Source organism: Streptomyces sp. NPDC053069 (assembly GCF_044546895.1).
Classification (GTDB): Bacteria; Actinomycetota; Actinomycetes; order Streptomycetales; family Streptomycetaceae; genus Streptomyces.
Map to the genome: position 1 here is coordinate 57,672 of NZ_JBITZN010000022.1, position 57,671 is coordinate 115,342.

44 protein-coding genes and 3 pseudogenes (1 of these 47 only partly in view) are annotated in these 57,671 nt (G+C 69.5%); 18 read left to right on the forward strand and 29 right to left on the reverse strand.

Annotation, left to right across the window (positions count from 1 at the left end):
• The 3 genes from ACIGXP_RS36720 to ACIGXP_RS36730 all read left to right on the forward strand — a co-directional run.
• On the forward strand, positions 1-452 hold the 3' end of the coding sequence (locus ACIGXP_RS36720) for an MFS transporter (protein ID WP_399775876.1). It extends 940 nt beyond the left edge of the window; the window shows 452 of its 1,392 coding nt (coding positions 941-1,392); its start codon lies off the left edge, out of view; its stop codon occupies positions 450-452.
• A gap of 239 nt (positions 453-691) precedes the next feature.
• Positions 692-919, forward strand: coding sequence for a trypco2 family protein (locus ACIGXP_RS36725; protein WP_399775878.1), 228 nt, complete (start codon positions 692-694; stop codon positions 917-919).
• A gap of 7 nt (positions 920-926) precedes the next feature.
• Complete coding sequence (locus tag ACIGXP_RS36730) at positions 927-5,849, forward strand: trypsin-like peptidase domain-containing protein (protein WP_399775880.1); 4,923 nt, start codon at positions 927-929, stop codon at positions 5,847-5,849.
• A 101-nt stretch (positions 5,850-5,950) separates the two neighbouring features.
• Here the strand turns inward: ACIGXP_RS36730 and ACIGXP_RS36735 are convergent, their stop codons facing one another.
• Positions 5,951-6,514 carry a hypothetical protein gene (locus ACIGXP_RS36735; RefSeq protein WP_399775882.1) on the reverse strand — a complete coding sequence of 188 codons (564 nt, stop codon included), beginning with the start codon at positions 6,512-6,514 and terminating at the stop codon, positions 5,951-5,953.
• A 95-nt stretch (positions 6,515-6,609) separates the two neighbouring features.
• Here ACIGXP_RS36735 and ACIGXP_RS36740 point away from each other — a divergent pair, with 95 nt between their 5' ends.
• Both ACIGXP_RS36740 and ACIGXP_RS36745 read left to right on the forward strand, forming a co-directional pair.
• A complete protein-coding gene (locus tag ACIGXP_RS36740; RefSeq protein WP_399775884.1) occupies positions 6,610-6,849 on the forward strand; it encodes a hypothetical protein in 240 nt (79 codons plus the stop codon).
• 107 nt (positions 6,850-6,956) lie between these two features.
• The gene (locus ACIGXP_RS36745; protein ID WP_399775886.1) at positions 6,957-8,150 is read left to right on the forward strand and encodes a hypothetical protein; all 1,194 of its coding nucleotides are present in this window, start codon (positions 6,957-6,959) and stop codon (positions 8,148-8,150) included.
• A 269-nt stretch (positions 8,151-8,419) separates the two neighbouring features.
• Here the strand turns inward: ACIGXP_RS36745 and ACIGXP_RS36750 are convergent, their stop codons facing one another.
• The 3 genes from ACIGXP_RS36750 to ACIGXP_RS36760 form a co-directional block, all read right to left on the reverse strand.
• Positions 8,420-8,797 (reverse strand): hypothetical protein, encoded by a 378-nt coding sequence (locus ACIGXP_RS36750; protein ID WP_399775888.1) that lies wholly within the window; start codon positions 8,795-8,797, stop codon positions 8,420-8,422.
• Between the two features lie 100 nt (positions 8,798-8,897).
• Complete coding sequence (locus tag ACIGXP_RS36755; RefSeq protein ID WP_399775891.1) at positions 8,898-9,431, reverse strand: GNAT family N-acetyltransferase; 534 nt, start codon at positions 9,429-9,431, stop codon at positions 8,898-8,900.
• Positions 9,428-12,301: a BTAD domain-containing putative transcriptional regulator gene (locus ACIGXP_RS36760; RefSeq protein ID WP_399775893.1), complete on the reverse strand. Its 2,874-nt coding sequence runs from the start codon at positions 12,299-12,301 to the stop codon at positions 9,428-9,430. The genes ACIGXP_RS36755 and ACIGXP_RS36760 overlap by 4 nt, the downstream gene beginning before the upstream one ends.
• Positions 12,302-12,563: 262 nt before the next feature.
• Here ACIGXP_RS36760 and ACIGXP_RS36765 point away from each other — a divergent pair, with 262 nt between their 5' ends.
• Positions 12,564-13,133 (forward strand): RICIN domain-containing protein, encoded by a 570-nt coding sequence (locus ACIGXP_RS36765; RefSeq protein WP_399775895.1) that lies wholly within the window; start codon positions 12,564-12,566, stop codon positions 13,131-13,133.
• A 113-nt stretch (positions 13,134-13,246) separates the two neighbouring features.
• Here ACIGXP_RS36765 and ACIGXP_RS36770 read toward each other — a convergent pair whose 3' ends face one another.
• From ACIGXP_RS36770 to arr, 9 genes are all read right to left on the reverse strand, one after another.
• Positions 13,247-13,768 carry a MepB family protein gene (locus ACIGXP_RS36770; protein ID WP_399776027.1) on the reverse strand — a complete coding sequence of 174 codons (522 nt, stop codon included), beginning with the start codon at positions 13,766-13,768 and terminating at the stop codon, positions 13,247-13,249.
• Positions 13,769-13,900: 132 nt separating this feature from the next.
• Entirely contained in the window at positions 13,901-15,142 is a 1,242-nt protein-coding gene (locus ACIGXP_RS36775) for a cytochrome P450 (protein ID WP_399775897.1), read from the reverse strand.
• Between the two features lie 50 nt (positions 15,143-15,192).
• A complete protein-coding gene (locus tag ACIGXP_RS36780) occupies positions 15,193-16,410 on the reverse strand; it encodes a cytochrome P450 (protein WP_399775899.1) in 1,218 nt (405 codons plus the stop codon).
• Positions 16,407-17,033 carry an ATP/GTP-binding protein gene (locus ACIGXP_RS36785; RefSeq protein ID WP_363219730.1) on the reverse strand — a complete coding sequence of 209 codons (627 nt, stop codon included), beginning with the start codon at positions 17,031-17,033 and terminating at the stop codon, positions 16,407-16,409. The genes ACIGXP_RS36780 and ACIGXP_RS36785 overlap by 4 nt, the downstream gene beginning before the upstream one ends.
• Positions 17,011-17,364 (reverse strand): DUF742 domain-containing protein, encoded by a 354-nt coding sequence (locus ACIGXP_RS36790; protein ID WP_363219731.1) that lies wholly within the window; start codon positions 17,362-17,364, stop codon positions 17,011-17,013. Before ACIGXP_RS36790 ends, ACIGXP_RS36785 begins: the two co-directional genes overlap by 23 nt.
• A complete protein-coding gene (locus ACIGXP_RS36795) occupies positions 17,361-17,783 on the reverse strand; it encodes a roadblock/LC7 domain-containing protein (protein ID WP_363219732.1) in 423 nt (140 codons plus the stop codon). The genes ACIGXP_RS36790 and ACIGXP_RS36795 overlap by 4 nt, the downstream gene beginning before the upstream one ends.
• Before the next feature lie 2 nt (positions 17,784-17,785).
• Positions 17,786-19,204 carry an ATP-binding protein gene (locus ACIGXP_RS36800; protein WP_399775902.1) on the reverse strand — a complete coding sequence of 473 codons (1,419 nt, stop codon included), beginning with the start codon at positions 19,202-19,204 and terminating at the stop codon, positions 17,786-17,788.
• 585 nt (positions 19,205-19,789) lie between these two features.
• Positions 19,790-21,025 (reverse strand): epoxide hydrolase family protein, encoded by a 1,236-nt coding sequence (locus tag ACIGXP_RS36805; protein ID WP_399775904.1) that lies wholly within the window; start codon positions 21,023-21,025, stop codon positions 19,790-19,792.
• Positions 21,026-21,423: 398 nt separating this feature from the next.
• On the reverse strand, positions 21,424-21,852 hold the full coding sequence (gene arr / locus ACIGXP_RS36810) for an NAD(+)--rifampin ADP-ribosyltransferase (protein ID WP_399775906.1): 429 nt from the start codon (positions 21,850-21,852) through the stop codon (positions 21,424-21,426).
• 372 nt (positions 21,853-22,224) lie between these two features.
• Here arr and ACIGXP_RS36815 point away from each other — a divergent pair, with 372 nt between their 5' ends.
• Together ACIGXP_RS36815 and ACIGXP_RS36820 are read left to right on the forward strand one after the other, a co-directional pair.
• Positions 22,225-22,536, forward strand: a complete 312-nt coding sequence (locus tag ACIGXP_RS36815) for an ArsR/SmtB family transcription factor (RefSeq protein ID WP_399775908.1) — start codon at positions 22,225-22,227, stop codon at positions 22,534-22,536.
• Positions 22,537-22,794: 258 nt separating this feature from the next.
• Positions 22,795-23,211, forward strand: coding sequence for a hypothetical protein (locus ACIGXP_RS36820; RefSeq protein WP_399775910.1), 417 nt, complete (start codon positions 22,795-22,797; stop codon positions 23,209-23,211).
• Between the two features lie 158 nt (positions 23,212-23,369).
• On the opposite strand, the gene ACIGXP_RS36825 is transcribed toward ACIGXP_RS36820, so the two are convergent.
• From ACIGXP_RS36825 to ACIGXP_RS36835, 3 genes are all read right to left on the reverse strand, one after another.
• Positions 23,370-24,701, reverse strand: a complete 1,332-nt coding sequence (locus ACIGXP_RS36825; RefSeq protein WP_399775912.1) for an alpha/beta hydrolase family protein — start codon at positions 24,699-24,701, stop codon at positions 23,370-23,372.
• A gap of 342 nt (positions 24,702-25,043) precedes the next feature.
• Positions 25,044-26,195, reverse strand: coding sequence for an ARPP-2 domain-containing protein (locus tag ACIGXP_RS36830; RefSeq protein ID WP_399775914.1), 1,152 nt, complete (start codon positions 26,193-26,195; stop codon positions 25,044-25,046).
• Positions 26,192-27,631, reverse strand: a complete 1,440-nt coding sequence (locus tag ACIGXP_RS36835; RefSeq protein WP_399775916.1) for a hypothetical protein — start codon at positions 27,629-27,631, stop codon at positions 26,192-26,194. The genes ACIGXP_RS36830 and ACIGXP_RS36835 overlap by 4 nt, the downstream gene beginning before the upstream one ends.
• A gap of 283 nt (positions 27,632-27,914) precedes the next feature.
• On the opposite strand from ACIGXP_RS36835, the gene ACIGXP_RS36840 reads away from it, so the two are divergent.
• On the forward strand, positions 27,915-28,496 hold the full coding sequence (locus tag ACIGXP_RS36840) for a Type-2Aa cytolytic delta-endotoxin (protein WP_399775918.1): 582 nt from the start codon (positions 27,915-27,917) through the stop codon (positions 28,494-28,496).
• A 257-nt stretch (positions 28,497-28,753) separates the two neighbouring features.
• On the opposite strand, the gene ACIGXP_RS36845 is transcribed toward ACIGXP_RS36840, so the two are convergent.
• Positions 28,754-28,909: a hypothetical protein gene (locus ACIGXP_RS36845; protein ID WP_363220789.1), complete on the reverse strand. Its 156-nt coding sequence runs from the start codon at positions 28,907-28,909 to the stop codon at positions 28,754-28,756.
• Between the two features lie 667 nt (positions 28,910-29,576).
• Between ACIGXP_RS36845 and ACIGXP_RS36850 the strand changes: the two genes are divergently transcribed.
• Both ACIGXP_RS36850 and ACIGXP_RS36855 read left to right on the forward strand, forming a co-directional pair.
• Positions 29,577-29,975 carry a hypothetical protein gene (locus tag ACIGXP_RS36850; RefSeq protein ID WP_399775921.1) on the forward strand — a complete coding sequence of 133 codons (399 nt, stop codon included), beginning with the start codon at positions 29,577-29,579 and terminating at the stop codon, positions 29,973-29,975.
• Between the two features lie 253 nt (positions 29,976-30,228).
• Positions 30,229-30,735, forward strand: a pseudogene (locus ACIGXP_RS36855) (transposase); the annotation flags it as partial.
• Positions 30,736-30,756: 21 nt separating this feature from the next.
• On the opposite strand, the gene ACIGXP_RS36860 reads toward ACIGXP_RS36855, so the two are convergent.
• A complete protein-coding gene (locus tag ACIGXP_RS36860) occupies positions 30,757-31,608 on the reverse strand; it encodes a patatin-like phospholipase family protein (RefSeq protein WP_399775923.1) in 852 nt (283 codons plus the stop codon).
• 73 nt (positions 31,609-31,681) lie between these two features.
• Here ACIGXP_RS36860 and ACIGXP_RS36865 point away from each other — a divergent pair, with 73 nt between their 5' ends.
• Both ACIGXP_RS36865 and ACIGXP_RS36870 read left to right on the forward strand, forming a co-directional pair.
• A complete protein-coding gene (locus ACIGXP_RS36865; protein WP_399775925.1) occupies positions 31,682-32,251 on the forward strand; it encodes a TetR/AcrR family transcriptional regulator in 570 nt (189 codons plus the stop codon).
• A 332-nt stretch (positions 32,252-32,583) separates the two neighbouring features.
• Positions 32,584-34,830 (forward strand): pentapeptide repeat-containing protein, encoded by a 2,247-nt coding sequence (locus tag ACIGXP_RS36870; RefSeq protein WP_399775927.1) that lies wholly within the window; start codon positions 32,584-32,586, stop codon positions 34,828-34,830.
• A 710-nt stretch (positions 34,831-35,540) separates the two neighbouring features.
• Here ACIGXP_RS36870 and ACIGXP_RS36875 read toward each other — a convergent pair.
• The 3 genes from ACIGXP_RS36875 to ACIGXP_RS36885 all read right to left on the reverse strand — a co-directional run bounded on the left by ACIGXP_RS36875 (position 35,541) and on the right by ACIGXP_RS36885 (position 39,571).
• A complete protein-coding gene (locus ACIGXP_RS36875; protein WP_399775929.1) occupies positions 35,541-37,991 on the reverse strand; it encodes an FtsX-like permease family protein in 2,451 nt (816 codons plus the stop codon).
• The gene (locus tag ACIGXP_RS36880) at positions 37,985-38,734 is read right to left on the reverse strand and encodes an ABC transporter ATP-binding protein (protein WP_399776029.1); all 750 of its coding nucleotides are present in this window, start codon (positions 38,732-38,734) and stop codon (positions 37,985-37,987) included. The genes ACIGXP_RS36875 and ACIGXP_RS36880 overlap by 7 nt, the downstream gene beginning before the upstream one ends.
• A 432-nt stretch (positions 38,735-39,166) precedes the next feature.
• Complete coding sequence (locus ACIGXP_RS36885) at positions 39,167-39,571, reverse strand: type II toxin-antitoxin system PemK/MazF family toxin (protein WP_399775930.1); 405 nt, start codon at positions 39,569-39,571, stop codon at positions 39,167-39,169.
• A 166-nt stretch (positions 39,572-39,737) separates the two neighbouring features.
• Between ACIGXP_RS36885 and ACIGXP_RS36890 the strand changes: the two are divergent.
• A pseudogene (locus tag ACIGXP_RS36890) lies at positions 39,738-40,240 on the forward strand (IS701 family transposase); the annotation flags it as partial.
• A 17-nt stretch (positions 40,241-40,257) separates the two neighbouring features.
• On the opposite strand, the gene ACIGXP_RS36895 reads toward ACIGXP_RS36890, so the two are convergent.
• Positions 40,258-42,378 carry a PKD domain-containing protein gene (locus ACIGXP_RS36895; protein WP_399775931.1) on the reverse strand — a complete coding sequence of 707 codons (2,121 nt, stop codon included), beginning with the start codon at positions 42,376-42,378 and terminating at the stop codon, positions 40,258-40,260.
• Between the two features lie 424 nt (positions 42,379-42,802).
• On the opposite strand from ACIGXP_RS36895, the pseudogene ACIGXP_RS36900 reads away from it, so the two are divergent.
• Positions 42,803-43,793, forward strand: a pseudogene (locus ACIGXP_RS36900) (IS701 family transposase).
• A gap of 77 nt (positions 43,794-43,870) precedes the next feature.
• On the opposite strand, the gene ACIGXP_RS36905 reads toward ACIGXP_RS36900, so the two are convergent.
• The 4 genes from ACIGXP_RS36905 to ACIGXP_RS36920 all read right to left on the reverse strand — a co-directional run bounded on the left by ACIGXP_RS36905 (position 43,871) and on the right by ACIGXP_RS36920 (position 48,341).
• On the reverse strand, positions 43,871-44,356 hold the full coding sequence (locus ACIGXP_RS36905) for a VOC family protein (protein ID WP_399775933.1): 486 nt from the start codon (positions 44,354-44,356) through the stop codon (positions 43,871-43,873).
• Positions 44,357-44,567: 211 nt separating this feature from the next.
• Positions 44,568-45,452 carry a pentapeptide repeat-containing protein gene (locus tag ACIGXP_RS36910; protein WP_399775935.1) on the reverse strand — a complete coding sequence of 295 codons (885 nt, stop codon included), beginning with the start codon at positions 45,450-45,452 and terminating at the stop codon, positions 44,568-44,570.
• Between the two features lie 740 nt (positions 45,453-46,192).
• Complete coding sequence (locus tag ACIGXP_RS36915) at positions 46,193-46,888, reverse strand: glycerophosphodiester phosphodiesterase (RefSeq protein WP_399775937.1); 696 nt, start codon at positions 46,886-46,888, stop codon at positions 46,193-46,195.
• A 253-nt stretch (positions 46,889-47,141) separates the two neighbouring features.
• Positions 47,142-48,341, reverse strand: a complete 1,200-nt coding sequence (locus ACIGXP_RS36920; RefSeq protein ID WP_399775939.1) for an SMI1/KNR4 family protein — start codon at positions 48,339-48,341, stop codon at positions 47,142-47,144.
• A 239-nt stretch (positions 48,342-48,580) separates the two neighbouring features.
• Here ACIGXP_RS36920 and ACIGXP_RS36925 point away from each other — a divergent pair, with 239 nt between their 5' ends.
• Positions 48,581-49,276: a HEAT repeat domain-containing protein gene (locus ACIGXP_RS36925; protein WP_399775941.1), complete on the forward strand. Its 696-nt coding sequence runs from the start codon at positions 48,581-48,583 to the stop codon at positions 49,274-49,276.
• Between the two features lie 37 nt (positions 49,277-49,313).
• Positions 49,314-49,859, forward strand: coding sequence for a GNAT family N-acetyltransferase (locus ACIGXP_RS36930; RefSeq protein ID WP_399775943.1), 546 nt, complete (start codon positions 49,314-49,316; stop codon positions 49,857-49,859).
• A 176-nt stretch (positions 49,860-50,035) separates the two neighbouring features.
• On the opposite strand, the gene ACIGXP_RS36935 is transcribed toward ACIGXP_RS36930, so the two are convergent.
• Together ACIGXP_RS36935 and ACIGXP_RS36940 are read right to left on the reverse strand one after the other, a co-directional pair.
• Positions 50,036-50,398 carry a hypothetical protein gene (locus ACIGXP_RS36935; RefSeq protein WP_399775945.1) on the reverse strand — a complete coding sequence of 121 codons (363 nt, stop codon included), beginning with the start codon at positions 50,396-50,398 and terminating at the stop codon, positions 50,036-50,038.
• Between the two features lie 968 nt (positions 50,399-51,366).
• On the reverse strand, positions 51,367-51,693 hold the full coding sequence (locus tag ACIGXP_RS36940; RefSeq protein ID WP_363220338.1) for a hypothetical protein: 327 nt from the start codon (positions 51,691-51,693) through the stop codon (positions 51,367-51,369).
• A 348-nt stretch (positions 51,694-52,041) separates the two neighbouring features.
• On the opposite strand from ACIGXP_RS36940, the gene ACIGXP_RS36945 reads away from it, so the two are divergent.
• Positions 52,042-55,635 carry a hypothetical protein gene (locus tag ACIGXP_RS36945; protein ID WP_399775947.1) on the forward strand — a complete coding sequence of 1,198 codons (3,594 nt, stop codon included), beginning with the start codon at positions 52,042-52,044 and terminating at the stop codon, positions 55,633-55,635.
• Positions 55,636-56,551: 916 nt separating this feature from the next.
• Here ACIGXP_RS36945 and ACIGXP_RS36950 read toward each other — a convergent pair.
• Complete coding sequence (locus tag ACIGXP_RS36950) at positions 56,552-57,544, reverse strand: glycosyl hydrolase family 18 protein (RefSeq protein ID WP_399775949.1); 993 nt, start codon at positions 57,542-57,544, stop codon at positions 56,552-56,554.
• Positions 57,545-57,671: the final 127 nt, after the last annotated feature.

Below are 57,671 nucleotides of genomic sequence, written 5' to 3' on the forward strand. Positions count from 1 at the left end.
CCACCCTGCCCATGGCCATCGGAGCGGCCCTGTGTGCACCGTGGTCCGGTCATCTGGTCGGCCGTATCGGACCGCGGCTGCCCCTGTCCCTGGCCGGCGGCTTCATCACGGCCGGCGGACTGTGCCTGGTGGGACTGGGCAGGCACACGGGCCTGTCCCTGCTGCTGATGGCGTACCTGCTGATCGGCATCGGGTTCGGCTTCGCCAATGCGCCGATCACCAACACCGCGGTCAGCGGGCTGCCTCCCGCGCGGGCGGCCGTGGCAGGAGCGATTACGTCCACCGCACGACAGATCGGCTCCGCACTCGGCATCGCCCTCGCCGGAGGCCTGGTGGCGCACAGCACCCCTTCCGACCTGGCCCAGGCCTCCCGCCCGGGCTGGATCCTGGTCGCCACCTGCGGACTCCTGCTGCTCTTCATGGCCCACGTCGCGCGGCGCGACCGTCGATGACGGCGAGGACGCCAGGTGAGAGGCGAGGTACTCGCTCGTGCTCTCCTTCTCGGCGGCGATCGCCCTGGGAAGAGTGGCTGGAGGCATCCCGCGAACAACTGCGATTGTGCCGCCGTCGCACAACCGTCATTCTCGCCGGAGGCCTTCGAGGGCTGGGCCCACATCACCAGCCGTGATTGTCACTGAGTGTTAGCATATGGACACGGGTGGGACGAAGTGGCGCAGGGGGAGTGCCGGAGGTGGTCGAGCTGTCCGAGGGGAACCGTCAGTTGCGTGCCGAGCCGGTCACGGCGATGGCAGAGGGGGAGGGGGAGGACCTCCGGTTCGCGCCGGGACCAGTGGAGACGGAACTGCCCGTGAGCGTGCAGCGGGATGCCGCTGCGCACGGCAAAGTGATGTACCGCGTCCTGGAGGCCGGCGCGGAGGCCGAGGTGCTTTCCGGCCTGAGCGATGCCGAGGAGCGCTGACACGCCGATGGCGGACCTGCGGGGGGACCGGGTAGCCGAAGTCGTCGCCGCTTGTGCCGACGGCAGCCGGTCGCGGGGGTCTGGATATCTCGCGGCGACCGGCTTGGTGCTCACGGCCGCTCACGTGGTGAGGGACGCGGCCACGATCACTGTCCGCTTCAACCCGGACCGGTCCGACGAGTGGAGAGCTGAGGCACGGGTGGCCTGGTTCGGCCCTGACCGGACGGATGTCGCCCTACTGGAACTCGATCCTGGGGCGGACTCCTTCTCCCGGCAGGTGGAACCGGTGCGTTTCGGCGCACCAGGAGACGACAACGCCGTACTGACCTGCAGCGCGCTGGGCTTCCCTCTGTTCAAGATGCGCCGACGTCCTGACGGATCGCTCGCACGCGACGCCTGTCACGCGTGGGGCCACCTTCCCGTGCTGTCCAACCTTCGCAGCGACACCTTGGAGTTCAGGGTTCCGCCCCCCGAAGGCACCGCGCAGGGATCGCCTTGGGAGGGCATGTCGGGGGCGGCCGTGTGGGCCGAGGGGCGCGTCATCGGCATCGTCACGGAACACCACCGTACGGAGGGACCCGGCACCCTCACCGTCAGCCGCGCCGACCGCTGGACCGGAACGTCCGACGGCCCCGGCGCCGAACTGCTGCGGCGGGCAGGGCTCGACACCCCTCCGGAGATGGTTGGTCCCTCGGCCGGTGACGTCCGGGTGGCCGAGGGTTACCAGGCGCAGGCCCGCTCCATCGCACCGTCAGAACTCCTCGGCCGGGCAAGCGAGTTGGAGGCAGTGCTGCGATTCTGTGCCGGCCCGCCCGGCTACCAGTGGTGGCAGGCGCCGCCCTGGCACGGCAAGACCGCGTTCACCGCCTGGCTGGCCGCGCATCCCCCCGCCGGGGTGGCCGTGGCCGCCTTCTTCGTGACGCGGCGCGATGCGACTCAGTGCGACAGCGATGCCTTCGCCCAGGCAATGGCCGCCCAACTGGCCGCGCTGGCGGGTGAGTCCATGGTGCACGCAGCCGCACCCGGCGTGCACATACGAGAGTGGCTCCGATTGCTTGAAGCCGCGGCCGAGCGGCAACGGCGGCGGGGGCGCCTGCTGGTGATCGTAGACGGTCTGGACGAGGACCTGTCGCAGGCCGCATCCCCGCCTCGGCCCAGCATCGCGGCGCTGTTGCCTCGCCGCCTTCCGGACGGCGTGTCCGTCCTCGTCACCAGCCGCCCACTGCCGGGGCCGGCCGCGGATCTTCCGGGCGACCACCCATTGCGGGACTGCGAGCCGCTCGTGCTCACTGCCTCACCGAACGCCACTCGGCTGCGCTACGAGGCGGAGTACGAGCTCAAGGGGCTGCTTGCCGAGGACTCGGCGGAGCGGCAGGTGATCGGACTGCTCGCCGCGGCGAGAGAGGGGCTGAGCCGTGACGAACTGGGCGCGCTGACCGGCATGCCGGCCCGCCGTCTCGACGAACTGATCGGCGGTACTCTGGGCCGCAGTCTGACCGAGCGCACATTTCCCGTATTCCTCGACGACGGCGACCAGGTCCGTACCGCGCTGGTCTTCGCGCACGACACCTTGCTGACCACCGCACTGCGGCTGCTCGATGCCGAACTGCCCACGTTCCAGGAGCGCATCCATCGCTGGGCCGACACCTTCAAGGAGCGGGGCTGGCCGGCGGACACCCCGCACTTCCTGCTCGGTGGTTACGGACGCATGGTCGTGACGGCGGCGGACCCGGAACACATCGCGCGGGTGGTCGCCGACCCGGTACGGCAGGACCGGATGGCGCGCCGGCTGCTCGGTGTCGGCCCCGCACTGGCGGAACTGCGGATGGCCCGGGGCACGGTCGCACAGGACAACTCGGAGGACGGGCCACGGTCCGCCGTCCTGTTGGCCGCGGCACACGCCCGGGTGACGGCGCGTCATGCGGTCGACGTGGAGGACGGCGAGCTGGCCCTGCTGCGGGCCCGGCTCGGGCAGACCGACCGGGCGCAGGCACTCGCCGAGGCGATACCGGAAGACGGCGCCAGGTGCTTCGCCCTCATCCGCCTGGCCGACCTGCTCGCCGAGTCCGAACCACGCCGTGCACTCGTCCTGGCGGAGAAGGCAGCGGAGCTCGTGCGCGCCGCAACACCTTCCTCGTACCGATCGGTGCCCGCCCTCGCCGCGGTACGCGCAGGCGGCGTCCTGATGCGACTGGGCAGCCCGGAGGGCAAACCGGTCGTGCGCGCTGCGCTCGGCATGGTGGCCGCGGAACACGCCGCCGCGCGGGAGCCGACCGAAGGCACCGAGGGCTCCCCTAGATTTGAGCGCTTACGAAACTCCGAGCGCTCCGCGTGGACGGATCAGGTGGTCGTCTTGGCAGCCGAGTCCTTCGGCGCGGCCGGCGACGTCGACGGCGTACGCGCCCTCTGGTCCGCCGACGGCCCCCGTGGCGGTCGCCGGACGATCCTGCTGCGCGCCCTCACCGCCCTCGCGCGGCATGGCCACCGCCTGGCACTGGACCGGCCGCCGGACGCCGCATCGCACGATGCGGACGATGCGCCGCAGGTGCCCGACTGGCCGGCCGCCGCACGCGCCGCCTGGCCCGCCGCCCTTGCCGCCGCGGGCGCCGGCAAGGAGGCCTGGCACGCCGTGGACACGGTTCCGCCGGAAGACCGGGACATGGTCCTCGGTGGGCTGAGCGAGGCCTTCGGCGAGGCCGGGGACCTTGGACAGGCCCTGCGCGCCGCGCGCGCCGTCGCGGGACCCGAGGCCCGACGGCGTGCGCTGCTGGACCTGGCCGTGCGGGCGCCGGACGCCCGGGAGGGACTGCGCCTGATCGAGGAGGCGTGCCCGCACGGCCACGACACTGCCGCGCCCCCTGCCGACTGGCCGTGCGGCGGGGCGTGCGGGGCTCTGCGCCTGCGGGCGTTGGGCACCCTGGACCGGTGGGAAGAGGCGCTCGCCGTGGCCGCGCTCCCGTACCCCGCGCCGTTCCGCCGGGAGGCGCGCCGTCAGGCGCTCACCGTGCTGGCCCTGCGCGGCGACTGGCAGCAGGCCCTGGACCTGCTGGCACGCTACCGGGCCGAGGACGAGCCGGAAGGCTGGATCGGCGCCGCGGTCTCGATGGTGTACGCGGGCTCCCATGCCGGTCGTCCGGAGGCCGCGGACCTGGCGCAGGAGTTGCTGGCCGCGCCACCGGAGCCGTTGAGCAGCAATGAACTGGCGCGACTCGAATCACTGGCTCTCCCCGTGCTCGCCCGAGACGGTCGCTGGCAGGCGCTGGCGGCCTACTGCTCCTCCTGGGCGGAACCGCTGCGGCCCCTGGTCCTGAACGGCATCGGTGCCGGAATCGCCGAGGGCGTCGCCGAGCTGCTGGCCCGACAGCCGGCGCGGAGGACGGAGGCACTCGATGCGCTCGGCCCCGTCTTCGGAACCGACGCATGGTGCTCTGCCCTGGCGCCGGCCTGCGCCGGGCAGGGCCAGTGGCGTACGGCGGCGTCGATGGCCAGAAGCATCGAGGAACCCCTCGCCCGGCGCACGGCACTGACCCGGGTGGCCGAGACTCTCGTCGAACGTGAACCCCGGTACGCCGCCCACCTGGCGGACGAGGCCGAGCGCACGCCGCCGATCGCTCGCCCCGGCCGGTACGGGGCCGGCGCCGGTACGGAGCGAGCCCTGATCGACTTCGCCGAAGCACTGGTCCCCAGCCGCCCGGAAGACGCGGTACGCGCGGCACACGCCGCCCAGTCCCTCGCGAGCACGGAAGAGACGCTGGGGCGCTGCGCGGTGGTGCTGGCCCGCGCCGGTGACGGCGCCGCCGCCGAGGACTTGCTGAACCAGCTCGACGACCGTCGATGGCGGTGCCGGACTCTGGTGGCGCTGACCGGCGCCGCTGTGGCGGCAGGGCGGCAGGACGAGGCCCGTCGCCTCACGACGGCCGTACTCGCATCAGCGGACACGGCCGCGGTTCCCGAGTGCGTCGCCCTCGTCGCGGCGGCAGGCCTCCACGGTCCCGACGCGGCTGACGAGCTACGGCAGCAGGCCGTGGGATGGGCCGCCACGCGGCTCCGCGCGCAGGACTCGGTGGAGTCCCTCACCGCGGTACTGGGACACTGCCCGGCCACCGACCGGACAACGGTCTCGGCGGCGGTCCGCGCCCTGGCCGAGGCGCTGGACCCGGGCCACCTGACAGCTGCCGGTGTGCTCCCGCTCGCCACAAGTGCCGCGCTGTCCCTGGAACGCCTCGATCAGGAGGCGGCCGCCCGCTTCGCCACCATGGCGCTGGAGGCGGCGGCAGCCCTTGACCCGGTGCGGCCCGGTGAGGCCCCGGCATCCGCCGTTGCCGACGCCACCGCCTTGTTGTGCGGCGTCGGCGATCTGTCGAGCGCGCTGACAGAGCCCGAGTCCCGGATTGCGCACGGCTCCACAGATGTTTTGCCGGTGCTGCTCGCCGGAGCCGCCGCGGGAACGGTCGACGCCGTCCCTGACCGGGCGGCGGCTCACGCCCGTGCGGCAGCCGACCTGTTGCGTGATTACCGAGGCCCTCTTGGGGCTCATCCGGCTCTGTCGTTCCAGGACTTCATCCTCACGGAGCCCGTCCTCGACAGCCTGACCGTGACCGCGAGGGCACTCGCCGCACTGGACGACCGACCGGCCGCTCGCGCCCTGCTGGACCAGGTGCCCGGCCCCTGGCAGCGCGACGCCGCATGGGTGCGGCTCGCGCGCGGCCTGGCGGCCGACGCCGGCCGGCCCGACGCGCAGCCCTTGGTCCAGGAGGCCGCCGAGTGGGCGCTGCGACAGGCGCTGGCCGGCGAGCGGTGGACGGAGGCACTGCCCTTGGTGGCGGCCCGCCGTCCCCAGGCGGTCGCGGAGGCCTTCGCGCTGATGGCGGGACAGCGACGAAATGCCACGTCGACGAAGACGCCCGGAAGGCCGGGCGCAGTTGCCTGATCCTGTTCAGGGCGCGCCCGGGCACCCTGCCGCAGCGAGGGCGCTGAAAGCCGGCGTACCGTGCCGTCACCCTCGGATGCCGACCGTCACCCCTGGACGGTTCACGCTGTGGGGCCGTCTTCCTGGTCCAGAAGTGTTCCGTCGGGCGCGTAGACGAAGACGTGCAACATCCAGCCGGCTTGAGCATTGTGGACGGCGAAGGTGTTCCAGTGCGACTCGTTGTCGTGAGCGAGGAGACCTGTTGACAGCTGCCCGCTGAAGCCGGTGTTCGTGTCGCTCTGCCCGGCCTTTCCTGGATAGTAGGAGGACCACTTGATGACGCACTCCTGGCCTCGTAACCCCGAGAAGTCGACGTCGACCTCGAAGTCCGAGTAGGCAGCGTTCCCGGAGTCCCTCCCACGGAACAGGATCCGGGTGATGTGCGCGGACACGCTCGGGGACGAGGATACGTCGTCCTCTGGTGCCGTCGTCTCGGCGCTCATGGTCTCCGTCACCGTGGACGTCGGCGCCGGGTCCGGCGTGTCCGGACTGCAACCGTGCACCTGATAAAGCAGCCCGGAGACCACGGATACCGCGATCGAGCCGAGCACATACCGCCATGCCCCGTCCCCGTGGGAGCCCCCGCTGTTGGCGGACTGACCGTTCTGCTGCGCCCCGTCTGTCATCAAGTCCCCCCGTTTTGATGACACTTCAGCTCCGTGCGTGGTTCCAGGCTAACTCAGGGGAGGGGAAGGATTCTCGGGGTCGGAGAAGCACCCTGATGGTGGTCATGACCGTCGGCAGACCGGACGCCTCACTGAGGAAGCCGCGCATACTGGCGACTGCACCGGCGCTCGACGGAGCACACAACGCCGAGGCGACCGCCCACGCCTTCGAGCCGGTGATCCGTCGCCCCTGGCTGACCCCTGGGACGCACGTCACCTCGGTGGGGCGCAACCGTGTCGGCCATGCGGCGGTCACGAACGTCTTGTTTGTGGCCGACCGTCCACTATGTGGCTGATCGGAACTGCTGTACAAGTGAAGGCTGTGCAACATCCGGTCGGCCCGTGCCCGGGGGCACACAGCGGCCGAACCGTCCTCGCTTCGTCGATCGTTTCAGGGGGCATCATGCGCATACGTTTACGTGCCTGGATTCTGGCGGGCGCGGGCCTGCTCGCCGTGGGCGCCGGTCCGGCGCACGCGGCTGACACGTCGTCGGCCGAGTCGGCGGCGGGGTCCGTGCAGTACACCGTGCAGGACCTCGGCACCCTGGGCGGTACCCGCAGCAAGGCGACCGCCATCGACGGCAACACGGTCGTCGGGAGCTCACTGACGAGAGGCGACGCCGCCGAACACGCCTTCGCATACGACCTGCGCAGACACACCATGACCGATCTCGGCACACTGGGGGACTCCAGCCGGGCGACCGGTGTGCAGGGGAATTACGTCGTCGGGGAGTCAGACCTCTCCACCGACGGCCCGGCTCACGGATTCGCCTACAACCTACGGACCCGCCGGCTCGTCGACATCGGCACTCTCGGCGGCAGCAGCACCGACATCACCGGCCTCAACGGTGACACCGTGGTGGGGACGTCGTCGCTGTCCGGTGACGTGGTCACCCACGCGTTCGCGTACAGCCTCCGCACCCGGACCATGACCGATCTCGGCAGCCTCGCCGGCCCGTCGGGCGACAGCACCGCGGCGGCCGTCAGCGGTGCGATCGTCGTGGGCAACTCCTCCCTGCCGAACACGCCTGCCACCACAACGCACGGGTTCGCGTACAACCTGCGCACCCGGACGATGACCGATCTCGGCACCCTCGGTGGTAGCTCCAGTACAGCCAACGACATCAGCGGCTCAACCGTGGTCGGTCAGTCCCGAACGGCCGGCAACGGCTTGACCGGATACGCCTACGACCTCCGCACCGGCATCCACACGGACCTGGGGTCCCACTTCCTGACCGCGCAGCTGATCAGCGGGAGCACTGTGGTCGGCGGCGACGGCTTGCTCTCCAGCTCGTTCGACCTCATGACCCACACGAGTGCCATGATCGGCTCCGGGCGTGGCGTCACCGAGGTCAAGCAGATCACCGGGAACGTCGTGGTCGGTGACAACTTCGCCCCCAACTCCTTCGCCTTCGTCGCCCGCGTCGACAACGGCGACTTCACCTACCTGGCCTCTCTCGGCGGCCTCAACTCCTCCGCAGCGCAGGTCAACCGCCACGGCATCGTCGCAGGCAGCGCAGCACTTCCGCCTGCCGACCCGTCCACCGCCAACGGCCCTTTCCATGCCGCCGTCTGGGTGCCGCACACGGTGGCGTGAGGGAGCGAAGCGGCGCGGGTGAAGGCGTGCGGCTGCGGTAGACCTTCTGTGCGGACCTGGCGGCCGAGCCGCCGTCGGAGTTTCGGTGGGCGGCGAGGCAGTCGCCGATGCGCAGCAGCAACTCGCGGTGCTGCGGGGGCGCGACCCGGTCCGCCACCCGCACCGTGCGCTCACGCGGCGCGGTGGATGGCGCCCGGCCGGCTTTTGCAGTGGGCGTGCCGCGCACCGCCCGAGATGGCGTTGGTGCGCGTTCCTGATCATGATTATGGTCAGCCAGCCGACCTGCACGACGCAGCGGCCGCGAAGGAAGTCCTTTTCCGCGTGACCAGGCGCCTCGCACGGAAAGGGGCCACTCCCAGCCGGCCGGGGAAACCAGCGTCGGCCGACACCTGCCGGCGCCGCTCCTCGCCTCCAACGGTGACCTCGCCCGTGTGCTTCCGCACCGGCGTGCCAAAGCAGCCGAAGCCACTACGGATCGCCGGATCCTCGGCCGTTTCGTTGGTCGTCGCATCGTCCGCACAGGATTCACCCTCATCATGCCCCAATGGGGCGGCTGGACCAGCGACCTCGACGAGTCCGCCGAACTCTTCGGCCGCTACTGCCCCGAGCGCCTTGAGCAGATGCGTGTAGCCGCGGCCGTTGGTCACTCGCAGCCTTGAAACGTAGGACACGCACTTACCCCGTGGCCGCCGTGTGCGTCGGGCTGCCTCATGGGGCGACGACCACCGTGACGGCCGTCGGCTGTGGTCAGGCCTCGTACTCTGTGAGATCGATTCCGTACACCCGCAGCTCATGGCCCGTGTCCGGGTCTTGTGTCGTGCCCGTCGCGCGCATGCCGAGTTTGTGCAGCACGTTCGCGGACGCGGTGTCGCTGGTGCGGCAAACGGCGACGACCCCGTCCAGACCGCGGTCCTGGAGGGCGAACTCGAGCGTGGCCTGGGCCGCCTCCGACGCGTAGCCCTGCCCCCAGTACTGGCGCCCGAGCCGCCAGCCGATCGCCACCTGGTCCGCGACGACGGGCGGGGAGTCGGCGCGGTACAGGCCGACCGCTCCGGCCAGCTCCCCGGACCCGAGGAGTTCGACGGCAAAGATCCCGAAACCCTCCTCGTCCCACTCCTCCTCCCAGGCCTCGATGTCCTGGGCCGTCTCTTCGAAGGAGCGCGGCGTGCCGTCACCGACCCATCGCATCACGTCCGGGTCGGCGTGGATCTCGGACAGGGGGACGAGGTCGTCATCCAGCCAGCGGCGCAGCAGAAGACGGGGCGTGTGGATCTCGTTCATGGTCCCATCCTGCCTTGTACTTCCTTATGGTTCTCACTCACGCGTTGGCGCGTCAGTCGGCCAGGGCCAAGGTTCTGGAGAAGTTTGGCTCGCAGCGGGGCTGTGCCCGGGAGCCCGATTTCGTCGGTGAGAGCCAGGGCCTGGGTCCATGCTCGGTGAGCGGCGTCGGGGTGGGCTGCGGCGTGATGGGTGTCGCCGAGGTCGGCGAGGCTGGTGGCTTCGTGATAGCGGTCGTCGGTCTTGCGGACGAGATCGATGGCTTGCCGGTAGCAGTCGATGGCGTGCCCGTACTGGCCGAGGTGATGATGGATGTAGCCGAGGCTTCTCCAGCTCCTGACCTGGCCGTTGAGGTCCCCGAGTTCCTCGACGAGTGTGAGAGCCCGCAGGCTGTAGGAGAGTGCCGCCGACCGGTCGGCGCCGAGTCTGACGAGGTTTCGGCCGATGTGGTCGAGAGCGCCGGCTTGTCCGAGCCGGTTGTGTGCGGCCTTGTGGTGAGCCAGGGCCTGACGGGCGTGGCCGAGTGCCTTGCGGTGCTCGCCGCGGTCCGCGGACATCCTGCCGAGGTGTTTGTGGATGCGTGCCTGGCCGGCGTGGTCGCCGAGTTCCCTGAACAGGTCCAACGCGAGCGCGTAGTGGGTGCGGGCGTCGTCGGGGCCGTTCAGCTGTGTCCGGGCGAGTGCGAGGCCGCGATGGGCGTTGGCCTGCCCGGTCTTGTCGTTCCGCCGCAGTGCGGCGCTCAGGGCGGTGGTGTGGGCGGCGGCCAGCGCCGGCCAGCGTCCCTGCCGCTTGAGGAAGGTGGCGACGACCGCTGCGAGCTGCCAGGTGTGGGTCTCGAAGCCTGCCGGAGACTGCTGGATGACGGCGAGGACGACGGGGTGCTCGGCGCTGAACCAGGCCAGCACCTCCGGGCGGTCCAGGAGTTCCTCGACCACGGCTCCGGGCTGGGCGGGGGCCACGCTGATCGGGTCCCTTCTGCGGGTCAGCAGCGCGTCGGCGGCGTGGGCGGTGTGCAGGTAGTGGTCGAGCATGCGGTGCACGGCCGATCGCCGGGCGTCGTCGCTGTCGTGCGTGGTGACCAGTTCGGTGGCGTAGATGCGAAGCAAGTCATGGAAGGCGTATCGGCCCGGGGTGTGTTCGCTGAGGAGGTTGCCGCGGGTCAGTTCGGCCAGCAGGGCGCCGGCGCGGACACGTGACACGCCGGCCAGCGAGGCGGCCGCGGGCAGGGCGATGTCGGGTCCGGGGTGGAGTCCGAGGAGCCGGAAGAGCCGGGCCGCGTCGGCGGTCAGCGCCCGGTACGACGTCGAGAACACTGCCCGCACTTGGCTGGCCGGGTCCCCGCCGTCCAAAGCGTCCAGGCGGCTGCCGGCTTCGCGCAGTTCGTGGGCGAGGGCGGTGAGCGGCAGATGGGGCTGGGCGGCGGCGCGGGCGGCCGTGATCGCCAGGGCCAGCGGCAGCCCGGTGCACCGGGTGACGATCTCCTCGACAGCGGCGGGTTCGGCCGCGGTCCGGTGGGCGCCGAGACGGCTGGTCAGCAGGTCCCCAGCCTGTGTGGGGGTGAGCAGGTCCACGGTCAGCAGATGGGAGCCCTCGGTCGCGGCCAGGCCGGTGAGGAGGTTGCGGCTGGTGACCAGGGCCAGGCAGCCGGACGCGCCGGGCAGGAGCGGGCGGACGTGTTCGGCGTCGCGGGCGTTGTCCAGCACCACGAGTACCCGTCGGTCGGCCAGCAGGCTACGGTACAGGGCTGCCTGCGCTTCCAGGCCGTTCGGGACACGGGCCGGGGGCACCCCCAGGGCGTCCAGGAACCCCCGGACCGCCTCGGCCGGGCCCACCACGGAACCACCCGGGTCGAATCCGCGCAGGTTCACGTACAGCTGCCCGTCGGGGAAAGCGTCCCGTACGCGGTGGGCCCAGTGCACGGCCAGTGCGGTCTTGCCCACCCCGGCGGTGCCGGACACCGCCGAGATCACCACTGCGGCAGGGCGCGCCGACAGGGCCCCGGCCGTGCCGGGCAGGAGACGGTCGAGCTGGGCGAGTTCGCTCTTGCGGCCGGTGAAGGCCGCGACGGACAGGGGCAGCTGCGCAGGGACCGTGCTCACCTGTGCCGGGCCTTGCGGTTGCGCGACAGGAGCGGGGACGGCCTCCTGCTGGAGTACGGCGGCCTGGATGTCCTGCAGGTGCCGCCCGGGGTCGATTCCCAGCTCCCGGGCCAGTCGGCTGTGGGTGCGCCGGTAGTGGTCCAGGGCTTCAGCGGAACGGCCGCAGCGGTGCAGTGCGAGCATCAGCTGGCCTGCCAGGTGTTCATCCAGGGGGTGTGCTGCGGCGCGTGCTGACAGTTCGGGCAACAGGGCGACGTGCTGGCCCAGGCGTAATCGCACGTCGCCCAGATCGAGTTGGGCCGCCAGGCGTTCCTGGACCAGCGTATCGCGCAGCGCGTTCAGCCAGGGCGTGTCCAGGGCGGCAAAGGGTTCCGCGCGCCACAGCCGCAGGGCCTGTTCGAACAGGGCAGCGGCGCGGGTGTCGTCGCCGGCGGCACGGGCCTGAGCGGCAAGGCGACGGAAGGTGTGCATGTCCACGGTCACGGAGCGGGCGGTGGTCATGACGTAACCGCCTGGCTGCCGCGCGATGACTGCCTCGCCGGTGGCTGCCAGGGCCTGTCTCAGCCGGGAGAGATAACTGCGCAAGGTGGGGCCAGCCTGTCGCGGCGGACGGCTTCCCCAGACCCGGTCCGTCAGCTGATCGATCGTCACCGGACGTCCGACGTCGACCAGGAGAACCGCCAGCACGGCCCGCTGGCGTGCATGCCCGAGCACCACAGACCTGCCATCGATGCGGGCCTCAACGCTGCCCAGCACGCTGAATTCCACCGTCATCCCGACCGCACTCCCCACGAGGCCGCAACTCGAACGCGTCTTCATTACCCGGCCTGGACGGTCCGATTCAACGATTGTCCAACGTCTGTCCATGGTCGGCTTGGCACCGTCATGCGAGGCAGCAGGGGCTCTGCGGTTCGAATCGCCTGGCGCGATCCCCTGAACGGACAGAAAAGGACATGGGACTCGGGGCGACCCATTCTGCGTGCGGATGCCGGCACGTCGACACGGAGCGTCTTACCGACCGAAGGAGCAAAGGCAAATGACCGGGAAAACGAAGAAGACACGTGCCGCTCTGGCAGCCGTTGCGGGTGCGCTGCTGATCGCGTCGGGCACGGTTGCAACCGCGACCGAGGCCGCCGCGGTGCAGCCCGGAGCGAACGTCTCCGCCCGTATCGTGGCCACCGAGGCCGCGAGCAGCTACCACGAGATAGTGAACCTTGCCTACAACCAATGCGTGGAGGCGCCGAGAGGTGCCCTCAACGTGAGACTCCGGCTCGCCGGATGCAACGGGTCCTCAGCCCAGAAGTGGGCCTTCGTGGCCGCGCCGGCCGCCTCCACGTACTACCTCGTGAACCAGGTGGGCGGCTACTGCATGGAAGTCAACGACGGCACGGCGGACCCCGGCGAGACTGTCGACGAGTACTTCTGCAACGGGACCGCTTCGGAGCAGTGGGTGCAGAGCTTCCGTACCGTGAACGGAATCGTCTACCAGCAGTTCACGCACTCGGGCACCTCGATGTGCCTTGACACGGTCAGCGGCCCCGGAAGCCAGCTGATGCAGTGGAACTGCGATGCGGGCAACGATGCCCAGACCTGGCTCGTGAGGTAGCGCCCCTCGCGTCTCCGTCCCGCCGGGGCCGCACCCGCACGACGGCGGCCCCGGCGCCGGGGACTGTGGCCGCCGTCCGGCTCTGGCTCCGCTCGTGACCCACTGGGCATTCCTCAGACGTGGTAGAGGGCGTGGGCGCGACTCAGGCCGGCAGGCCCCTGGCCCAGGTTGAAGAAGTAGTTCACCTGCCACGCCTGGGTGCTGCGGGCCTGCCGGTTGGCCGTGGTCACCCACGGCGGATAGACGCGGAATCCGCGCTTCCCGCCGGAGCCGCCGCGGGAGACGATGTTGCGCTCGCACAACACCTCGCGCGGGAAGACGAACTGTCCGAAGCCGTCGTCGTCGCGGCTGCTGACGACGAAGAGGTCCACCCCGTCGGAGGCGTCGAAGGGCCGGATCGGCCCTTGCTCAGACCGCTGCCACACGGTGACGAACTGACCCACCTTCGCCGGGGTGGTCTTGGCCACGCGGAACCGAACCGAGCGGCCATCAAGCGTGAACGCGCAAGCCGCGTATTCGGCGCTCTCCGGTTCCGGCACCGGCAGTGAGCAGGCGAAACCGCTCGGGTCGAACACCAATGCCTTCGCCGCCAGCAGATCGGCGTGAAGCCCCGTCCACGGCTGATTCATTATCATGCCGTCAGCCTGCCATCGACTCATCGGACAGGCCCCCGGGGGCGATGACCTCGCGCTTCCTCGCGATGTTCTGGCTGTCCGGTCTGCCCGACGGCACCCCGATCTCCGACCTGGTCCGCCTGGCAAAGACCCTCAGGCCGTGTCCGGGCGCGCGGGGCCCAGCTGGACGGGGAGTTCCCGGTGCCCGTTGCTGATGAGGGAGGCCACCGGTTGCAGTTCCCCGGCCGGCACCGCGAGGGACAGGTCGGGGAAACGCTCGAACAGTTGCCGGAGGGCTTCCGTGACCTCCAGGCGGGCCAGTGGGGCGCCCAGGCAGAAGTGCACCCCGTGGCCGAAGGCCAGATGGTCCTTGACCGTGCGGGTGATGTCGAAGGTGTCGGCGTCGTCGCCGTGCCAGTCGGGGTGACGGTTGGCGGCGGCGTACGAGGCGAGGATGGCATCGCCCCGGGCGATGGTGCCTCCGTCGGGCAGCTCGATGTCGGTGACGGCGTAGCGCAGCGGCAGATGCTTGACGGCGGGTTCGTGCCGCAGCGTCTCCTCCACCACGTCGTCCCAGCCGGCCTTGCCGGTGCGGACGAGGTCGAACTGGTCGGGGTTGGTCAGCATCGCGACGACGGCCTGGTCGATGACGTTGACGGTGGTCTCGTACCCGGCGCTGATCATCAGCAACAGGGTGTCGCGGAGTTCCTCCGCGGTGAAGCCGGTGCCGTCCGACTCCTCGTCCCGGGCCGCGATGAGCAGGGAGGTCATGTCGTCGCCGGGAGCGCTGGTCTTGGTGGCGATCAGCGCGTCGAGGAGGGCGTAGAGGCGGGCGCCGTTGGTCTCGGCCTCCTCCTGGGTGAGCGTGGTGTCGAAGACACCGTCCACGAGCTTGCGGAAGTCCGCCCGCCGGTCCTCGGGTACGCCCATCAGGTGCCCGATCACGGCGATGGGCAGCGGGTAGGCCAGGCGTTCACGCAGGTCCACGACCTCCCCGGCGGGCAGCGCGGCGAGGTCCTCCACCAGCTCGGTGACCAGGGCCTCGACGGCCGGGCGCAGCTCGGCGATGCGGCGCGCGCTGAAGGCGGGGGCGACCATGCGGCGCAGACGGCGGTGGTCGGCGCCGTAGGCGGTGAACATGTTCTTCACCGCGACCCACAGGGCGAGCGGCCAGGTCGCGACCGTCCGCTCGAAGGCGGGCCAGTGCGCGCGTGCGTCCTTGGACACGTCGGGGCTGGTCAGCAGCTGCTTGAGCAGGGCTGGGTCGGTGACCGCCCAGGCCTGGACGCCGAGGATGTCCACGCGTGTGGCGGGACCCTGGGCGCGCAGGGTCTCGTGCTCCAGATGCCGGGCGGCGCCGGTGGGGTCGAGGACGAGCGGAGTGTGCTGGGGCATGGCCGTTCTCCTTATGGACAGCAGTGGCGGTGTCGGACGGCAGCGGTGCTTCAGACGACAGCGGGGAAACGGACGGGCAGCGCTTCCAGGGCGCGGTGGAACGGGCCGGGCCGCCACACCAGATCCCGCACGGGGCAGGCGAGATCGATCTCGGGAAGGGCGTCCAGCAGGCAGGCGACGGCCGTCTCGGCGATGAGGTACGCGTGGGTGCGGGCCGGGCAGGTGTGCGGACCGATGCTCCAGGACAGGTGGGCGCGGTTGCCGGTGAGCGCTCCGGCGCCGAGGCCCCCGGTGACGGCCGGGTCGTTGTTGCAGGCGGCCATGGAGATGACGACGGGCTGGTGGGCGGGGAGGAGGACGCCCTCGACGTCGATCGGGTACGGCGGGTAGCTGATGCAGTAGTTGGCCATCGGCGGGTCGGTGTACAGGACCGTGTCGAGGGCTTCCCGCACCGGCTGCCCGGCGTGCAGGCCGGCCGAGAACTGCTCATCGGTGAGGATCCTGAGCACGGTGTTGCTGATCAGGTTGGTGAGCGGCTCGATGCCCGCGCCGTACAGCGTGACGAGCTGGTGTGACATCTCCACGTCGTCCAGGCGGGCGCTGTGGGCGATCAGCCGGGAGGTGATGTCGTCCCCGGGGTACTGCCGCCGGAGCGTCACGAGGTCGAGGACGGCCTGGCCGAGGATCTCGTTGCCGCGGGCGGCGGTCTCGGCCTCCGCCTCGAAGATCTTGGCCATCCCGTCGGCGATGCGCATGCCGATCTCGTCCGGGCAGCCCAGCAGCGCGCTCAGCACCTGGAATGCGATGGGGAACGAGTACTGGGTGAGCAGGTCGGCCTGGCCGAGGTGGCGGAAGGAGCCGATCGCACCGGAGGCGACCTTCTCCACCAGGGCCCGCAGCTCATGCTGGTCGACCGCCTGGATGCTCGCGGTGTTCGCCGCCCGGTAGCGGGTGTGCTCGGCACCGGACGAGCGCAGCGCGTTGGGCCGCCACTCCATCATCGGCCGTACCGGGCAGGTCTCGGGTATGCCCTGCTGCCAGATCCGCGGGTCGGCGGGGAAGTGCAGGGGGTCGTTGAGGATGCGCCGGGCCTGGTGGAAGCCGATGACCAGGGTGGCGGGGACGCCCGGAGCGAGATCCACGGGGACCAGCGGACCGTGGACGCGGCGCATGCGCTCGTACGCGGCGTGCGGGTCGTCGGCGAACTCGGCGGCGTAGAGCGGAACTCTGGCCGACGGGCTCGTGATGCCGGGGCCGGGCGTGGTCATGGGCGGGGCTCCACAAGAGAGGCGGGGATGTGCTTGGTGGTCAGGTACTCGATGAGGGTGATGAGCGCGTACACACAGGAGCGGCGGTCCCGCGCGTCGCATTCGGTCAGCGGTGTGTCGGGCTCCAGCGCGAGCGCCTGCCGGATCTCCTCCAGGGGGTAGCGCGGCGCGTCGGGAAAGACGTTGATGACGACGGCGTACGGCGTCTGCTGCTCCTCCAGCAGGCTCAGCACCTCGTGGCAGCCGTCGAGGTTCCTGGTGTCGGCCAGGACCACCGCGCCCAGGGCTCCCTCGGTCAGCCCTTCCCACAGGGGGCGGAACCGGGTCTGGCCGGGCGTCCCGAACAGATAGAGCACCAGGCGGTCGTTCAGCAGATGGATGCGCCCGAAGTCCATGGCGACCGTCGTGGTCGTCTTGTGCGGTGTGCCGCGCAGATCGTCCACGCCGACGCTCGCCTCGGTGATCGGCTCCTCCATGCGCAGCGGTGCCACTTCGGAGACGCTGCCGACGAAAGTGGTCTTGCCGACCCCGAAGGCGCCGGCGACGACGATCTTCGCCGAGCGGTTCACGGCGGGGGCCACATAGTGGACGGCCGGCGGGTCAGACCAGTTCGCGTAGTCCACGCAGCACCTCCTGGAGCAGGTCGAGTCCTGGGCGGCCCTCCTGCACAGGGGCCGGGCTGGTCAGATGGCCACTGTCCATCAGGGCGGAGACGAGGATCCGTACGGTCGAGGGCGGCAGCTCCAGCGCGGCGGCGATGTCCGCCACGGCCAGGCCGCCCCGCCCGCCGGCGAAGAGGCGCATCACCCTGCGGGCGTCCGGCGCCAGCCTCTCGGTGGGACCGGACGCGGCGATGACCACCGTCTCCAGGCGCACATCACGGCTGGGCCGGTTCCGCCCGCCGGTGCGGACGTAGGGCCTGATCAGGTCCGGGTCGTGCCGCGGACCACTCACGTCGCGGTGCCGCCTTCCGAGACAGGGCGCCGGTCCCCGACCTCCAGCTCGTGGCCGAGCCGCGTCGCCAGCCGCACCATGTGGTGGCTGATCAGGCCGACGTCGGCGTCCGGGCCGGTCGTGACGACCGAGAGCATCGAGTTCCGCGCGGCCGCGGTGGTCAGCCCGATGCGGCCCTGCGACTCGATCAGCAACTGGCACATGCCCTTGCCGCCGACGTGCTCGTCCCACGCCTTGCCGGCGGCGCGCAGCGAGGCGGTGAGGGCGGCGAGTTTCTCCGCGTCCTCCTGGCCGATCGTCTGGGTGCGGGCCTGCAGGAGGCCGTCGCTGCTCATCAGCACGGCGTACTCGACGCCCTCGACGGCGCCGAGTTCCTGGTCGAGCAGCCATCCCAGGCTGTTGCTGTGGGTGTCGCGCATGGTCAGTTTCCTTCGGTGGGGCCGGTGTTTTCCTGAGTCTGGCGTCCCCGGCGGGTGCCCGCCGCCCAGGCGGCGGCGACGCTGGGCCGCCCCGGCACGGCCGGCGGCTCCGGCGTCGACGGTGCGGTGCCGCGTGGCCGGGCAGGGCGCTGACGGACGGTCAGCCCGCTGGCGGTGGTCGCGGCAGGCGCGGGGGAGCCGGAATCCTGGGTGGGGGAGCCGGAATCCTGGGTGGGGGGTACGGCAGCGGGTTCGAGCGCTGCGGCGGGGCGGGGCACGACGGCGGGCCTGACCGCGGTGGCGCGGGCTCCGGCGGGCTGGGCCCCGCCGGGGGAGAAGACCAGGAGGTTCTTCGGCAGAACCAGCACGGCCCGGGTGCCCTGGTAGATGTTCGGCGCGGTCAACTCGACCCGGAAGCCGTAGTTCTCGGCGAGCAGGGAGGCGACGCGCAGGCCCGTCTGCGGATGTGCGCCGAGCTGCGTGATGTCGTCGCGCTGTTTGCCGGACATGATGTCGCTGGCCCACAGCAGCCGTTCGTCGTCCATACGCAGACCGGCGTCGTCGACGATCAGGAAACAGGCGTGATGGCCCTCCTCCACCGAGACGTGCACGCGGGCGGCCGGCGGTGAGTACCGCAGGGCGTTGTCCAGCAGCAGCGCCAGGGTGTGCACGACGGCTTCGACCGCCCGGCTCTCCACCGCGATGGTGTCCGACTCGTGGTGCTCCACCCGCTGGTAGCCCTCGATGCGGCCCATGGCGGCGCGGATCACGTCGGTCAGGGAGGTGCGTGGCCAGCGCCTGGAGAGCTTGTCGCCGGCCAGCACCGCGTAGCCCTGCGCGGTCAGCAGCATCTGCTGGGCGATGTGGTCGATGTGCACCAACGTTGCGTACGCCTCGTCGTCCTGGTGGGAGCGCACACCCTTGCTGATCTCCCGGCTGAGCCGGGCCGCGCGTGCCACCACGTTGGAGGCGAAACTGCGCACGGCCGCGCGGGTCGCCTGCTGCGACTCCCGGCGCGCCTTCGCGACCTCCTGTTCCGCGGCGGACCGGACCTCGGCGATACGGTGGTCGGCGGCGGCCTGGGCGGCCTCCCGTACGTGCGTCACGGTGGCGGCCGCCTGCCCCGTCACGTCGCGCAGCCGGCCGGCAAGGGCGGTGTGGGCCAGCGGGCCGGGAAGGGCGAGGCCGGCTCCGTACTGATGGTCGGGCAGGGCGCCGGTGCCCACCGCGGGCAGCACCTCCGCGGCCAGCTGCCCGAGGACGTGCTCCACCGCACGCAACTGCTGGGTGAGTTGTTCGGTACGGCTCTGGAGCTGGTCGGCCCTGGCTCGCTCGCGCCGGTACGCACCACGGAAGCGCCACGCGGTCGCACCGGCCGCCAGAGCGACCGGGGCACTCACGGCCAGTATCAGATCGGTCATCAGGTCCTCTCCAGCGTGTCCGACGCGGCGAAAGCAGCTGTCTGGATGCGGGCATGACAGGCCAAATGTCGCGTGACCGCCGAGGGAGGCGTCGTGCACGACGAACGGACTTCGGGCGCAAGGCAGTCGGAGTGGAGGGGCCTGCCGGCTAAGGCGGAGTGAGCGGCGGGCACGGTGTCCTCCGGGGTACGCGGTCATGTCGTCCAGCAAAGTGTTCGACAAGCTCGAAACGGAAGCGCGCTGAGCCGAACGCGTCGCAGTGTAACCAGCGAGGGACAGGGCGTCGATGAGCGGCCCTCCTCAGCGGACACGGCCGAAACCACCCAACTGGGCGGAGATCGGCCCTCATTGACAAGCGGAACCCTTGAAAGACGTCCACGACCGTCCACCCCGGCCGCCGAACCCGGGCCACGATCACCGCCTGGCCGGCCTCTCCGGCGAGGAGTACGACGCACTGGTTGCCGGTGCGCCCGGCGGCTCCCGGCCGCAGGCGCGACGCTGGGGGAGCGCTGGGCGGCCATCGCCCCGGGGGCCGGCCGGACACGTCGCCGCGCCTACGACGCCGACAGCGACCCGCAGGGTCGTTCAGGGTCTGCGGCCGTGGAAGGTGCGGCGCAGGTCGCTCACCCAGGCGGCGGGGTTCTCCCAGGGGATGAAGTGGCCGCCGTGGTCGTGGGCGTTGACGTTGACGTGGTTGAACCAATCGGCCTGCGGGCCGGTCTTGAACGCCCGGACGCGCTCGTCGGCGGTGTGGATGCCGGGCGGGTTCTCGTACGTGACGAAGGTGAGGCCGACCGGGGCCTGCACGACCGGGGTGCGGTCGTGGGCGGGGGCCCAGGGGTAGCGGTTGGCGTTGGCGTAGTAACGCATCGACGTGGCGACGGAATTGTTCACCCAGTAGATCGTGGCGTGGGTGAGCAGGTCGTCCTTGGTGAAGACGGATTCCAGGTCGCCGCCGTTGTCGCTCCAGGCATGCCAGCGCTCCAGCAGCCAGGCGAGCAGTCCGGCGGGTGAGTCGCTCAGCCCGTGGGCCAGAGTGGCACCGTCCAGCATGTGCACGGCGAGGTGGGACGCCGAGCGGCGGTCCAGCTCGATGATGCGGGCGCGGACATCGGCGGGCTGGTCGTTGGTGAGGGGCCGATTCCGTGCGAAGTCCCAGGCACGGGGGCCGGTGAAGAAGTCGAGCGGCAGCCCCGAGCCGATGTGGATGCCGTACAGCTCGTCGGCGTACTTGTGGCCGAGCTGGCTGGAAACGATCCCGCCGATGTCGCAGCCCCCGGCGGCGTACTTCTCGTATCCCAGGGTCTCGGTCATCAGGGTGTGCCAGAGATCGGCGACCTTCCAGAAATTGACGTCCGAAAACCCGGTGAGCGGGCCGGGGAAACCGAAGCCGGGCAGGGACGGCACGATGACGTCGAACGCGTCGGCGGGGTCACCGCCGAACGCGGCCGGGTCGGCGAGCGGGTCGATCACCTTGGACCAGTGCCAGAACGTCCAGGGCCAGCCGTGGGTGAGGATCAACGGGATCGGGCGGGGGCCGCGGCCGGGCTTGCGCATGAAGTGCACCGGGACGCCGGCGACGCCCACCTGGTAGTGCTCGTAGACGTTGATGGCGGCCTCGGCCTTGCGCCAGTCGTAGCCGTCCCGCCAGTGGGCGACCAGCTCACGGAGATAGCTGTCCGGGACGCCGTAGGACCAGTCCTCATTCCCTTCGTCCAGCGGCGGACGGGTCCGCGCGAGACGGGCGCGCAGGTCGTCGAGGACCTCGTCGGACACATGGATCGAGATGGGTTCCAAGGGGAAGGCGCGCGAGAGGGTCATGCCGTGATTCCTAACTGGACGAGGGGAAGCGGTGCCGTCGGCATGTTGGGTGGACAGCGAGCCAGGCAAGCATGAAGCCGAGCCGGCCCGCAGGCAGGCACCGTATGCCGCCAAGCTCACCCGGCAGTGCGAGCCGGACACCCGCAGCCTGCTCGCGGCGGCGTGCGAGCGGGCCTGCAGTCCGAACGCCGATTCAGCGCTGTCGCTCTTACCGCCCCGCAGCTGGCAGAGCGGATCCGGGACGAGCGGCGCGCGGCGGCGCTCCGCCGAGCGTCGGCCTCGGGGGAGGCGGTGGTGGAGGCCGAAGCCGCCTACGGCATGTGGCCCAGGTGGCCTGTTGCTGCCGCAGCTCGACCTGCTGCCCGGCGGAGGCTTCCACGGTCGCGCCGACGGCCCCGTCAATCCAGGATTGTGGCGATGTCGCGGCGACGAAGATCGGCCAGCCCGTTCAGCATGGCCCTGATCTGCTCGGGGGAGTGCCCGACCCAGCCCTTGAGCTCCGACACGATGCGCACAGGTTCGCGCGTGCGATAGGAGCGGGTGGGGTTGCCCGGGAACTTCCTGTCGGTGACGTTGGGATCGTCTTCCAGAGGGCCGGTTGGTTCCACTACATAGATCCGCCCGGGTCCGTCGCCGGCTGCGAGCTCGGCGCCCCAGGTGGCGGCATCCAGGGTCTCGGAAACGTAGACGTGACGGGACGTGCGCCCTTCCTCAAAGTTGGATGCGTAGCCGGGGCTCAACAAATCCCCCGGAACAAGGTCTGCCTTCGTACCGTGCAGGTACGTTCCTGCCTCGTACACCTGGAAGGGGACAGGGGCGCTGGTCATGCGCTACTCCTTCAGCCTGGGCTTGGGGTAACAGGGAACCACGGCAGCTACTGGTAATCCGCGGCGGAGCCGGCATCGGATCGATCACTCCCGGAGTGGTGCTGCCTTGGACGACGTTTCTCATAGGGCACTTGGTTGGCTTTCCCCATGCCTCCGCACGCGAGCGGCGGAGGCCCTGCCGGGTCAGAGGGTCATGAAGGGCGAGTGCTCGATGAGCAGGAGCTTGCGCAGTGACGTGCGGATGCGCGACAGGACCCGGCGACGCGGCGATGCGGGTACAGGCATGGCTCCCCCAACAGCGGGTAAGGTACGCCTAGTTGCGTACCTCAAGGAAGGTACGCAACTAGGCGTACCTTGTCGAGGGGTGAAGTAATGGCAGCAGGCGAGTTGATGCACCCTCGCGCCGAGGAGTTGCAGGTAGGGCCCATCCTTTTGGCACTGGCTGACGCGAACCGGCGTCGGGTCGTGGCCGAACTGGCCGAACGGCCGGATGAAGAGCGGCTGTGCGCTTCCTTCGACCTGCCGGTGGGCAAGTCCAGTCGTACCCGTCACTGGCGAGTACTGCGCGAGGCGGGCTTGGTGTATCAGCGCGACGCCGGGAACGGCCTGTACATGCGCCTTCGCAAGGAGGACTTGGACCGCCGGTTCCCGGGCCTGATCCAGGCCGTAATCGCTGCAGATTAAGTGCGCTGAACTGCGTCAACGCGCTGTAGGGCGGCGATGGCCGATAAGGGCTGCGGCTGTGCCGACGAGGGCGAGGAAGCGTTCGACCTTGCGTTCGCAGCGGCTGGAGCCTTCGACAGCCGGCCGGCCAGGGCACGGTTCGCTCGACTGTCCAGCGACGACGGCGCAGCTGCTCGCAGTCGTCACCCTTGTCGGCGTGCAGTTCGCCGGCCGTCGGCGCCGGGGGCCGCGGCGGCTCCACCGCGCGAAGGATGCCTGATGTCGTCATGGTGGAGCGGGGACGAGGTCGGTGCCGTCCAGGCAGCCGTCAACGACCTCTGGGTGGTCCGGAGCTGGCGTAAGCCTCGCCGGACGGCAGTCACCGCAAGGCTGCCGCCATGGGTTCCCCGAACTTCACCGCGCCGCCGCACGATCCTGAACCTCCCGCCGTCGACGCCTTCCTCTCCGCCGTCGACCACGCGATGCACAGCAACACTCCGTGCCACGGTCGGCCAACTCGACCATCCGGGCTTCCTGGCGCGGCTCCGCTGGATGCTCTGCGAGGCGTTCAGCCCTTACGGCCACCACTACCCGGCGGCGGACGCAGAGCAACTGGTACGCGGCTTCCCCGATTTCCTGCGCTCCACCGGCTACTACAGCGGCGAGGAGCCGCAGCAAGTAAGTCCGGGTAGCTGAGCTCAAGCCGTGAAGGTGACGACGGCGGCCGCCCTCGTGGTCGGACGGACTGCGGCACCGGCAAGTCTCACCTGCTGATCGGAATCGGCACGGCGATGGCCGAGCCGGGCCTGCCCGTCCGCCACTTTGGCCCAAGCGTTCTTCCTTGCCGGCTTGGGTCAGCGGACGAAGGAGATCTCGGGGTAGCTCCTGCTGGGGCCGTCCAGCACAGGAGGACGCTGATGAAGCAGTGTCCGGTCGAAGAAAGCGGCAAGGTAGACGCGCTGGATCTTGATCGCACGGATCGGGTCGATCGTGCCGAACAACTGCTGGACGGTGGCCTGTGACCAACCGACCAGGGGCGCGTACTGCGGGGCCAGCACCGCGTTGTCGTAGAACGTCAGGTGGGTCGCACCGTGGAGCTGGACGTCGACCCGATATCCCTTCAGGTGCGACCACAACGTGCGCCACGACCCGTCATTGTTGCGGTTGTGGGTTCCCGAGCTGAACAGCATGAAGGGGCGGTCAAGATCCTTGCTCGGCGCCGAGCCGAAGAACTGGCCGTCCAAGTCGGCGCCGGCGTCGATCCGGTGGTCGAGCTGCATGGCGGTGTCGACCGCGCCGCCGCCCAGCGAGAAGCCGAACATCCCGATGCGGGATGTGTCCACCGCGTGGGACAGCCCGGCGGGAAGCTTGGCGTGGCCGGCGTCCGGGTCGCCTCCCTTGGCGATGGTGCCGAGCTGGTTGATGACGAAGCGGATGTCGGCGGCGCGCACCTTGAGCGTATCGGAGGAGTGCGCGCCCGCCGGCATGGTGTTGACCTCGAGCCGGCCGCCGGGGAACTGCACCTCGTTGGCGTCATGCGTGTGATCGACGGTGACGACGAGGTACCCACGGCTGGCCAGATCCTGGACGAGAGCAGTGCCCATCGCACGGTCCGAGTGCAGCCCGGTCGAGTACAACAGCACAGGCAGCTTGCCGTGCCTGGTGTCGACCGGGGCAAGGACATGGCCGGCGGTTCGCGGCAGGGTTACCTGCTGCGGCGTCAGGTTGAGCGACGTGCTGAGGAAGTGGGCACCCGCCACCGACGACATCCACGGCGCCTGATAGTGCCCGGACGGGGAGGAGGTGGGGTACCACAAGGACACCATCAACTCGCGTGCACGATTGCCCGGAACGTACGGATCCGTACGAGACTTGTCGATGAGATGCAGGCCGACCATGCCCACCGAGGAACGACCGGTCGGTGCCGGAAGAGTGAGCTGCAGGGGCGAAGGGTCGGCTTTGCTGCGCGGAGCCGGGTGGACGTCCTTGCGGTCGACACGGACATCGTCGTTCTCAGGCGCCCAGGGCGCGTACCCGTTGGAACCGGCTGTTGTCGAGGTGGCGGAAGGCTTCTCGGCTGCTGCTGCCGGCGCCACCCCTGCGCCCAACACGATGGCCAGCGCGCCCGCCGCACCGATCGCTTTGGCTATCGCTCTATGGCGGTCGCGCGGTCGACGTTGCTGCATGGGATCCCCCTGAGTAGGTCAGAGTTCGTGGGAACCGTAGATCATTTTTCGGCACACCGTACACGACCTCTGCCTGGCTCGACCCCACACAGATCACGGCACGCGCCGAAGCCTACTCAGGCGCTCACCACACCCCTCCATCGGCGACCTGCTGATGCGAACACCCTGCAGCGGGGGTGACGGCTCGGACGATGCCGCGCAGTTCGAGGTCGCTTTCGACCAGGACGCTGGTGGTCATCCGTTCCGGGGCCGCCGGCCAGGGCCGGCGTGGACATGCATCTGCCAACGACCCAACTGCACGAGCCCGATGCTGCTGAGCCAGGACAGCTCATCGTGGCGCGCTCATCCGGCTCGGTTTCGTCCTTGCTTGCGGTACCCGTCCAAGACGTCCTGGCGGAGCAGGTAACCGAAGCCGGCGGACTCCAGTCGCAGTCCCAGCTGAGCCTCACCGATACCAAGATCGACCGCGGTGTCCGCCAGGTGCCAGTCGTTGGCGGCAAGCCTGCTGAGCAGGTGACCGCGACGCACCTGGTTCTCCGACAGGCGAAACGTCTTGAGGTAGGCGATCCTGCCCCCGTCGTCGGTGATGGCCTCACCGATGTGGTTCTCCTGCTTGGGGCGGAACGGCGGCAGGAAGCGGGAGAGCGTGAAGCGTCCCATCCGGTAGACCGACTGCCAGGTGTATGCGTGTTCCAGCAGGCCGGTCGCCATGGTCGTGTCGTGGAAACGCGTCCAGGCGTCTTCCTGTTCGGCAACTGCCGTACGCAGGTCGGTCAGGGAGCGGATCTGAAGGTCAGGTATGCGGGCCCGGAAGTCCGGCACCGGCGGCATCAGCGTGGCGTAGTGGTGGATCAGCTCGCCGTACAGATCCTGCAGGAGCGTTGGGTGAAGTGCACGATAGTCGTCGGGATGCGGGACCATGAACGCGGCAGCGAGCGCGTCGGCGACGTAGACCATCACGCCACACTGGTTGGGGTGGATCTCGAAGACGCGCAGTGCGTCGGTGAGCCCGCGTACTTCGGCACCCACATAGGCTTCCTCGACGCGAGGAGAGAGCCCTTGGCGGATCGCACGCTGCGACCACTCTTCCCAGGCGAGGGAGGGGCCGCCGAAGTGCAGTGCCAGGTAGCCTTCCAGCGCCAGGTGCATGGGGAGGAACCGCAGCCGGTCCTTGGCTTGACGGCGGGCCATCCTACGGTGGAAGCGCAGCGCCATCGTGGCGGCGGGAGCCGAGTTGGCGTCGGCGGAAAGCTGCGTGCCGTAGGCGGCTGCCGGCGTGCCGTCATCAGTCCACGTGGCGACGAATCCGTGCGGGATGTAGGAGATGTAAGCATGGCGGGGGCCGACCTCGACCAGCCCGGCCGCATCACCATAGAGCTGCGAGCGCAGACGGAGGTCGTCGACAGGTTCGTCACGCACGAGCGGTACCAGTCGGACGGCATTCCAGACCTGGGAGGGGCGGGTGGCCAGACCAGTCAGGTCCAGTGTGGTCATCGCGCCCGCTCCTGGTGGTGTTCGTCCATCATTCGGGCCGCCCGGGTGTCCATGTAAGCGATCAGTTCGGCCAGGCCGGTCCGGCCTTCCGCGAACTGGGCGAGTTCCACCAGTGCGGGAAGGTCCTCGGCGTCGCGGATACCCGCGGTGGGCACCGTCGCCGACAGCCGACGCACATCGAAATCGGCCGCATCGTAGACCGGGTTGAGATGCACGACGCTGGTGCGACGTTCGGGGTCGAGCCGGGTCCGCCAGATGCGCAGCACCTCGGCCGCCAGGCCGGGAGGCGCGTTGTCCCATCCGTCGGAGACGATCACCAGCCTGGACGGGGCGGTGTCCAACGCGTCGAGGATCCGCCGGCCAACCGGCGTCGGCCCGTACGGATAGGTCAGCAGTGCGTCAGTCCGGCCAGACGTCCACAGCCCGGTGTAGTCGCCGGCAAGAGCCGCGAGCAGGTAATGGCAGGCCAGGGCCACGGCCAGCGGCCGACGACGCTTGTGAACCGAGCCGAAGGCGGAAAAGCTGTCGTCCAGGACGGCGGTGACCTTGCCCCAGCTGCCCCGGTGGAAGCCGGCCACCCGGCCGGCGGCCGATTCCAGGGCGTGGGTCAACTCGGCACGCCGGCGCCGACGGTCCTCGACCGGCAGCGAAAGCACATAAGTCGCCAAGCGGGTCAGCGGCATCCCCGCCAGGTCCGCTTGTACCCCTGCGGTCCCACGTTTGTGCGCGGACTCCTGCAGCCGCAAGGTCTCCAGGCGGGTCAGCCGGGGAGCTATGCGCTCCAGGAAGACGTCCCGGGGAATGCCGTACTTGGCGGCGAAGCCCTCGGCAACCGTATAGGGCAGCTCATACAGGGCGGCCTGCTCGTAGTGCGCGCGGCGCCACGTCTCCAAGAGGGGTGTGTCATAGTGCGGGCGGGCCAGCGGCGCGAACAGGAACGTCCCCAGCTCTTCGGTGGCGGGGGCCAGGTGTGCATGGCGGAGGGCTCGCTTGAGGCCGCTGCGGTACTTCACCGCGTCGAACGCCAGGTCCTGGCGGGCGGACAGCCAGTCACGCATGATCGCGCGGCTGCGACGGTTGTTCACCCTGGCCCGGCGCAGGGCATCGAACAGTCCGTACACGCGTTGCGGCGGCAGCGTCGCAAGTCGGGACGCGATCAGGCGGCCCTCGCTGCGGCGCTGGTCGGCAGTGGCCTCACTGCTGGTCTCCAGCAGCCGTCGGATGATGAGGACTGCGTTGTAGTCGTTGATGTCGAGCGCAAGGACCCCGGCGTACAGGTCACGATAGTTCCCCAGCATGTATGCATGGAGAAAGTCCAAGGACAGCCGCTGCTCGCCCGCGTCGCTGTGGAATTCACGCTGGCCAGTGGAGGTGATCGCAGCGTTGACGAAGAGCAGCACATCGTCGGCTGCGACGAGGTCCCCGTACGAATCCATCCACATCTTTCCCCGAGAGTGCTGATGCCGGCCGGGGAATGGGGGCACGAGCTGCGAATCATTGCTTTACAGGCAGGTTCCGGAAGTCGCACCGGAGTCCCGCGGCCGGCCACAGGACCGTAACAGAGCAGGCCACAAGCCCTCTACTGACTTCTCCCGGCCCAGGACTACCAGGCACCTACGAGAACACCATGGCGATGGTCAAGTCGAGGTTGTGGGTTGCCGTGGCGCGGTGCTGGGGCATACTGGCGGCTCACCGGTGCAACAAAATGTTTAAGGAGGGATGTTGGCAGCCTGTTTCAGGACGGTCACCGAGGTGGGAGAGGCGCATCTTGCCCAAGCGCAAGCCTTGGGACGTGCCTTCCAGGAGGCGATCGCGCCCGCCACCGTCAACTACGACTTCGGTCACATTCGCGATGCCGCTGCAGGGCTTCCCAACAGTGACATCGTCAAGATGGTCCGTGGGTGGGGCCTTCAAGAGGAGGCGCCCATCCTGGTGATGGCGCTCTCCCTCAAGGAGGCGGTGCGCCAGGCGCTCCCGCCCGAGGCGGCTCAGGCGTCGTTCTGGGAGACCATCGAGCGTGAACTCATGGACGCTTTCACCGGTCTCGCGGCGCAGGAGGGCGAACCGGGACTGGCTTACTACGAGGAGGGGCCGGACCACACGAGCTACTACCGCGATTTGTTCTTCGCCCTCCAGGATGAGGAAGCCGGCGCATACCTGTACACCGTTGCTTTCTGCGCCGACGTCACCGTCGGCTTCGGCAAGTCACGAGTGGGGAACCTGAGCCTCACCGACACCGCACCGTTCGCGGTCCGGCTCAACGCGATCGTCGTGCGGCAGAAGCTCGCGAACGTGGCCTGACCCTCCGGACACTTCTCGCCGCTTCCTTTCGGGCCGTCCCATGTATGTCCTGCGGCCGGTCCCCCCCGCAGGTCTCCACGACCAATCACGGCCCGCCGTCCCGGGCCGCGACCTCGCACATCGCTGTGCGGCGGTGACAGCCGCCTGGCAGGGTAGTCCGCGCGGCGGCCATTCGAGGGCCGGATCCTACTGAGCGTACCGAGCAGCCCTCCCCCGGGGGCCCCGAGCCGCATGGGACTTGGGCCACAGCCGCGGGATCAGGTACGAGCCGCCGAGGCGAAGGCGGCGATGCGCACCGTGCCACGCTCGCCGCGCCAGGCGAGGTCGCCTGCCGGAGTGATGTCCGGGCAGGCGAGCCGGACCTGAAGAAGCCGTCGGCTGCTGAGGGCGCTGAAGGGTTGGAGAGGAGCCACCTCTACCCTGCCTGTGAACCGGCCACCCACTTGGCTTCGCCAACAACATCGCCGTGACCCGATGGCCACTGACCCGCCGCTGGCGCTGCAAGGACAATCACCACGCCGATCTCACCGAGCTGTCACCGCTCCTGCGCCGCACACGTGCAGCTCCAACTACTCGCCGACCACGACAGCCTGGCAACCCGCCGGCGACTGCCAGACGTACGGACCCTGAAATACGAACCCGACTGCAGTGACGCCGCCTGCGCACCGGAAGCGACCGCCGCCATCACCGAGATGGTGACCAGCCTCAACGAGCTCCTCGACACCGCGCCTGCGGCCACCACGGGCGCTGGCACTGCCGGGCTCGCTCAAGCACGAACGCAGGGGCGCGCCGTCCCAGACGCACTCGCCGTAACGCGCCACACCCAGGCGATAAGCCAACCGGCCAATTGAAACGGTGACTGTCTCTCCGGCAGCCGATCAGGCTCTGTCAAACAGGCCATCTCGGTGCGTGCACCGTGAGGCAGCACGGTGGTCATACGACAACAGTTACGAGGTAGTGACAATCGGGGGCCAACTTCTTAGCGCGGCGACCGCTCTTCTTCGGTGAAAACGCGGCAATTAGGCGGCACGCAACCCTAGTTGGTGCAAAGGGAACCAAGAAATCCAAGGAGACCCGAGCATGAAGCGTGGTATGAAGCGGCTCGCGGCAGTCGGTGCGCTGGGCCTGGCCTCAGCAGCACTGGCGGTATCCCCGGCGTTCGCGAAGAGCGACATCTCGATTCAGGCCACCCCTCACACCGCGCATGCTGGCCAGGTGGTGAAGGTACACGGCCAGGGTGACGACGACGCCGAGCGGTACACCATGCTCGTCATACAGGAGCGGTCCGGAAAACCCGGCCACTGGGGCCACTGGTACGCGATCGCGCGGAGCTTCGACTTCGATGTGCGCGCCAAGGCCAAGGTCACGCACACGGGCGAGCTGCAGTTTCGTTCAGTGCTGTACTCGACCGATAAGCACCACCAGCACGCGAAGACGGACCGTATCTCCACGCCAGTGACCGTCCACGTCGTCCGCTAGCTGACACAAGAGCACCGCACGCTGATCGACGCTTTCCCCTGAACGACACGCCGTTCCGGGGAAGGCAGCCCAAGCAGGCACGGTCCTGCTTGAAGGCAGGTCCAGGTCGCCTTCGGATGTTGTCGGCACCGCAGTGCGTCCGGTGTCGAAATACGACCCGAACCAGGTAGCTGACCAGGGTTTCTCCGGACGCTGTGGCCTTCGTCTGATCATGTCCTCCGTCCCTGGTGCACACATGATGACGACGAAGGCCATGACGGTGAGTCTGCTGTTTGAAGCTGTTCCAGTGGGGGTGTTCGCGGAAACCTCATGCTTCCGGGACGACTCATTCGACTGCCGGGCCGCGCTCCGGGACGAACTGTTCGAGCCTGCGGACGCGTTGCTGTGCGCCGACAGGCCGGTGCCCCGGCTGCGGCAGACTCCGCCACCCGACGTGCCGACCAGCCCGGACCGCCTGTTCTGTCACGTCTATGGCCGCAGCAGGCGGTCGTCGGACCAGTTCGTACCCGGCTGGCCGTACTCGTTCGTGGCCGCACTCGAGTCGGGCCGGACCTCGTGGTGCCAGCGCCTGGACACCGTCCAGACGGATGCGCACGGGCCGGGTGATGCACGAGCCCGTCCCGCTACCGTGGATCTCCCCGTCACAGGGCGGGCGGCGACGACGCAGATCACCGACAGGTACGGCACCGCCCACGCGATGGCCTGGGACCGCATCCACCCCGGCTTTGCCACCCGTTCCGCGCGGATCGCGCACCCCGGAGCGAAGAGCGTTCGGAATCCTTCAGCCGCGGGTCGAGGCAGGCCGCCAGTGCGCGCGTAGTGCCTCAGCTGCCGCGCCGGCCTGGGCCCCGCCCGCCCGGTAGGCCGCCTTCCACGCTTCAGGGTCGCTCTGCTCGGCGTCCAGGAGGCGCACCGCGGCCGGATCGGGGGCCAGGATGTGGGCACCGTCGGCCGTGGGGTGTGGGTGGCGGTGGGCGAGTGGGTCGACCACCACCATCGTGCGGGCATCGCGCGCCAGATCGGTGTTGGTGCCGGCTCGCAGGGCGCCGTCCAGGTAGCGGCGGCCGTCGACGGTGACAGGCGGCTCGATCCCAGGGAAAGCGCTGGACGCGGCGACCGCGCGAACCAGTGGGACGCCCGCGGCGGCGTCCCACACGATCGGCTCGCCGCTCTCGGCGTCAACGGCAGGGATCAGCAGAGGGCGTTGCGGCCAACTGTCGGCGGCGATCAGTGCGGCCCGCTGGGCGATCAGCTGGCTCTCCGCCTCCGCGTCGACCGTCTCCAGGGCGATGCGGCCCACCCGGCGACGGGCATCGGCAGGGTCCAGGCCCGGGTCGCCGAGGACCGCGAACACCGCGCCCGTCACTGCCGGGTCGGGGCGGTACGGCGCGGACGAAGCGTTGGCGGAGCGCCGGACGGGGACGGTGGCGAGGCGGGCGGGGTCCTGCCCGGTGGCGATGACTGCGCCGACGATCGCCCCGGCTGAGGTGCCCACGATGAGGTCGGCCTCAGCCAGGTCAACCCCGAAGCTGCGTAGGCCCGCCGTCAGTCCGGCTGTCCATGCGGCGCCAAGGCGCCCGCCGGGCCCCAGGACCAGTGCCCGGTCGAGGTCGTGCATGCCGTCGGTATCCATGGCTCTCCGTCCGTTATTGAAACGCCCGTGTCATATACTTGCACAGCGCTATCGCACGAGAGGACGGTGCACTGTGGGACGGCCTTCCGATTCCGGCCGGCGTGACCGCGTTCTGGCGCAGGCCACCGACTACGTCCTCGCGGAGGGGCTGGCCGGATTGAGTCTTCGTCCGCTGGCCGTGGCGCTGGGTACCAGCCCGCGGATGCTGCTTTACGACTTCGGGAGCAAGCAGGAGTTGGTGGCCGCAGTTCTCGCCGAGGCGCGCCGGCGCGGTGCTGAGCGCCTGGTGCACGGCCTGCCGCCGAGCGGCGCCGACGTCTCGGAGCGGCTGCGCGGGATCTGGACGTGGCTGAGTGCGCCCGAACGCGCCCCGTTCGTTCGACTGTTCTTCGCAGTCCACGCCGACCTGCTGGCCCACCCCGAGCGCTACCCGGACCAGGCGGCGGCCGTCACCGACTGGTTCGGCCCACTGCGCACCGTCTTCGCCGACATCGCCACCGGGACCGACGACACCGCCACCCCCACCCTGGTCATGGCCGTCATGCGAGGCCTGCTGTTCGACCTCACCACCACGGGCGAACGCGAGCGCACCGATCTCGCCCTGGAGCAGTTCGCCGCCCTCCTGCAGGCGCCCACACCCTGACGTCTCGGCGCGCCCCTCCGAAGGGCCGCTCCCGCGCTGAAGTGCCCCTCGGGTCTCCGGTGCGGCGTTCTCCGCACTGTCATTCCCGCCCTGCGCTGGCCGCGCAGTCATGGGCGCCGTCCGGGGCGAGAACTCGACGGCAGAGAAGGCCCGGCATCCGAACGACGAAGGAGCAAACGAACTTGGACGCGACATTCAGGGATATCCAGGCAAGCCGCCTGCTGCGTTGGTGGCGGGTGGACCAGGGTCGGCGCGCGGTTGCCGTAAATGCTGGACGCAGGAGTACAGTTACGGTCCTTGCAATCGCCCCTGCCGCTTGATCTCTTTTTCTGGTGACGACGACCTCCCCGCACCTGGAACCACCCCCCTGGCCGCACTGCGCCGTCGGAGCAAGCCCGGACGATCCCGTGGGCTGTCGTGGCCACCTCGTAGATTCGTACGACACCTGTCTGGCCCACCTGCCGGAGGTTTTGCGAGCGACGTACCTGGCCGGCCTGGCCCCCGAAACCGAGGTCATTCTCTCCGGCACCACCTTCACCGGTGATCTGCTGCAACGGCTGCTCCGTGCCCTCCGGGACCCGAACAGCGAGCAACTGCTGGTCCGCCAGGCTCGTTTCGAAGCCGCCACGTTCACTGATACAGCTGACTTCGGCGGAGTGGCCTTCGGGGACGTCTGGTTCGACGGGGCGGTGTTCTCAGGCGATGCTGTTTTCCGCGGGGCGTCGTTCGCCGGGAGCGCCGGGTTCTGCGGGGCGTCGTTCCTCGGGAGCGCCGGGTTCAGCAGAGCGGTGTTCTCCCGCGCTGCGGACTTCAGCGGGGCGGTGTTCTCCCTTGACGCCCGCTTCGACAACGCGTCCTTCGCCGACGCTGCGTTCGTCGGGGCGGCCTTCTCCGGTGACGCCTGGTTCGGTGCGGCGACGTTCTCCCATGACGCCCATTTCGACCATGCCACGTTCACCGAAGCCAACTTCCGCGGTGCGGAGTTTGCAGGAGGCGCGGGGTTCAGCAGGGTGGCGTTCTCCGGCGGGGCTGTCTTCGACAGGGCGGTGTTCTCTGGCGGGGCGAGCTTGCGCGGGGCCGTGTTCGCCGGTGATGCCGGGTTCGGCGGAGCTCATTTCGTCGGCGACGCCCGTTTCGGCGAGGCGACGTTCTCCCGCAGCGCCGACTTCCGCAGCGTGACGTTCTCCGGCGACGCCTGGTTCACCAGGGTGACCTTCTCCGGCAGCGCACGGTTCAGCTCGGTGACACTCGCCGGAAGCGCCCGCTTCGACGTTACGACCTTCTCCGGTGAGGCCGCCTTCCAGAGGACGGCGTTCTCCGGCGGCGCCAGCTTCGTCAGGGCAGAGTTCTCGAAGAGCGCCGACTTCAGTGAGGCGGTGTTCTCCGGTGACGCGGCATTCCGCAGGGCGGCCTTCTCTGACGGTGCCGCCTTCGGCGCGGCGACCTTCTCCACCGGCGCTTTCTTCAGCGATGCGACGTTCGAGAACGTATCCCAACTGGGCCCGCTTGCCTGCCAGGGGAAGCTGGATCTCTCAGGCGCACGCTTCGGCGGCCCCGTGACCATCAAGGCGGCAACGGCCTTCTTCTCATGTATGAGGACTCGCTGGGACTCCACGGCAACGCTGCGTCTGCGCTACGCGACAGTAGATCTCACGGACGCCGTCATTGAGTACCCGCTGAGCGTGGCCACCTGCCCCTCCGCCTTCACGCACGACCGGCGGCCGGTCGACGAGTCCGGTCTGGCCGGCCTGGACCCGAGTGCCCGGATCACCTCGTTGAGCGGTGTGGACGCGGCGCATTTGGCTCTGACCGACGTCGACTTGTCGGCCTGCCGGCTCACCGGCACCTTCCACCTCGACCAGCTCCGCCTCGAAGGCCGCTGCGCCTTCGCGGCCACCCCCACCGGCCTGCACCGGCACGGCGCCCTTCCGGCCCGCTGGACCCAGCGTCGAGCCCTCGCTGAGGAACACCACTGGCGCGCCGCCACCGGCTCGACCGGCTGGACACCCGCGCCTTCCGGCACGTCCCTCCAACAGCCGGCCTCCCTCGCTCCCGTATACCGCCAGCTGCGGAAGTCTTTCGAGGATGCCAAGAACGAACCGGACGCAGCAGACTTCTACTACGGCGAGATGGAGATGCGCCGCCACGACCGCGACCGGCCTTCCTCCGAGCGCGCGCTGCTCACACTGTACTGGGCCGTGTCCGGCTACGGTTTACGCGCTTCCAGGGCCCTTGCCTGGCTCGTGGGTGCCATGGCCGCTACCACCCTGATCATGATGCTGTGGGGCATCCCCAAGGACCACCCACAGTCCGTGACAACCGGGCACCTGACCGGGCAGAACGTCTCACTGACCACGGACGACCCAGCCCCCGTGAACCCTTCCGGCCCACTGCGCTCCCGACTGACCTCCCAGCGCTGGGAAAGGTCCCTGCGGATCGTCGTGAACTCGGTGTTCTTCCGCTCCTCCGGCCAGAACCTCACCGCCGCCGGCACCTACACCGAGATGGCATCCCGCCTGACCGAGCCCGCGCTGCTGGGCCTCGCCGTGCTTGCCGTTCGCGGGCGAGTCAGGCGGTAGCCGAGAGCCGGTGGAGGCTCAAGACGACGTCGGGGAAGGCGAGGCGGCCGGCGACTGCGGCCTCCGGGTGAACCGGCCGTCTGCGCATTACTTCCCGCACTCCTGCCTGAAGCCTGGCCGCATCTGCTGCAGCCGGACCGAGGCACTCAACCGTGCCGGCCTCGCTTTGGACAGCCGCCAGGGCGCTTGCGCAGCCGCTGTTCCTTCCGCCACTGCCTGGACAGACACACCGACGAGCAGAACATGGCTCAGGCCGAGCGTCCGGCCTCAACCGTTCGCCACGCGCCGGCAGTTCCATTCCCCCGGTCCGTCCGGCATCCTCGGACACCAGGCCAGCCTGGGACGCAAGGCTACGGGCCGGGGTGCCGCCACCGCCCGCGTTGCCCTGGGCGACGTCGACGACGATCTCCATCACGACGTCAGGCAGGGATGGACCGAGGGCGCCGGCGACGGCGCCGATCACTGCCTCGGTCGTGAAACAGCGAAGACCACTATTCCGGGGAGGCCTCGGAAAGGGACTGGCTGAGCACCTGGGCGTGGAGGGCGCCTCGTGCGTGAAGCGGTACACCGAGCGGCAGATGACGCAGTACGAGGACGCCTGGGAGTACCGGGACGCCGGCTCTGGCCGCGCTCGGCAGGGACGCCGAGCAGCCGCCGGCTGACGAGAGGCGGGAACGAACCAGCGGCCCGCGCGTGGTCCCGGCCGTGTTCTATTCACGGATGCCTGCGGCTTCGATCGCGCGTCGGCGGGTTGCCCGCCAGGTCGCTCCCGACGCGGTGACCACGGTGACGAGGGCGCAGAGCGCGATGGTTCCCAGGAGCTGTGCCCACGGGATCACCGTCGGCGCGCCGGCGACGAGTTTGCTCAGCGAGACCTGCTGGGTCGCCGCGGCAAGGCCGGTCGCCACGGCGGCGAGCACGGTGCCGACGACCACCGCCACGGCAGCCTCGGCGGCGGCGACCTTCACGATCTGGCTGCGCACCGTGCCGGCCAGCCCGAGCAGGGCGAACTCCCGCCGCCGCCCGGCCGTCGCCATGATCAGCGTGTTGGCGACCGCGATCAGCGCGTAGGCGAGTGCGATCCCCAGGATGACCACCGCGGCGTTGTTCGTCTGCTCGGCGGCGTGCGCGCGCTGGGCCTCCAGGTAGGCGCCGTAGGTCATCACGTGCGCGCCGGAGCCGGACAGCGCCACGTTCACCGCGGCCGTCTGCTGCTCGTCGAGCGGCCGGCCCGCGCCCGCCTTCGAGTCGAGATAGACCTGACTCGGCATCAACGCGCCGGTCAGTGACGCGGACACATAGGTGTCGTCGCCCTGCAGACCGCGCGCGACCACCGCCGCGATGACGGTTCGGACCTTCTCGCCGGTGGGCAGTAGCGCGACCACGTGGTCCCCGGCCGACAGGCCGTCGGACCGGGCCGCGTGCTCATCGATGACGAGGAAGTTGTCCGGCGGCGAGGCGAGCGACCCGGAGAGCACGGGCGGCTTGATGGTGGTGCCCAGTGCCGCCGCGGGCACCGCGTTGGTGGTGAGCGAGTCGATCTGCTCGCCCTGGGCGCCGATCCGGACGTTCATCGAGGCGACCGGGGTGACCCGGACCCCGGGCACGGCCGTCAGCCGCTGCAGCGTGCGGGCGTCGATCCCGGAACCGCCGGGCACGACGACGTCCGCCGCCTTTATCTCCTGCTGTTGGCGGGCGAGGACCGCGGCGTCACCGGACTTCTGCATCGTCAGCAGAGCGCCGACCAGCCCGACGGCCACCACGATCGGCGCCACCGTGGCGGCCGTACGCCTCCGGGAGGTGAGGATGTTCTCGCGCACCAGCAGCGGGCCGGCCTTGGCCGAGCCGCGCAGCGGGCCGGTCAGCAGCCGGGTGACCGGTCGCAGCAGGATCGGCGCCAGCAAGGTGACCGCGCCGACGTAGAGGACCGGCACCGCCTCGTACTTGCGGGCACTGGCCGCCAGATACGGCTCGGTCCGGGAGATCACGATCCCCGCGACGACTGCGCCGATCAGCATCCCGGTCCCGAGCAGCCAGCGGACCGGCGTCATTCCGCGACGCTCCACCACGCTCTCGCGCAGCACCTCGATCGGCCGGATCAGCGAGACCCGGACGAGGGCGGCGGCCGAGCCGACCAGCGCCGCGACCACGCCCATGACGAAGGAGATCAGCAGCGGCAGCGGGTTGACGGGGATGGTGAACCAAGACGGGGCAACGTCGTGGTCGAGCATCCAGGAGCGCAGAGGCACGGTGCACAGCGGGGCGAGGACGCAGCCGGCGGCCGCCGCCAGGCCGATCAGCATCGCCTCGCCGAGCACCATGCGCCGCACCTGCCGCGGCGCGGCACCCACCAGCCGCATCAGCGCCAGCTCACGGCGGCGCTGCTCGGTGGCGAAGGCGAAGGTCGCGATGACGACGAACACCGCTACGCACACCGCCAGCCCGGCCGTACTGCCCGCCGTCGCCTGGGCGTTGGCCAGCGCCTGGGCGCCGCCGGTGGAATCGGGGTCGACCCGGGTCAGGTCGTGGCCGCTGAGGACCACGGCCCGGCCGCCCACGAGGGCGGACACCTGCTTCACGTCCTGGTCGGTGACCAGTGCGTTGACGCCGGGCGACAGGCGCTGCGCCTCGGCACCACTGAAGAAGACCGCGTTCTCGAACCAGAGCGCGTCGGTGACGCCCACCACCCGGTAGCGGCCGGCACCGTCGGAGGTGACGGCCTCGGCTTCACGCCCGATGAGCGACTTGCCGCCGCCGGCGACGACGATCTCGTCCGGGGCCTGCGGCGCACGCCCGGCCACCAGGTGGTAGCCCGCGAAGCCGGCCGAGCTCCAGGGGTGGCCGGTCGTCTCCCCGAGGCCGGGGCTCAGCCGTACCGGGAAGCTGCGGTCGGCCGTGGCTCGTCCGGCCTCGGTCACCTTGGTCACCACGTCGGCGGGCAGCACTGCGGGGGCCTTCATCGGGCGCCCCTGGAAGCCCCGTGGCGCGATGACGGTCGAGGCCTCCTTGAACCGCTGCGGCCCCGGATGCGGAGTGCCGAAGGTGGCCGCCAGGGTCAGCGTCATCATGCCGATCATCGTCGTGCCGAGGGCGAGGGCGAGGAAGGCGCCCACGAAGCCCATCAGACGGTGCCGGAGAGTGACTGCGGCGATGCTCAGCACGGCTTCGTCTCGCTCTCGCCGGGCTCCAGCGCGGCCATCCGCAGGGCCACGGACTCGGCTGTCGGCTCGAACAGCTCACCGGTCACCTGACCGTCGGCGAGGAAGACCACCCGCTGGGAGTACGAGGCGGCCACCGGGTCGTGCGTGACCATGATGACCGTCTGCCCATGCTGCTCGACGACTCCGCGCAGCAGCGCCAGGACCTCACGCGCGGTACGCGAGTCCAGCGCACCGGTAGGCTCGTCCGCGAAGATCACCTTGGGCCTGGTCACCAGCGCCCGCGCGATAGCGACACGCTGCTGCTGGCCACCGGACAGTTCGGTCGGCCGGTGCTCGGCCCGCTCGGCGAGGCCGACCTCGGCCAGCACCTTGTCGATCGCCGTCGGATCGATGGAGCGCCCGGCCAACCGGAGTGGCAGTTCTACGTTCTGTCGGGCCGTCAGTGCCGGGATCAGGTTGAAGGACTGGAAGATGAAGCCCATGTGCTCACGGCGCAACTCGGTGAGCGCCCGCTCGGAGAGCCGGTGCAACGGAGCGCCGTCCAGCAGGATCTCGCCCGCGTCGACCCGGTCCAGGCCCGCCGCGCACTGCAGCAGCGTCGACTTGCCCGAGCCCGAGGGACCCATGATGGCGGTGAAGGTGCCCGCCGCGAAGCCGATGTCCACACCGTCGAGCGCCCGCACCCGGTTGTCGCCGCGACCGTACGTCTTGTGCACGGCGGTCAGGCCGGCAATGTGGCCCAGCCTCTCCGCACCGACGAAGGCCGGACTCGGAGCCTGTGCCAGTAGAGCCTTGTTCCGGAACACTCGCTCGCCTTTCCATCGGGTCACCGGTCGGGGGCATCGGCACCCGCCACACCGACGTTAGGGCCGTTCGAGGCATCCACGCCTCCGGACTGTCCCTGATCTCGCCCCTGAGGAACCCCTGACCCGAGTAGGCGGCGGCCCTGCGGCGCAGACACCCGCAGCTCGCCACCGGTGGCCGGGTGCTGTTCGTTCTCATGAACATCGAACGCGGCCCGGTTCGGGTGCCCTTCGAAGGGATGAACAACTGCTGTCGAATCGCGTGAAGAGAACCAGTCTCGGTGGTGAGGGGCGCCGAGGCAGCAGGTGGCCAGCGTCGATCATCTCGCCCGAGATCGCCCACGCCGTCGCGGGCGTCGGCTCCTTGTCCGTCTACCCGAGTTCACCGAGACGGAGGGCATCCCTTATCTCGCTGAGCGTCGCGGTCGTGGCCGGGGTCCGCTCCTGCGCTTGTTCAGCGAGTCGGAGGGCGTCGTCAATCTCGCTGAGCTTCACGGAGGACAGGACGGCCGCCCGCTCTATCAGGTCGTCCCGGGACACAGTGGTCAGCCACGTGCACGGGGTGAAGCCTGGACGCGGGAACGCGAGCCGCAGCACGCCTTCGAACGGCAGTCCTTCACCGGCGCCGACCGTCACTTCGATGCCCAGACCGCTGATGTCGACGCCCGCCGGAGCGACGACCTGCATCACCCGGATCCCGGACGTGTCGTCTCCCGACAGCAGTACGACCAACCTCCGCTCGTCGAACTGGACCCACCAGACTTCGCCACGTTGCACAAGTCCTCCAGACACATGACGGCAGACAGACGCTGCGCGACCCTGACGCGCTGTGGCGACGGGTGCGGCCACCGTTGATCATCGGTGTGTGAAGACTGAAGATCATGCGGTAGCCGCAGGTCACAGCGTAGACCCTGCCCGCTGGCAGGAGGCGTTCGAGGGCCTGATGGCCCAGATCGCGGGCCGGTTCGCACGGGTCGAAGCCCGACGTCGGATCGGGCGGTTGGTGCTCGGGCTGCTGTCGGACCTGCCGCGCAAAAACTGCTGGACCATCGCAGAGTGGGCCGGAGAGAGCACCCCGGACGGCATGCAGCACCTGCTCGGGCGGGCCAAGTGGGACGCCGACCAGGTCCGCGACGACGTGCGGGCCTACGTGGTGGAGCATCTGCGGGACGACCAGGCGGTTCTGGTGGTCGGCGAGACCGGCGACGTGAAGAAGGGCACCGACACCGTCGGTGTCCAGCGCCAGTACACCGGCACCGCGGGCAGGATCGAGAACGCGCAGGTCGCCGTCTATCTCGTCTACGCCGGCCGCCGCGGACACGCCGCGGTAGACCGGGACTGTACGTTCCGCGTTCCTGGACCTCGGACCCCGACCGCCGCCGGGCCGCCGGACTCGGTGACAAGACCAACTCCTGCAAGGGTCCTGAATTGGGCGGAGCGGAGGTCGGACCGGGGTGGGGTGGTCACGTCCCGCGACATTGGTACGTGGGCCTGGATCCGTGAAATACGGCGTTGCCGAAGGCGAAGACTCCGCCGTCGCAGGCGTTGAGCCAGTAGCCGTGTCCATCGGGAGTGGCAGACATGGCGGTGATGTGGCCGTTGAGGCGCTTGTCTGCGAGCGAGCCATGGAATCCGGCGGAGCCATAGGCGAACACTCCGCCGTCCTCCGCGGTGAGCCAGTAGCCCCTGCCGTCCGGTGCCGCGTCCATGTCTACGACGGGGGCGTTCAGGTGCTTGCCGCCCATCGAGCCGTAGAACGGTGCGTCACCGAAGGCGAAGACGCCTCCGTCGCGGGCCACGAGCCAGTATCCGTTACCACTCGGGGTGGGGGCGATGGCCTCGACGGGGGCGTTGAGTGGTTTGCCGCCCATCGAGCCGTGGAACCTGGCTGTTCCAAACGCGAACACGCCGCCGTCGCTCCCGACGAGCCAGTAGCCTTTGCCGTCCTTGGCCGGTGCCATGCCGACGATGTTGTCGATGTGTATTCCTAGGCCTGGGAGCGATCCGACAAACGGAGCGTCACCGAAGGCGAACACGCCACCGTCCCGCCCCACCAGCCAGTACCCACCGTTGGTCGGCGTGCGTGCCATTCCGAGAATGTTGGACACCCGTACGCCGAGTCCCGGCAGAGATCCGTGAAACGGCGCGTCTCCGTAGGAGAAGACGCCTCCATAGGTGTCCGCCTGCCAGTAGCCGCTTCCGGTGGACGTGGATACGACGTCACTGGCCGTTGGTAGCGTGGCAACGGTGAACGTCGCCGTTTTGGTTACGGTGGCACCGGAGGGATCCCGGACGGTCACGGACCACTGATACGCGGTCCCCGGATCCAAGCGGTGTGGGGGAACCGTCCATTGGCCGTTGACCCATCCCGACGAGACATCGACGGAGGGCCCGGTTACACGGTACGCGTATTGTAGGGCGTCTCCGTCATCGTCCCGCGCAATCGCAGCAAGAGTGGGGACGTTGGCCCCGGTGACGGAGCCTGACGTCGGCGAAACCGCTGCGATCACGGGGGCGCGGTTGCCCAGGGCCAGGGTCCTGGTCATGGAGGCGGTGGCACCTCGGTTGTCGGTGACCCTGAGAGTGACCGTCTTCGAGGCGCCGGTCCCGAGCGCGACGGTCGGAGTGGGCCCCGTGGCGATCTGCTGAGTGCCCGTCAGCCACTGCCAGGACGTGATCCTGCCGTCGGAATCCGTGGAGGAGCGGCCGTCGAAGGCGACGATGTTGCCCGCTCCCGCGCGGCGCGCGTAGCTGTAGGCGGCGGTGGGGGGTCGGTTGACCCCGCCAGCGGGCGGCGATTGGGTCGTGACGGGCGTCGCGTTCTGGGGACCTGGAGCGATGTCTCCCGGCGCCTCGTAGACGTAGAGGTCCGCCGGCTTGTTCTCAGGTCGAACGAACAGAGTGCGGCACGCCGACGGCTGGTGCACCGCGACCGTCGGGAAGGTGTCGCCGCTGACCGTCACCTGACCGGTGTCCTTGTTCACCGAGACCTGTACGTCGATCCCCGGCGCGAACCACGACGTTCCGAAGGCCGACTCCTTGATGTGGGTGCGGAACCGGTATACGTCTCCGGAAATCCAGTCGGCGTAGAACCAGTTGTTGGCGCCTCCCCATTGCCGGTACGTGGGCCGCGCATCCCAACTCTTGTGTGCTGTGTAGGTCCCAGAGGAAATGGGCAGTGGGGTCCTGAGTTTACTCACGGACTTATTGACGATGAAATACCCTGTCCCGGCCGCGAAATCGAGCACCGCAAACGCGCGTGTCTTTTCGGGTGGGAAGTTCAGGCTCACGTCCCGGCCGTCACCCTGGAGAAACAGTCCCGGGAATTCCTCGTGTCCGTAGATAGCGGTGAGTGTCGGCCTAGCGGAAGGCGTCACGGAGGCGGGGAGCAGCATGTCGCCGCTGCGGAAGTCGAACCCGGGATTGACCCAGATCTCCCGCGCCCGAATGAACGCTTCGATCGTGACCGTTCCCAAAGGCGGGTATTTGGCGATCGGGAACTCCATCGCCTTGGAACCCGGCATCCGCGCGCGTGCCGCGGCGAGCGCCTGTTGTGGCGGGAGCGCGCAGGTAGCGGCGCTCACTGCGGGACTCTGGATGACGCCGACGAGCGAGAGCAATAAGAGGGCGAGTACCGCAGCCGTCCATCTGCTCCCGCGGCCCGGCTTGTAGAGGGATCTCTCTGTGCATGATTTTTTAACGCCCACGTCCCCCGCCCACAGAAGAGCTCTCCATGATCGACCGTTATTATCGGGTGATTGCTTTCAGGGGGCAAGGGTTGGCGCAATAATGACACGATTGCTTGCATTGATCGCGCTTTTTGATCAGAATCAATCACTTTCGAGCTGGTTAGTACTCCAGCTGTAGATGTGATCTCGCTGGTGGGGGCGGTCCGGGAACGGGTGCGGCCACCGTTGATCGTCGTGAGTTGTGTGGACTGACGAAGAGACGGTGGCCGCAGGTCACAGCAGAGATTCCGGCCGTTGGCGGGAGGCGTTCGAGGTGGCCATGGGCCGGATCGCGGGTCGGTTTGCCCGGGTCGAACCCCGGTTGCGGGCCGGGGAGAAGTCCCCGCACGGCATGCAGCACCTGCTGTGCCGAGCGTCCTGGGACGCCGACGCCGTGCGCGATCCCGCGGGAACGCGGCGGGGGACCGGGAGTTGTACGTCCCGCGCTCCTGGACTACCAACCCCGAGCGATGCCAGGCGGCCAGGCTGGGAGAGGGCACCGTCTTCGCGACCAAGCCGGAGCTGGCCCGCGTGATGATCGAACGGTTCCTGGACGCCGGACACTGCATCGACTGGGTGACCGGCGACGAGGTGTACGGCAGCAACCCGAAGCTGAGGGCGGCTCTGGAGGAACGCGGCATGGGCTATGTGCTCGCCGTGGCCTGCTCGGCTGAAGTAGCCACCAAAGCAGGGAAGTTCCGCGCCGACGCGCTGGTGGCGAAGCTGCCCAAGCGGGCCTGGAAGAAGCTGTCGCCCGGACGCGGCGCGAAGGGCCACCGCTTCTACGACTGGGCCGCCATCGACCTCGCCGACCCGGCACCGGGCCACGGCCGGCTGCTGATCCGCCGCAACCGCACCACCGGTGAACTCGCCTACTACCACTGCCATTCCACCTTGCCGGTCCCGCTGAGCACCCTGGTCAAGACGGCCGGCTCCAGGTGGCGGGTGGAGGAAACCTTCCAGGCCGGGAAGGGCCTGGCCGGGCTCGATGAGCACCAGGTCCGCCGCTACCCCTCCTGGAGCCGCTGGGTCACCCTCGCCATGCTCGCCCACGTCTTCCTGGCCGTCGTCCGCGCCGACGTACACGCCCTCCACCCCGGGTCAGGTGAGCCGATCCCACTCACCTGCAACGAGATCCAGCGCATGTTCATCACACTCGTCGTCCAGCCCGTCCACGACGCGGATCGCCGGCTCAGCTGGTCCCATTGGCGACGTCGTCACCAGGCCCGATCGCGGCCGGCCATTACCGGTGGCAAGCAGCCCAGGCATGACCGAGCGGTTCAGTCGGCGAGTTCCGTCAGGTACGGCGCTCGGTAATTCGGTTCGGATCACCGCGCACGGGGTCCAGTCACCCGGCGGTGGCCAGGCGGCGCCGAAGCTCCTGCTGCGAGACGTCTTCCACGTGGGTCAGAAATACCCCTATGTGACCTGAAGGGTCCTTGAGGATGACGGTGCGGTCACCGTGGAACATGTCCTTCGGCGGCTGGAGGATCTCAGCACCGGCGGCTTCTGCGCGCTCCGCCAGGCTGTCGACGTCTGGCACGAAGACATGCAGCGTGACGGACGTACCTCCGCCGAGCGAGGTCGGCGCGGCGAAGGAGGCGGCCTCCGCCTCGTCCACGCTGGCGTCGCCCAGCATCAGGGCCGACCGTCCGATGGTGATCTCGGCGTGCAGAATCCCGCCGCCCGGAGCGTCGATCCTGAAGTCCTCACGGGCGCCGAACGCCCGCTGGTAGAAATCGATCGCCGCGGCGGCGTCGTCGACCATGATGTGCGGGATCACGGCATAGCGGTAGCGGTCGGGGATCTCAATGTGGTCCGTGCGCTCGGTCACGGCGAACCTCCTTGAAAAGGCACCGCTGGTCGGTTCCTGCGGCTCTGGAAGGAACCAAAAAGCTCAAGTTTCGTTGAGGTCAAGGTCGATGTGGCCCTGCAAGTCCACTGCGGGCCGCCGCCACCCCTCACCCCGGCCCTGGCCACGCCCACCCTCGCCGCAACCGCGGACACCCCACCCCGCCTCGTGCCCCAGGCATCCTGTACCGCAACTACTCACTCGCAGGCTCACCTCGGCGATACCCGAACTCAGCGTTGCCCCTAAACGTCGCAAACCCGAAGTCGGCGTCGCCCTCGAAGGTCACCGACCCGAAGTCGGCGTCGCCCTCGAAGGTCGCGCCCCTCAGGCAGGTGTTGGCCTTGAAGGTCGCCCGCCGGAACCAGGCGATGGCCTTGAAGGTCGCGCGCCTGAAGCTGGCATCGCCCTCGAAGGTCGCCGATCCGAACAAGGTGTGGCGCTCGAAGGCCGCCAACTCGAACACAGCGTCGCTCTCGAAGGTCACCCGCTTGAACACGGCGCTGTCTTCGAAGGTCGCCCACCCGAACTTTGCGATGGCCTTGAAGGTCGCCCACCGGAATTCGGCGTAGCGCTTGAAGGTCGCCGACGCGAACTTGGCGTCGCCCTTGAAAATCGCCGACCCGAAGTCGACGTCGCCCTCAAAGGTCGCCAACCCGAAACTAGCGTCGCCCTCGAAGTTCGCCGACTGGAACCAGGCGTCGCCCTTGAAAATCGCCGACCCGAACTTGGCGTCGCCCTCGAAGGTCACCGACTCGAACTTGGCGTCGTCCTCGAAGGTCGCCGACTCGAACTTGGCGTCACCGGCACGAGGGTGCCCGGTGGTGGGGTCACGGAGTGCGTTCAGGAGTCGGTTCAGCAAGTCCTGAGTGAAGGTGGTGCCGCGGTGGTCAATATTGGCGCCTGGGGCTAGGGCGTACAGGTAGGCGTACCGGTCGGTGCTGGCCAGGTGCGCCAGACAAGCGGTGTGTCCTTGGACGCGGATGCCGCGGCAGCCGATGATGTCGGCGGCAGGAGCCGCGCCCCTGCCGCAGTACGGCCAGGGCGGAGGTGTGGAGGAGGGAGGTGAGGGTGTGCTCATGGCGCTGCGGCTCCATGGTGTGCCTGTCACTCGTACTGGGCTTCGCAATATGCCGGGGAGCTTGCCCAGGATGGTCAGGTCAAGATCCTCAGCGTTCTCTGTATCGTCCGCGGTAAAGGCCAGGATGCCCGAAAGTCAGTGCGCAACCCCGATGGACTGGCCGTCCCAACGCACGCGGTGCCATCTTTTCTGGTGGGGGTGCCCCATGCATGGTCCCAGACGTGCGAAAGTGCGGTCCGCCACGGGATGGTGGTGGGGGGGGGGACCGCGCCGGGGCCGGTCGTCAGCTGTTGCTAAGCGGTAATCAGGACGCCCGCTCGAAGGCGAGCGCAGTCGGCCGCGTACCGCAGCAGTGACTCCCGCTCGGCCTGGTCCACCGCCAAACTTCAACGGTGCTTGGTGCACACCCCTCGCCGATGTACTAGCAGTGGCGCGGTCTGGCCACTCGATACGACAAGACCGCGACCATCTACCTGGCCGGACTCCACATCGCCGCCATCTTCATCTGGTCGGCGAGGTGATCCGAACGGAACGGCCTAGCAGGTCTGACGACGGGTGGGTCGCTCTTGACCGCGACGGGCTGCAGCAGGGCGGCCATGACGGCCGCGTTGGCCCGTACGCCGGAGGGGGCCTGGAGTTTGTGCGCTGGTCAGGTGCATAGGCCACCAGAGGTGGCAGCCGGATCCGGGGGTTGTCCCGCGGGGTGCCGAGCCCTGACCTCGGAGTCCCTGACCCTGAGGTCAAGCCGTGGCCTCGACCAGCCGCTTCATGCCGGGCTGGTCGGTCACGCAGCCCACCAGGCCGAGCGCCCGGGCCAGCGCCAGGTCGCGCTCGTCGTTGACGGTCCAGGCCATCACCTCGATGCCTGCGGCGCCGCACTTGTCCACGATGGCCTGGTTCAGCTGGCGCAGCTCGACGCTGACCAGGGTGGAACCGACCTTCTGGGCGCGGCCGACGAAGGTGTCGCGGTGCGCGCTGGGGCCTGCCACCAGCACGGTGCGGGCCTGCGGCAGCAGGTTGTGGATCTCGATCAGAGCCACGTCGTGGAACGACAGCACCGAGACCCGGTCCAGCAGGTCACGGTCGGCGAGCACCTTCGCCAGCGACCGGGCGGCGGCCACGTCCTTGATCTCCGCCTGGATCGGCAGCGTCGGCCCGACGGCGTCCAGCACCTCCTCGAACGTGGGAATCCGCTCGCCGAGGCCGGCGTCGAGCTTCTTGAGTTGTCGCAACTCCTGGTCGGCGATCGGACCGGAGCCGTCCGTCGTGCGGTCCAGGGTCTCGTCGTGCATGATGACCAGCTCGCCGTCCTTGCTCAGGTGCAGGTCCAGTTCGATGCCGTCCAGCCCCTCGCGTTCGGCCCGCAGGAAGGAACGCAGGGTGTTCTCCGGCTCGGCGGCCATGACACCGCGGTGGCCGATGGTGAAGAAAGACACTCGATTGCCGTCCTAGGGTGTGCTGGTCCGGGGCAGCAGCACGAGCGCCGTACCCCGCTGGCCGGCGGGTGACCGTCCGTCGGAGCACCCAAGCGTAATGGGCCCGTCCGGACCGCGCGGTCGTCGCTTGCCTCATCCAGCCGAACACGGCGGCATGGGCATCGCCTCGGCCGGTACGTCGTACGACGCCGGCACGAGCGCGACACCCCGGGCACCGGCCGGACGGGCAACCGGGTGATCGCAGGCCGAGGGCTTACCAGTAGGCGCGGTCGTCCCAGGACCGGAAGCCCGCGAACTCGACGGGGTCGTCGTCCTCGTCCAGGGCGGCGAACCCATGCGTGACCAGCGTGCCGCGCTGCCAGTCGAGGAGGGTGTCGATCAGGCCGCCCTCCAGCGGCGCCCCCTGGTCCGCGTGGCGGGGCCAGACGATCAGCGGCCAGGTGTCGGGATCCCCGCCCTCGGTGAGCCAGCCGAGGTAGTCGCCGTCGATGGAGTTGGCGAAGGGGAGGAAGCCACCGGGCTCGGGCCAGACGGCCAGCGGGTACCACTCCGCGTGGCCGTCCTTGAGCTGCCGGTAGGCGTCCCCGGTGTCCTCGACGTGCGTCAGGAAACGCCGCTCGCCGGTCCGGAGCGGGGTGTGGAAGCGCAGCCACCCGCTCCAGATGCCGGCGCCGTACTCGTCCATCAGCCGCACGTACTCCCCGGGCAGTCGTGTGCCCAGCTCGGCGAACAGCCCTTCCCAGGAGCCGCCGCCGAGGTACGGCCGCTCGGGTGGCGGCGACAGCAGCCGCAGCGCGTCCAGACCGGTGCCGGTCTCCAGCGCTATCCGGCGCTCGGCCTCGGTGAGCCGGGGCGGGACCGGCGCGGGCGGGGTCCACGCCTCGGCGTCGGGCAGGAAGGCCGTCCGCGCGACGGTGCCCGGCAGCGGGCCCAGCAGCGGGCCGGGAGGACAAGGGAGCTCCCAGGTGTCGCGGACGGTGTGCCGCAGATAGCCGGTGAGCGTCAGGTCGTACGGGTGCCGTCGGAGCAGGCCACTGCCCGGCACCACCCCCGAGTGCCGCACCACCACGGTCCACTCGTCGGGGTCGTCGGAGGCCGAGGTGTCCCAGAACAGTACGTCGCTGCCCCGTGTGCAGCCCCAGGCCAACAGGCCGCCGGGCTCGGGGTGGAGCACGGGTCGCTCGGCCTCGGGCAGCTTCCGCGCCTCGATCCGCGCCTCCCGGTGCGTCGCGCGCAGCCACTCGCCGTAGTCGAAGTGGTCCCGCTGGACGCACGGCACGTGGATCCACACGTACTCGCCGAAGTCCAGCGGCCCGTACCGGTCGGCGAGCCGCTTGTAGTCGGCCGGCAGCCGCAGTCCGAGCCAGTCCTCGACGGCCGCCCAGTCGATGGGGACGGGGGAGGGCGGGCGCTCCGCGGAGGGGGTGGCGAACGTCCTTATGTCGGATGTCAATTGACGTCCTTCCAGCATGCGCCATGTACTCGGCACATTCTTCCGTCTCCGCGGTCCGGGCGGAAATCGGGCGGTGGTGGGTGTGCCGCACGAGTCGGACTGGTGCGTATGGAGGATGAGATCACCCGCAGGGTGGCCGAGCTGGACGCGAAGTCGACGGAGGTGGCCGAGGAAGCGCAGCACACGCTGATCGCCCTGGGCCCGCAGGCGCTGGAGCTCTGATCGCGGCGGCCCCGACGGTGAACCCGTTCGGGCAGCTGTGCGCCATCGAGGTGTTCACCGCGCTGGCCGCCCCGCGCCCCGCCGACACCCTGATCGGCATGCTGAGCAGTGGGAGCGCGACCGTCCGGCAGTGGGCCGCCGAGGCCCTGGCCGAACTGGACGTCCGGCGTGCCGTGCCACGCCTGCGGCAGGCGTACCACGCGTTCCTGGGACGCGAGGAGGCGCCCGACGACAGCGAGGGTGAGGGGCTGCGCTGGGCGCTCACCGAACTGGGTGGCCGCGAGACCGTCCTGCCGCCGCGGTCTGCCGCGCTGCGCAGCTCAAGCGGCGCACTGAACGGTCTCTGGCCGGTGGAACACCTGCCAGAGGTGATCCGGGACCTTGCCGACCACGGGCAGGCGGCGCTCTGTTTCCAGCTCTGGGAGCTCACCCACAACGGCGGACGCCGCGGCGTCGGCGGGCCGGGCATCGACTGGCACGTCGACCGCGACCGCCCCTGGCCCAAGACCGTCACCTCCTGCCGCGACTGGGCGCTGCTGGCGGCGGAGGCCGTGGACGTGACGCCGGACCGGGTGGCGACGATCTCCCGGATCGACGTGACGGATCTCCGCGTCGACAGTCCCCAAAAGGCCCGTGTGGTCGAGCATTCCACTTGGCGTATGGAGCGCGCTCGGGCTGGAGGAGTCTTTGGGTATGGTTCGCGCAGCACGTAGCCTGCGAGGAAATCGAGAGCTTTCCCGGAGCGGTCTCATGGAGATCACATGGCGTCGGATCGAGGAGCAGGACTTCCCGCTGCTGCGCATGTGGCTCCAGCAACCCCATGTGAAGCGTTGGTGGAATCACGAGACCACGGCGGAAGCGGTGGCCCGCGACTTCGGTCCCGCTGCCCGAGGCGAGGAGCCTTCGGAGGACCTCCTCGCCTTCCTCGAAGGTCGACCGGTCGGTCTCGTACAGCGTTCACACCTGCGCGACTATCCCGAGTACCTGGCCGAGCTGGCGGCCATCGTCCCTGTACCTGACGGTACGGTGACCATCGACTACCTGATCGGTGATCCCCGGCGGACCGGTCAGGGCATCGGGACGGCGATGATCCACTCCGTCATCGTGCGAACCTGGACCGAACACCCGGCCGCCCCGTGCGTTCTCGTCCCGGTGGTGGCGGCCAATCGCCCTTCGTGGCGGGCACTCGAGCGAGCAGGCCTGAGCCGGGTCGGGGTCGGAAACCTGGAGCCGGACAACCCGGTCGATGACCGGACCCACTACCTCTACCGTGTCGACCGGCCGGGGCCAGATTAAGCGCACATCCGCCAAGTGGAACACGCAGTCACAACAGCTGTGAAGGGACGCTCCGGCTGGCATGTCTCGCCAAGTACGGTGCCCCGTTCGGCCAGTAGAGGGGCGGCGTTCCTCGTCACCACGGGCGTTGCGGTGATCCGCCCCGTGAACGGTTGGATGCGAGGCAGGAGAGGTGGTCAGCCAACGCCCAACCAGGTCACGACAGCCAGAACGAGTGGGACAGGGCACGCCACCGCAGTCAGCAGCAGCCGACGTCCGGCCGGCGTCATGCGACGCACCCCGGGCACACAGGCGAGCGCGGCGAGCAGTGTGGCACCGCCGGCCACGCCCGCCGCGTACTCCGCGAGAAAGCCACCGACAGCCGCCCCTTCCGCCGCACCCCACAGTGCGACCATGCCTGCCAGGAAAGTCAGCCATGCCATCGACAGGACCGTGGCAGCGCCGAGCAGAACCGTCAGCAACGTGACCCCTGGACGGGCTGAAGCCGACGGGGTCGGCTTCCACGGGCCGTAGAGCCTCGCATAGGTCTGAGGATTCATGAGCCGATGATCGTCGGCAGCCCGCGTGCACTTCATGAGGCGCTCTACTCAACCAAGCACGTGGACGTACTCACTCTCGGCTGCTCCAGGCGGCCAACACCCCCATGCCCGAGGAGTTCCGTCGACGAGGGCTGCGACGGCGCGGACGGGAATGGCAGCACGAACTGGGCTGCGTCTCCTTCCGCCGACGAGGACACCCTGGACCGATGGATCGTGGAGTGCACCAACCAGGTGCCCGCGCCTGGGCCGGGCTGGGACCTGGGCGTCGTCGGTCGAGCCGGGTCCATTCAGCAGTTCGAGCGGCTTTTGGGAGCACGACCGTGTCACTGGGCTGACCGCGGCGGGTCAGTGGGGCCCGGAGGAGGCTGCACGAGGCGCTCGCAAAGCCGCTGGAGATCGCGGAGCAGACCGACCCCCGCCGCTACAGCGCGAGCTCGTGGCCAAGGCCCCACACGCCGCGCCGATCATCGGGATCGGCATCAGCAACAAGACCGTCTCTTGGGTGTGGCCCAAGGGTGTCAGCCACGCGGAATCATGACCGGCCGTCGGATCACGTACGCGGGCTGCGGCTCAGGTCCCCCTCCGGCTGCGCTTCACCACTGCCGTGCCGTCGTCACCGGTATCGACGCCGGCGCCGGGGTGCCGGCGCCGGCCAGGTGGCGGCTCTGCTTCCTTCCTGGCGGTGTTGCCGGCGTTGGACGTGAGGCGCAAAGCACGCGACCCTCGCTGGGCATCCTGCGGAACGAGTGGTTCAGGCGATGTGAGGCCGGCTCACGTTCCGGCCACCGCCTCGGGCGCTTCCTGCACATCGCTGCTGCGGGAAGCGCCCATAGCGACCTGAGTGTTCTACCCACCGGTTCGGTGACGCTGGTCTCGGATCAGTGCGCTCACCTACGTGTGTCCGAGTGCGCCGACACCCATGAAGGCACCGACGCGGATGGGCCGCGCAGCCCTACTGGAGTCGTCGCCTACCCGATGAGCACGATCCCGCTGCCCTGGCGGTAACGCCATCCGGAGCCCAGGGTGTTGCAGTGGATGGTGGACCATCCGTCGTTGCTGGCATCGTTCCCCCTGAGCACCTTGCTCCGGCCGTCGGTGTGGTCGCAGTACGCCTTCACGTGATACAGCCGCTGGGTGGCGCAGTGCGCCCCAAAGTAATTCACGTCTGAACCGGGCTTGCAGTAGGACGGCATGCTGCTGATCGAGCCGCTTTCCGCTTGGGCGGCTGTGGCGACAGGGCCGACGGCAAGTGCAGCGCCGACGACAGCGATCGACAGGGCGTAGCGAATACGCATGGATCTCCTTCGCTTCCTGGTGGTGGTGGTTTCAGTCCGGGGGGCGGCTGCGCATGGGCCTCCGCGAGTAGTTCCGGTGTGCCGGATGTCGAGCCTGCTCTCCGTGAACCGGACCCGTGCCCCTCCGGCAGTCCCTCGCTGGGCGTGGCCTTTGCGGGGCGCAGCACCGAGTTCAGCAGCCGGCGCATTGTTCGGCAGGCCTCCTCAGGTGACCAAACAATGGCCAGGCTCGATCCTTCCGCGGGGTGGTGCGGGTGCCTAGCGTGGTGCTGACCTGGCGCGGGGCGACGTACAGGAGAGCGTGTGGCGGGGCGTCCTGAGGTACCGATTGATCCGGAAGCCGGTCCGGTGCAGCGTTTCGCGTTCGAGCTACGCAAACTGCGCACCGAGGCGGGCGCGATCGCCTACCGGGTGCTGGCGGAACGGGCCGGGTACTCCATCACGACTTTGTCGCAGGCGGCCGGCGGTGAGCGGTTGCCGACGCTCCCGGTGGTCCTGGCCTACGCCCGAGCCTGTGGGGGCAACCTGTCGGAGTGGGAGGCCCGGTGGAAGCAGGCTGTGGACGAGGTCGCCGCCTCGGAGCCTGCGGATGGCGAGCAGGGTGCGGAGCCGCCCTACAAGGGGTTGGCGCGGTTCGACACCGGGGACCACGGCCGGTTCTTCGGCCGCGACCAGCTCACCGGCGACCTGCTGGACCTGCTACGCCGCCAGCGGTTCGTGGCCCTGTTCGGTCCCTCCGGCAGCGGCAAGTCCTCCCTGCTGCGCGCCGGACTGATCCCTAGCCTCCGGCGCACCCAGGAAGCAGGGCTACGCCCGGCAGCGATCCGCATTCTCACGCCAGGTGAGCACCCGGCCCGCACCCACGCCCGCGTGTTGGGTCCCGCGGATGCCCCACAGGGCACCAGTGACACCGAAGCGGACACGTTCGTGGTGGTCGACCAGTTCGAGGAAGTCTTCACCCTCTGCCAGAGCCCCACCGAGCGTGCCCGGTTCATCGACCTGCTGCTGGCTGCCCGCCGGCCCGGGAGCCGATTACGGGTCGTCATCGCCGTCCGGGCCGACTTCTACAACCACTGCGCCGAACAACGCGACCTTGCCGACGCGCTGCGCGACGGCCACCTGCTCGTCGGCCCCATGAGCCCGGAAGAACTGCGCGAAGCAATCGTCAAACCCGCCACCGCGAGCGGCCTGACGGTGGAACGGGCGCTGACCGCCCGGCTGATCGAGGAAGTCACCGACGCCCCGGGCGGACTGCCACTGCTGTCGCACGTGCTGCTGGAAATCTGGCGCCGACGCCGCGGCAGCACACTCACCATGACCGGCTACGAAGCAGCCGGCGGCCTCGCCGGCGCTATCGCCAAGACCGCCGACGAGGTCTACGGCCGCTTCACCGAAGGCCAGAAAAGTGCGGCACGCCGCATGCTGCTCCGCCTGGTCATCCCCGGAGACGGCACCCCCGACACCCGGTGCCCTGTCAGCCGCGCGGAGCTGCAGGACGTCGGCGGCCAAGAGACCGCAAAGGTCCTGCAAGCCCTCACCCGTGCCCGGCTGCTCACCGCGGATGACGACACCGTCGACCTCGCCCACGAGGCCCTGCTGACCGCCTGGCCACGGCTGCGCCGCTGGATCGATCAAGATCGCGAACACCTGCGCGTACACCGCACGCTGACCGAAGCGGCACGCGCCTGGGCGGACCTGGACCGCGACCCGGGGGCGCTGTACCGCGGCACCCGCCTGGCCACCGCCCAGGACCACTTCGGCTCCGGGCCGACCGCAGACCTCACCAGCCTCGAACGCGCCTTCCTCACCGCCAGCCTCACCATGCGCGAGCAGGAGCAGCGGGCCTCCGCACGTACCACCCGCCGCCTGCGGATGCTCACCGCGACCCTGTCTGTCCTCCTGACCGTCGCCGTCACTGCCGGCCTGCTCGCGTGGCAGCAGAGCCGGACCAGCGAGCATCAGCGGCGCAATGCAGAGGCCGCTCGCCGGGTGGCACTGTCCCGGCAGCTCGCGGCTCAGTCCGCTGCCCTCATCAGCACCGATCCCGATCTTGCTGCGCTGCTGGCCGTCCAGGCCTACCGCACCAACGCCACAACCCAGGCCGAGGACAGCCTCTACGCCGCCTTCGCCCTGCCGCTGCGACACAGGCTCGCCGAATTCACCGGGTCGGTGCTCGCGGTGGCGTTCAGCCCGGACGGGCGCACCCTGGCCACTGCGGGCGACGACCGCACTCTGCGCCTGTGGGACACGCGCACCGGCCGCCTACGCAGAGGTCTTGGTGAGCGAGCGGCCGATACGGTCGCCGCCGCTTTCAGCCCGGACGGGCGCATGCTGGCCACTGCGGGCGACGACCGCACTCTGCGCCTGTGGGACACACGCACCGGCCGCCTGCAGGGGAACCTGGCCGTGAACGCCGAATCCGCGGGCCCCGAGGCCGCATCGGGCGTCGCCTCGCTGGCGTTCAGCCCCGACGGCCACAGCCTGGCCACCGCCCGCGACGACGGCACCGTGCGGCTTTGGGACACCCGCACCGGACATCTCCGAAGAAGCGTGGCCGCACACGCCCGCGGCGTGCGCGCACTGGCCTTCGGCCCGGACGGGCGCACCCTGGCCACGGCCGGCGACCACGGCCCCGTGCGGCTCTGGGACACCCACACCGGTCAGCAGCGAGGGAGCCTGGCCGAAGACTCCCATGTTGCGGTCACCGAAGCCGGATCGAGCGCTTCCGCGGTGGCGTTCAGCCCGGACGGGCGCACCCTGGCCACCGGCAGTCATGACGGCGTCATACGGTTGTGGGACACCGGCACCGGCGGCCGGCAAAGGAGGCTGCCGGGGCACGTCCACGGCGTGCGCGCGTTGGCGTTCAGCCCGGACGGTCACACCCTGGCCAGCGGCGACGATGGCGGTAGCGCGCGGCTGTGGGACATGACAGCCGGCCAGTCCCGTCCCATCCTCACCGGTCTTCCCACGACAACGGACTCCATGGTGTTCAGCCCGGACGGGCACTCACTGGCCACGGCCGGCTTCGGTGTGCAGCCAGTGCAGGTGTGGGACCTGACCTCGGGCCACCGCCGGGTGCGACTGGCCGGGCACACCAAGGAAGCCGACTCAATCGCTTTCAGCCCAGCCGGTCATTCCCTGGCCACCTCGAACAGCTTGAGCCTCGGGGCTGAAGTGTGGGACACAGACAGGGGCCGCCTGCTGAAAAACGTGGCAGACACCACCCCGGTCCACTCGATGGCCTTCAGCCCCGACGGACACACCCTGGCCACGGCCGGCCCGAACGCCGGCGTGCAGCTGTGGAACGCCGCCGACGGCCACCTGAGCAGACACCTGCCCCTCACATCAACGTGCGTCATCACCTCGATGGCGTTCAGTCCGGACGGCCGCATCCTCGCCACCGGCAGCACCGACGGCGCCGTGCACCTATGGGATACGGGCACCGGCCACAGCCTCGGCAGCCCGCTCAGGCACGCCAGTGAAGTGACCGCCGTGGTCTTCAGTCCGGACGGCCGCATCCTGGCCACCGGCGGTCTCAAAGACCGCACGGTACGGCTCTGGGACACCCGCACCGGCCACAGCCGCGGAAGCCTGCCCGGATACACCGGTCAGGCGGGAGCCGTTGCCTTCAGCCCTGACGGGCGCACCCTGGCCATCGGCAGCGATGATGGCACCGTACGGCTGTGGAATGCCGACACCGGCAGCACACTCGCCACACTCTCCGGGCACAAAGGCACCGTGCTCGCCATCGCGTTCAGCCCGGACGAACGCACCCTGACCACCGGCAGCGCCGACCGGTCGATACGGCAGTGGCACCTGGCTCTTCCCGCCCCCACCGCGGCCATCAGCGCCATCTGCCGCGCCGTCGCCCGCGACCTGACCACGCAGGAACGCGCGGCGTACCTGCCCGACCAGCAACGAACAACCACCTGTACACGATGAGCCTGCTCTTCGGTCAGGAGATTAAGGACTGCCCGGATCGGGTGAGCCATGAAGTCCAGGGCCCCTCGCCGACGACCACGTGTGGGGGTCGTCGGCGCGCTTGGCGGCTATCGCCTTGGCTTGGTCGGACCAGCGCCAGGCCTGCTGTTGCTTCCCTATGACCTGCGGCCTGCGGTTTCAATCTGACGCCGACTCAGTGCGGTGCACCCGCACAACTCGTCGCGCCATGCGCGCACTGGTGTGCCCCGGCGCGCCGCTGTTACCGGTTGCCGGTGTGCGTGGCGCGTGACGGCCGTCAGGAGTCGCCTCTACGGTCCGCGCGGGGACAGACCCCGGCATGGAAGGATGCCGAGGCGGCACGCGGGCAGCAGCCGAAGATGCGGCCTGACAAGGCGCAGCGCGAAGCGATCAAGCGGGTGCGGACGGCGAAGAAGAAGGCGGTCGGCGGGAAGCCGAACCCCGAAGAAGACGGCGGCCAAGAAGGCAGTGCTGCTACCGCGCGGCTCGGTGCGGGCCACGTACCCGGGCACCTGCCCGGCCCGCTACACGGATGAGGCAAGGGCGAGGTCGTCACAAGGGTGACGGGCGGCTGGGGACATCCCGACTGCGCGCCCCAGCAGCAGACGGCAGCCGAGCGGGAGTGCCCGGAGCAAGGCCAGGAGGCGGCAAGACTCGACGAAGTCGCTGTGCGGGACGACCTTCGCGCAGCATGCGGAGTTAGGGGAGAAGGAGAAGCGGGAGCGGGTGCGCCTGAAGGCGACCGGCCGGCTTCCTCGCGGGGAGAAGGCAAGAGGGCCCGACCGTCGGGCCCTTTCGTCATCTGACCTCAGCAGGGATGCACCGCCGACCCCCTGCGCCGGCGCATCGCGCCGGCTCAGGGGGTCTCGAAAGACTTCTCCTCCTCGCTGAGGCGGTATCAGTGTGCCGTGCGTGGTGTCCGTGCGCTCGCGTTGTGCGCCTGGGCGGTGCTGATCTGGTTGAAGATGTTGGAGTAGGCGTAGCCGGTGGGTTTGTCGTACCCGTCGACCTCCCAGAAGGACAGTTCCTGGACTCCGTTGGAGGCGGCGAAGTTCTCCAGCGCGGCCGCGTCGGCCTGGGAGAAGTTTTCGTCGTCGTCGTTCTTGCCGGCGATCGGCGTCAGGCCCATCATCTGATACGCCTGCGAGGTGGAAACGCCGTAGATATCGGCGAGCTGCTGGGCGGTTGCCTGTGCGGCCGATTCGGCGTCGGCGAGGGCGTTGTGTCCGTCGCCGAAGTCCATGGTCATGAGGTTGACGGTGCTGACGTTGACCCCGTTGTTCTTGGCGTCCTGAAGGAGTTGGGTCTGTGCGGAGGGCAGGCCGTCGGGGGCGACCGCGAGCGTGTAGCCCACCTGGACAGAGGGGTTCTGTGCCTGAAGCGCGGCGAGTGCCTGGTTGCGGCGGGTGTTGGCTGCGGTGTCGTCGAGGGTCGCGCCTTCGATGTCGAAGTCGAGCCGGGTGACGCCGTAGGTGTTGACGATGTTGGCGTAGGCGGCGGTCAGGTCGGAAACGGAGGTGCAGGTCTGAGCGAGTTCGCCGCCGGCGGCTCCGCCGAAGGAGATGATGACGTCCCCACCGTTGTCCTTGAGCGCGTTGATTTCCGAACTGAAGGCGCCGACGGGGTCACCGTTGAATTCCCATTTGGCCGTGCAGCCGTCCTGGGGGATGAGGAATGCGAGCGTGTAGTGCTTCAGACCGGTGGTGGCCATGTCGTCGGCCATGTCACCGGCTGTGCCGGCGCCGATCTGGAGGTAGGGGGCCGCGAAGTGCGCGGGCCACGTCGACGTCGCCGCCGCGGCGTTCGCCGGCTGTCCGTTACCGATCAGCATGGCGGTGGCGGTGAGCGGCAGAAGCGCGGCGAGTGCGGGTTTGGGGATGCGAGTGTTCATGGTTGCCTTGTCGGACTGGGAATCGACAGGAATGGGATCGCCGTCCGCGCAGGCTTGGGCCTGGGAGGGGCGGCGTGCTCCGGCACGGGTGTGCCTGACCCGGTGTGTGGATGCGAGGCCATGTAGG

Coding starts and splice junctions, on each gene's coding strand:
- ACIGXP_RS36730 (WP_399775880.1), top strand. CDS start 927: ATGGCGGACCTGCGGGGGGACCGGGTAGCCGAAGTCGTCGCCGCTTGT.
- ACIGXP_RS36735 (WP_399775882.1), bottom strand. CDS start 6,514: ATGACAGACGGGGCGCAGCAGAACGGTCAGTCCGCCAACAGCGGGGGC.
- ACIGXP_RS36740 (WP_399775884.1), top strand. CDS start 6,610: ATGGTGGTCATGACCGTCGGCAGACCGGACGCCTCACTGAGGAAGCCG.
- ACIGXP_RS36745 (WP_399775886.1), top strand. CDS start 6,957: ATGCGCATACGTTTACGTGCCTGGATTCTGGCGGGCGCGGGCCTGCTC.
- ACIGXP_RS36755 (WP_399775891.1), bottom strand. CDS start 9,431: ATGAACGAGATCCACACGCCCCGTCTTCTGCTGCGCCGCTGGCTGGAT.
- ACIGXP_RS36760 (WP_399775893.1), bottom strand. CDS start 12,301: ATGACGGTGGAATTCAGCGTGCTGGGCAGCGTTGAGGCCCGCATCGAT.
- ACIGXP_RS36765 (WP_399775895.1), top strand. CDS start 12,564: ATGACCGGGAAAACGAAGAAGACACGTGCCGCTCTGGCAGCCGTTGCG.
- ACIGXP_RS36770 (WP_399776027.1), bottom strand. CDS start 13,768: ATGATAATGAATCAGCCGTGGACGGGGCTTCACGCCGATCTGCTGGCG.
- ACIGXP_RS36775 (WP_399775897.1), bottom strand. CDS start 15,142: ATGCCCCAGCACACTCCGCTCGTCCTCGACCCCACCGGCGCCGCCCGG.
- ACIGXP_RS36780 (WP_399775899.1), bottom strand. CDS start 16,410: ATGACCACGCCCGGCCCCGGCATCACGAGCCCGTCGGCCAGAGTTCCG.
- ACIGXP_RS36795 (WP_363219732.1), bottom strand. CDS start 17,783: ATGCGCGACACCCACAGCAACAGCCTGGGATGGCTGCTCGACCAGGAA.
- ACIGXP_RS36800 (WP_399775902.1), bottom strand. CDS start 19,204: ATGACCGATCTGATACTGGCCGTGAGTGCCCCGGTCGCTCTGGCGGCC.
- ACIGXP_RS36805 (WP_399775904.1), bottom strand. CDS start 21,025: ATGACCCTCTCGCGCGCCTTCCCCTTGGAACCCATCTCGATCCATGTG.
- arr (WP_399775906.1), bottom strand. CDS start 21,852: ATGACCAGCGCCCCTGTCCCCTTCCAGGTGTACGAGGCAGGAACGTAC.
- ACIGXP_RS36815 (WP_399775908.1), top strand. CDS start 22,225: ATGGCAGCAGGCGAGTTGATGCACCCTCGCGCCGAGGAGTTGCAGGTA.
- ACIGXP_RS36820 (WP_399775910.1), top strand. CDS start 22,795: ATGTCGTCATGGTGGAGCGGGGACGAGGTCGGTGCCGTCCAGGCAGCC.
- ACIGXP_RS36825 (WP_399775912.1), bottom strand. CDS start 24,701: ATGCAGCAACGTCGACCGCGCGACCGCCATAGAGCGATAGCCAAAGCG.
- ACIGXP_RS36830 (WP_399775914.1), bottom strand. CDS start 26,195: ATGACCACACTGGACCTGACTGGTCTGGCCACCCGCCCCTCCCAGGTC.
- ACIGXP_RS36835 (WP_399775916.1), bottom strand. CDS start 27,631: ATGGATTCGTACGGGGACCTCGTCGCAGCCGACGATGTGCTGCTCTTC.
- ACIGXP_RS36840 (WP_399775918.1), top strand. CDS start 27,915: ATGTTGGCAGCCTGTTTCAGGACGGTCACCGAGGTGGGAGAGGCGCAT.
- ACIGXP_RS36850 (WP_399775921.1), top strand. CDS start 29,577: ATGAAGCGTGGTATGAAGCGGCTCGCGGCAGTCGGTGCGCTGGGCCTG.
- ACIGXP_RS36860 (WP_399775923.1), bottom strand. CDS start 31,608: ATGGATACCGACGGCATGCACGACCTCGACCGGGCACTGGTCCTGGGG.
- ACIGXP_RS36910 (WP_399775935.1), bottom strand. CDS start 45,452: ATGAGCACACCCTCACCTCCCTCCTCCACACCTCCGCCCTGGCCGTAC.
- ACIGXP_RS36930 (WP_399775943.1), top strand. CDS start 49,314: ATGGAGATCACATGGCGTCGGATCGAGGAGCAGGACTTCCCGCTGCTG.
- ACIGXP_RS36935 (WP_399775945.1), bottom strand. CDS start 50,398: ATGAATCCTCAGACCTATGCGAGGCTCTACGGCCCGTGGAAGCCGACC.
- ACIGXP_RS36940 (WP_363220338.1), bottom strand. CDS start 51,693: ATGCGTATTCGCTACGCCCTGTCGATCGCTGTCGTCGGCGCTGCACTT.
- ACIGXP_RS36950 (WP_399775949.1), bottom strand. CDS start 57,544: ATGAACACTCGCATCCCCAAACCCGCACTCGCCGCGCTTCTGCCGCTC.